The organism is Streptomyces ziwulingensis (assembly GCF_039542605.1).
GTDB lineage: Bacteria > Actinomycetota > Actinomycetes > Streptomycetales > Streptomycetaceae > Streptomyces > Streptomyces ziwulingensis.
The window spans coordinates 1-57671 of sequence record NZ_BAABIG010000027.1; the positions used below are offsets into that span (position 1 = coordinate 1).

The window sequence follows — 57671 nt, forward strand, 5'->3', positions numbered from 1 at the left end:
AGCGGGCGGTGTCTTCCGGGCTGTTGGGCCCTTCCGACGTCTCAAACCTTAGCGGACCTTCTCCCTGATCCTCAAATCGAGGAGTCGGAATGGAATTCGGGCATGCCGAATTCGACCCCGGGGGAGGTGGTGCTGGTGGTGTGAGGTGCCGCTTCTGCGGCGGAAGTGCCACCGCAAAACCGTTACGGCGCTGCGGCAACCCGAAGAACTCTACGGATCGGCCAGGGGGCTGTCAAGCGCCGCCTGTCAAGATCTCAGTCGAGGTCGCTGAGCCGGCCGTCGGCGTCGGGCTGGGCGTGCTCCACCCGGCGCAGCAGCCGGGTGAGGACCTCGCCGAGGGTCGACCGCTCGTCCGGGGAGAGGTCCTGGAGGAGGTCCTCCTCGAAGACCGAGGCGAGGCGCATCGCCTCCAGCCACTTCTGCCGCCCCTCGCCCGTCAGCTCGACGATGACACGGACGCGGTTGTTCTCGTCGCGCTCGCGGGTGACGAGACCCTCGGTGACCATGCGGTCGATGCGGTGGGTCATCGCGGCCGGGGTGAGGCCGAGGCGCTTGGCGATGTCGCCGGGGCCCATGCGGTAGGGGGCGCCGGACAGGACGAGCGCCTTGAGCACCTCCCACTCGGCGTTGCTGATGCCGAGGTCGGCGGTCTGTCTGCCGTAGGCCACGTTCATGCGGCGGTTCAGGCGGGAGAGCGCCGACACGATCTTCTCGACCTGGGGGTCGAGGTCCTGGAACTCGCGCTGGTACGCGGCGATCTGTTCTTCGAGTGTCGGCTCGCCGGCAGCAGAGGTGTCGCCCATGGCCGCAGTATGGCACGGCACAACTTTGCCTTGAAGTCCTTGGGAATGTAATCTTTAGCTTCGAAGTTTAGATCTGAAGTCTTCACTCCTAACTCTTGAAAGTGGTGAACGTGACCAGGGCGAGGGGCGCGGCGATGCGCCGGATCCATGTGGGCAACGCGCTCAGCGCGTTCGGGCTCGGTTTCACCGTCCCCTATCTGTACGTCTACGTGGCGCAGGTGCGGGGACTGGGTTCCGTGACGGCGGGGCTGGTGCTCGCCGTGTTCGCCGTGGCGGCGCTGATCGTGCTGCCGCTCGCCGGGCGGGCCATCGTGCGCCGCGGCCCGCTGCCGGTACTGCTCGCCGCCCTGGTCCTCGCGGCGCTCGGCTCGCTGAGTCTGGGCGTGTCGGGGCAGGCCGGGACGGTGCTGCTGTCGGCCGCCGCGCTGGGCGCCGGGCAGGCCGTGATGCAGCCGGCGCTGGCGACGATGATCGTGGACTGCTCGGCGGCGGAGACCCGGTCGCGGGCGTTCGCCACCCAGTTCTTCCTGCAGAACCTCGGGCTGGGCGTCGGCGGACTCATCGGCGGGCATCTCGTGGACACCTCCAGCGCCGCGTCCTTCACCCTGCTCTTCGCCATCGAGGCGGCGATGTTCCTGGTGCTGGTCGCCGTGCTGGCCACCGTACGGATGCCGGGTGCGCCCCGGATCGGGGACGCTCCGGACGGGCGGTCGGCCCGGGGAAGCTGGAAGCGGCTCCTGGGCAACCGCGCCATGGCACAACTGCTCGTCCTGGGGTTCGTGCTGTTCTTCGCCTGCTACGGGCAGTTCGAGTCGGGGCTGAGCGCGTACGGCGTCGAGGCGGCCGGGATCTCGACCTCGGCGCTGGGCACCGCGCTGGCGGCGAACACGCTGATGATCGTCGTCGCGCAGTTCGCCGTGCTGCGGTTCGTGGAGCGGCGGAAGCGGTCGCGGGTCATCGCGTCCGTCGGCCTGATCTGGGCCGTCGCCTGGGCGGTGGCCGGATACGCCGGCCTCGGGCACGGCAGCCAGACCATGGCGACGGCCGCCTTCATCTCCACGTACGCGCTCTTCGGGCTGGGCGAGTCGCTGCTGTCGCCGACCCTGGTGCCGCTGGTCGCGGATCTCGCGCCGACCGGGATGGCGGGGCAGTACAACTCCGCCTTCGCCCTGGTCAAGCAGCTCGCGCTGGCCGTCGGGCCGGCGGTGGGCGGGCCGCTCGCCGCCGCGCTGCCCGGACCGTACATCGTGGTCTTCCTGCTGTTCTCGCTGGGGATGACGGTGCTGGCGGTGCGGTTGGGGCGGCAGCTCACCCAGGTGCAGGACCGGCCGTGGCTGCTGCGCAGCCGGGTGGTCCGGCAGAGCGGCGCGCCCGCCGGGTCGCCGAGCCGCGCGTAGGCGTGACGGCGGGGAGCGGACCCGGGGTCACGGCCGGGGCAGGATGAACTCGCACCAGACCGCCTTGCCGCCGCCGGGGGTGCGCCGGCTCCCCCAGTGGGAGGCGATGGTGGCGACGATCGCGATGCCCCGGCCGGACTCGTCGGCCGGTTCCGCTCTGCGGCGTCTGGGCAGGTGGTCGTCGCCGTCGGTGACCTCGATGATCAGGCGGCGGTCGGTGCGGCGCAGCCGCAGCCGCATGGGGGGCGTGCCGTGCTGGAGGGAGTTGGCGACCAGTTCGCTGGCCGCGAGGACGCCCAGGTCGTGCAGGTCGGTGGGGAAGCGCCAGCTCGTCAGGACGCCGGAGGCGAAGGCGCGGGCGCGCGGGGCGGCCTCGACACCGCCGAGCAGTTCCAGGGCGGCGTTGCGGAAGAGGTCGTTCTCCGGGCCGGTGCGGGCCGGGTGCTGGAGCACGAGGACGGCCACGTCGTCGTCGTGGTCGGCGGTCACGCCCGCCGCGCGGACCAGGCGGTCGCAGATCACCTGGGGGGTGCCGCGCGCGCCGGCCAGGGCGCGCGCCAGGGCGGCGATGCCCTCGTCGAGGTCCTCGTTGCGCCGTTCGACCAGGCCGTCCGTGTAGAGGACGGCCGTGGAGCCCGGGGCCAGGGGGACCGAGCCGGAGGCGTGCACCCAGCCGCCGGTGCCGAGCGGCGGGCCGTTCGGTTCGTCGGCGCGGTGCACGGTCCCGCTCTCGTCGCGGACCAGGATCGGGAGGTGTCCGGCGGAGGCGTAGACCAGCCGTCCCTCGTTGGGGTCGTGGACGGCGTACACGCAGGTGGCGATCTGGTTGGCGTCGATCTCCATGGCCAGGCCGTCGAGGAGCTGGAGCACCTCGTGCGGGGGCAGGTCCAGGCGGGCGTAGGCGCGGACCGCCGTACGGAGCTGGCCCATGACGGCCGCGGCGCGGACCCCTCTGCCCATGACGTCGCCGATGACGAGCGCCGTGCGGCCGCCGCCGAGGGTGATCACGTCGTACCAGTCGCCGCCGACCGCGGCCTCGGTGCCGCCCGGGTGGTAGGTGGCGGCGACGCGGAGGTCGTCGGGCTCCTCCAGTTCCTGGGGGAGCAGGGAGCGCTGGAGGGTGACGGCGGTCTCGCGCTGGCGGCGTTCGCTCGCGCGCAGGCGTTCGGCGGCCTCGGCGTGGTCGGTGACGTCGGTGGCGAAGACGAGCACCCCGCTGTCGCCGCCTTCGGTGACCGGGGTGCAGGTGAAGGTGTAGGAGCGGCCGTCGGGGGCCTTGCGGGACTTGAGCGTGCGGGGTCTGCCGCTGCGCTGGACCTGGTCCAGGAGCGGGAAGAGGCCCAGTTCGGCCACCTCGGGCAGCGCCTCGCGGGCGCGTTCGCCCAGGGGGCGGACGCCGAAGGCCGCCGTGAAGGCGTCGTTGACGTAGGCGATGCGGTGGTCGGGGCCGTGGACGAGCGCGACGAGGGCCGGGACGCGGTCGAGGACGTCACGGACCGGGAGGTCGTCGACGGCCGGGACGGGCGGGGCCTCGTCGGTCAGTTGTTCCACACGGGCGGCGGGCACGGCGCTCTCTCCCCGCCGGTCCGGGGAGACCGTGGTGTCGGTCCGCGCCAGGGCGCGGCGCTGTGTTCCGGGGAGTCGGGCGCTCCAGCGCGTGAAGTTCACGAATCCTTGCCTCGTGTAGTCGTCGGCGGCCGGCACCGGAACCGGCCGAGGCCCGAAGGCCGCGCGGGGCGAGCGGTGGCCCGCCCGCGGTGGTGGACCAGTCTGGCAGGGCGCCGACCGGGCCGGCATCCGTCAGACGCCGGGCCGGGCGACGGAGTTCCTGGGTCCGGTCAGGACGACCCCTTCGGGTTCTCCGGGGGATCCTGAGAATGCTTTCCACCGGCCGCGAGTTCGAACTCCGCGCGGGGGTGTTCGAGTGAACCCAGGGACACGATCTCCCGCTTGAACAGGCCGGACAGGGTCCATTCGGCGAGCACGCGTGCCTTGCGGTTGAAGGTGGGGACGCGGCTGAGGTGGTACGCGCGGTGCATGAACCACGCCGGGTAGCCCTTGAGCCGGCGGCCGTAGACCTGTGCGACGCCCTGGTGGAAGCCGAGGGAGGCGACCGAGCCGGCGTACTTGTGCGCGTACGTCTCCAGGGGCTCGCCGCGCAGGCTGTGCACCAGGTTGTCGCCGAGGACCCGGGCCTGGCGGAGGGCGTGCTGGGCGTGCGGGGCGCAGAGGGTGCCGGGCGGGTCGGCGGTGACGTCCGGGACGGCGGCGGCGTCTCCCGCGGCCCACGCGTGGGGGACGCCCTCGACGCGGAGCTGGGGGGTGCAGCGCAGCCGGCCGCGCGCGGTCAGGGGCAGGTCGGTGGCGGCGAGGACCGGATGGGGTTTGACACCGGCCGTCCAGACGACCGTACGCGTGGGGAACCGGGCGCCGTCGCTGAGGACGGCGACGCGGTCGGCGCAGGAGTCCAGGCGGGTCTCCAGCCGGACGTCGATGTTGCGGCGGCGCAGTTCGGTGAGGGTGTAGCGGCCGAGTTCCACGCCGACCTCGGGGAGGATGCGGCCGGTGGCCTCGACCAGGACCCACTTCATGTCCTCGGGCCGGACGTTGTGGTAGTAGCGGGCGGCGTAGCGGGCCATGTCCTCCAGCTCGCCGAGGGCCTCCACGCCCGCGTAGCCGCCGCCGACGAAGACGAAGGTCAGGGCGGCGTCGCGGATCTCGGGGTCGCGGGTGGAGGAGGCGATGTCCATCTGCTCGATGACGTGGTTGCGCAGCCCGATGGCCTCCTCGACGGTCTTGAAGCCGATGCCGTGCTCGGCGAGACCGGGGACGGGCAGGGCGCGCGAGACGGAGCCGGGGGCGAGGACGAGTTCGTCGTAGCGCAGCGGGCGGGCGCCGGTGCGCGCCTCGCCGGTGGCGAGGGTGGTGACGGCGGCGGTGCGGCGGGCGTGGTCGATCGACTCGGCCTCGCCGACGATGACACGGCACCGGCCGAGGACACGCCGCAGGGGCACCACGACGTGGCGCGGGGAGATCGAGCCGGCGGCCGCTTCGGGCAGGAACGGCTGATACGTCATGTAGGGGTCGGGGGTGACGACCGTGATCTCCGCCTCGCCCCGGCGCAGTTCGGCGCTGAGCTTCCGCTGGAGACGCAGGGCCGTGTACATCCCGACGTAGCCACCGCCGACAACGAGAATGCGCACGCGTTCCTTCACCATCCCATGACGCACCCGCCGCTTGCGTTTGTCCACAGGCACAGCAATTCGTATGACCGGAGGGCAGACGCGCGGCGGGGCGGCGGCTCGTCCGGTGCGGGAGGAGGAAGCGCAGGTCAGCGCCGGTGATACCGGGTGCGGCGGGAGGTCCGCCGGGGGCGTACTCGATCCGTGCTCCGATCAGGGATCCCGTCGTGCGGAACCTGCCCCTTCTGAATTGACTCCCACTCAACTATGTTCGTGTCGACGGGGTGCAGGGGGACGTGTCCCCCGGGTCCGCGACGGGCGGCCCGGGAACGGGGCCCAGTCCGACACGCTCCGGCTTTCGATGACGGGGAGAGTCTCCGGGGGGAGACGTCATTACCGGGGGATTGTCTATGCATGTTCAGGACTCTCATTGGTCGTCCGCATCCGCTGTCGCCACCGGCGGCACGATGAGCGCGACGACGGGCGCACGCGGGGACGGCGCGCGGAACGCGCCGCTGCGGGTGGACGCACAGCGCAACCTGGAGCACGTGCTGCGGGCCGCCCGCGAGGTGTTCGGCGAGCTGGGGTACGGGGCGCCGATGGAGGACGTGGCGCGGCGCGCCCGGGTGGGGGTGGGCACGGTGTACCGGCGCTTCCCCAGCAAGGACGTCCTGGTGCGCCGGATAGCGGAGGAGGAGACGGCCCGGCTGACCGATCAGGCGCGCTCCGCGCTCGGTCAGGAGGACGAGCCGTGGTCGGCGCTCTCCCGGTTCCTGCGGACGTCGGTGGCGTCCGGCGCCGGACGGCTGCTGCCGCCGCAGGTGCTGCGGGTCGGGGTGGCGGACGAGTCCGCCGACGCCGGTGCGACCGGCGAGCCGCGGGTGCCGCAGCAGCGGATGCAGCCGGGCGGGGGTGAGCTGCGGCTGGTGCCGGAGCAGGGGCCGGGTGCCGCGGCCTCGGTCGGGTCGGCGCCGGTGTCCGCGCCCGCGCCCGTGTCCGCGCCGGCGCCGGTGTCCGTCTCCGTCTCGGTGGAGGACGACCCGGGGGCGGCGACGCTGCTGGAGGTCGTGGGCCGGCTCGTGGACCGTGCGCGGGCGGCGGGCCAGCTCCGGCCGGACGTGTCGGTCTCGGACGTACTGCTGGTGATAGCCACGGCGGCGCCGTCGCTGCCCGACGCGGCGCAGCAGGCGGCGGCGTCGTCCCGTTTACTGGACATCCTGCTGGAGGGGCTGCGGTCCCGCCCGGCGTGAGCTGAGCGAGGCGGCCGCGACGCACGCGGGGCTCCTCGAACGGGTGACGGTCAGTACTGTGTTGCAGGCGAAACCCCCCGGACGGGTGAGGGTGTGCCGCGTGCGGTTCCGGTGCGGCCTCCCTGTGCCACGCTGACCCGGTGTTCGGGTCGGGTGGGCAGGCGGCGGGGGCTTTCCGCGATGGGTGTTGACGGGCGGGACGAGTCACTCGGTGACGGCGGCGCGGAGGACGGTGTCCTGCCACCGCCGCGCGTCCTGCCACCGCCGCGTGAGCTGCCCCCGTCCGACGCCGAACTCCTCGGGTGGCTGCGTTCGGGCGACGACTCCGCGTACGAGGAGCTGTTCCGGCGCCACGCCGAGGCGGTACGCCGGTACGCGCGCACCTGCTGCCGCGACGCCCACACCGCGGACGACCTGACCGCCGAGGTCTTCGCCCGCGTGCTCCAGGCGGTGCGCGGCGGTGCCGGGCCGGAGCACGCCGTACGCGCGTACCTGCTCACCACCGTCCGGCACGTCGCCGCCGGCTGGACCCGGTCGGCCCGGCGCGAGCAGCTCGTGGAGGACTTCGCGGTGTTCGCCGCGCGGTCCGCGCGCGCGCCGTCCGTCGCGGACGAGGCCATCCTCGACCCGGGCGCCGATGTCCGGGCGCTGCACGAGGCCGAGCGGTCCATGGCCGTGCGGGCGTTCAGGTCGCTGCCCGAGCGGTGGCAGGCCGTGCTGTGGCACACCGAGGTCGAGGAGGAGTCGCCGAGCCAGGTGGCGACGCTCTTCGGTCTGGACGCCAACGGCACACGGGTGCTCGCCGGCCGGGCCCGGGAGGGGCTGAAGCAGGCGTACCTCCAGGCCCATGTCAGCGCCGCCCTCGCCGACGACGAGGAGTGCGCCCGGTACGCGGACCGGCTGGGCACCTACGCGCGCGGAAGGCTGCGCACCCGGGCCGAGCGGGGCCTGCGGCGGCATCTGGAGGAGTGCGCCAGGTGCCGGCTGGCGGCGATCCAGATCGAGGAGGTCGCGAGCGGCATCCCGGCGCTCGTGCCGGTCGCGGTCATCGGCTGGTTCGGGGTGGCGGGGTACGCCAAGGCGGCCGGGATCGTCGCCGCCTCGGCCGCCGGCGCGGGGGCGGGCGGGGCGGGCGCGGGCGGGGCGGCGTCGCAGGGGCTGGGTGTGCCCGCGAAGGCCGGTATCGCCGTCGGCGTGGCCGCGGCCGGGATCGCGACGGTGGTGCTGGCGCTGACCGGCGGTGACGCCCCGGACAGGGAACCGCGGGCGGCGTCGGCGCCGCCCCCGGCGGTGACCCGGCCCACGGAGAGCGCTCCGACACCCCGCGAGCCGTCCCCACGCCCACCGGCGGCCCCGCAGGCCCCGCAACCCCCGCGCCGTACGCCCTCGACGCCGGCCCCGGCCCCGGAGCCACCGCCACCCGGGCCCCCGACACCCCGGCCCTCGACCACGCGGCCCCCGACACCCACGCCGTCCGCGACTCCCCCACCGACACCCGCACCCACGCCGAAGCCCACCCCCACCCCGCCGCCGCCCGCGCCCGCACCCCCCGCCCACCAGCGGCACGAGTGGTCGTACGGCATCACCGTGGACGCGGACGGCGTACGGCTGTGGCGGTCCGGGACGGTCGCGGGCGGAAACGCGGCGGTGCCCGTCCGGGTGGACCTCGCGGGCCGGGAGACCGTACGGCTGAGCGTGCGGCTGGTCGCCGGACCACACAGCCCCTCCGGCACGGTGGCGCCGGTGGACCGGGCGGAGTAGCGCGCCGCAGCGCGCCGGACTCGCGGGTGCGGGCCGCCCCGGCCGGGTCCCCGCTCAGCCGCCGGAGGCCAGCGCCCCCCGCAGCGGCGCGATTCCCGCGGGTACCGCCCGCGCCCGCGCCGGTGTCCCCGTCCAGCAGGTGCCGCGGCGGGCCAGCAGCCGCCCGAGCCACAGTTCCAGGGAGATCAGGTCCGCCAGCCCGTCCAGCGGCAGCAGCTCACCCGCCGCCGCCCCCCGGACCGCCTTGCGCACCACGCGTGCCTCGACCAGCCCCGCCTCCGCGAGCAGCGGCCGGTCGAAGAGCCCCATCAGCGAGTCCGCCGCCAGCCGCAGCCCCGCCCGCGCGGTGGTCGCCGCCACCGCCTCCGTCGGCGTACCCCAGCCGCTGGGGACGTCCCGCACCCCGGCGCCCTCCAGTACCGACCGCAGGATCGCGGCCCGCGCGCCGGGCCGTACCCGCAGCGCCTCCGGCAGTGCCCGGCAGGCGCGGACGACCTGGTTGTCGAGGAACGGGGTGTGCAGTCGCTGGAACCGGATCTCCGCCACCTGCTCCAGCACCCGGACGTCCGCCGCCTGCCGCGCCAGCGCCGCCCGCGCGCGCAGGTCACCGGGCCGTTGCCCGGCTCCCGACCCGGACCGCTGCGTCGCCGCCTGCAGCCGGACCGCGACCTCGGCGAGCGCCTCCCCGGTCAGCCAGCGCGCCGCGGGTCCCGGTCTGCCCCAGCTCAGCGCCGCCAGCGACGCCTGGGCCGCCCCGTCGCCCGGCTCGTCGAAGTGCCGGCCCCGCAGTTGTTCCGCGAGGACGTCGAGGCCGTTCCGGTAGGGGGTGCGCGAGAGCCGCCTGGCCGCCGCGTACACCCGGGCGGGCACCATCACCGACCCGTCCGCCTTGGCCAGCGCGGCGACCGGGCGCACCAGCGGGCGCCGCCTGCGGTCCATCAGCAGGTCGGCCAGGCGGGCCGGATGGGCGTCCAGCACCTGCCGCGCCCCGTACCCGGTGAAGTGGTCCGCGCTGCCGGCCGCCAGCCGCGCCCGGTGCCGCGCCGCCGACACCAGGCTGGGCCCGGGTTCGTCGGTCAGCGGCCCGTCCAGGCCGGCGTAGGGCAGTACCTCCTCGTCACCCGCCACCACGACGTGGTGCAGCCGGGGGTTGGCGGCCAGCGCGCCGGCCCGTTGCAGCTCGGCCTCGCGCCCGCCGACCGCGAGGTCGTTGAAGGTGACGGCCAGCAGCCGCTCCCCGGCGCCCGTGCCGTGCCCGAGGACGGTCCCCGGCCTCCCCGGCAGGCCCGCCGCGAGCAGCGCCAGCGTCCCCGACGCCGGTCCGCCGGACAGGTCCGCCCCGATCCCCGGCACCGGCATCCCGCGCGCGGCACGCCGCTCCGCCGGACCCATGCCGGGCACCGGACCGGGGTCGATGCCGTCGCCGGGGACGTGCCGGGGCGCGGCGAGCCGGGTCCGTACCGCCTCCACCAGCGCGTCCCGGACACCGTCCACCGCGCTGTCGGGGTCGGTCGGGGCCGCCGCCACGGCGAGGGAGGCGACCGGCTCGTACCCGGCGATCTCCCGCGCCCCGGCGCGCAGGATCAGCGCGTGCCCCGGCGGAAGCCGCTTCACGCCGTCGTACGGGGTGGAGTCGTCGAGCGCGGCGGGTACGTCGGGGGCGGCCAGCAGCGCGGCGAGGTAGGGGAAGTCGAGGTTGGCCTCGACAAGGTCGGCGAGCGGCAGCGCGGCGGTCGCGTACGCGGTGCCGCCGGCCCACGGGGTGTGGAAGACCGGGCGGGCGCCCGCGAGGTCGCCGCAGACCGTGATCCGGCGCCCGACCTGGACGACGGCGGTGTAACTGCCCGGCCAGGCGGTCAGATGCCGCAGCGCGCCGCCGCGCGCGGCGAACAGCGCGACGCGCAACTGTTCGTCGCCGGCCCCGCAGATGCCGAGGATCGCGATCCGGGTGTGGGCGTCCGCGCTGACCACGCGCACCTCGTCGGGGCGCCAGTCGCCGACCGCCCAGAGCGGATCGGGGTCGCCCCACAGGAGTTGGGAGCCCACCGGGTGCACGGTCTCACCGTCGTACCCGGTGGCGCCCGCCGAGCCGGGCCCGCCGTACCCGAGGTCGTCCCGGGACCCCGTCGACCCCCCGGACCCCGCGGAACCCATGGACCCCGCTGCTCCCGCGACGTGCACGGCGGCGCTGCTCCATCCCACCAACCACCGCATCGACGCCTCCACAGGCTGGGGACAACCAGTGCACCGCACGAACTGGTTCCCCATGCTGCCATGAAGGGCGCGCGCCAGAGCGGCGGCGGAGCCGCCGGGGCCTCGGCCGGGGCGTCCTGGCCCGGCGAGGGGCGGCGGTCTCGGTACTTTCCCGCGGGCAGGCAGCCGCGACGCGAATGCGCCCCCACTACGCGCCCCAAGAACATCCAACGCGCCCTCAACTGCCATGGTGAGAGCGGTGGTGCCCAAAAAGAGACGGGGTAGATATTCAGCCAATTAGCAAAGCCGACGATGTGTTCGAACACGCTCCGTACAGGCTTTGCGTGTCGTTCCGTGACGCACGGTCCGGGAGACGGAGCACGTCTCCCGGACCGGTCCGCCACCCGCGGGGATGTAGGCGGCGGTGTCCCCCAGCCCACTGGATCCAGTACAGCGGGCCGACCCACGCACCGCCCATGGAACCGCTCCCCCGGTGGCCGGAGTAGAGCGCACACACAGGCGCACGGCCACACATCGGGAGCACACGGCAACACTCCGTACATGCCCCGCGGTTACGGGCGGACCACAATCCCGCCATCCGGAACAATGCCTCTTAACGCTTGGGATGCGGCGAACTACGCTGGGTTTACGAATGCCGCATGGTTATGCCAGCGCGACAGCCGTCTGTGTCGAGGGGTGGCGCATGTCCAGGGAGCAACGCGGGCCGAACGAGAAACTCGGCGCCGTTCTCGCCCTCGCGGGAATCAGCAACGCAGGACTCGCGCGGCGCGTCAACGACCTCGGCGGGCAACGCGGGCTGACGCTTCGCTACGACAAGACGTCGGTGGCGCGGTGGGTGTCGAAGGGCATGGTGCCGCAGGGCGCCGCCCCGCACCTCATCGCCGCCGCCATCGGCCAGAAACTCGGCCGCCCGGTGCCGCTGCACGAGATCGGCCTGGCGGACGCGGATCCCGCGCCGGAGGTGGGCCTCGCCTTCCCCCGGGACGTCGCACAGGCGGTGCGTTCGGCGACCGACCTGTACCGCCTCGACCTCGCCGGCCGCCGCGCGGGCGGCGGCGGCATCTGGCAGTCGCTGGCCGGCTCGTTCGCGGTGAGCGCGTACGCGACGCCCGCCTCGCGCTGGCTGATAACCCCGGCCGACAGCTCGGTGGCGCGCGAGGCGAGCCCGGCCGAGGGCTCCGGCGCACCGCTGAAAGTCGGCCACAGCGACGTGGGCAAGCTGCGGGAGGCCGCGGAGGACGCCCGCCGCTGGGACTCCAAGTACGGCGGCGGCGACTGGCGCTCCTCGATGGTCCCCGAGTGCTTACGGGTCGAGGCGGCACCCCTGCTGCTCGGCTCCTACTCCGACGAGGTCGGCCGCGCCCTGTTCGGCGCCTCGGCCGAACTGACCCGCCTGGCGGGCTGGATGGCCTTCGACACCGGCCAGCAGGAGGCCGCCCAGCGCTACTACATCCAGGCGCTGCGCCTGGCACGCGCGGCGGCCGACGTCCCGCTGGGGGGATACGTCCTGGCCTCCATGTCGCTCCAGGCCACCTACCGCGGCTTCGGCGACGAGGGCGTCGACCTCGCGCAGGCCGCCCTGGAACGCAACCGCGGTCTGGCGACGGCCCGCACCATGAGCTTCTTCCGCCTGGTGGAGGCCCGTGCGCACGCGCGGGCGGGCGACGCGCACGCCGCCGGCGGGGCGCTGAAATCGGCCGAGAGCTGGCTGGAGCGCGCCCGGTCCGGCGACAGCGACCCGAAGTGGCTGGGCTTCTACTCCTACGACCGCTTCGCCGCCGACGCCGCCGAGTGCTACCGCGACCTGAAGGCACCCCGCCAGGTGCGGCGCTTCACCGAGCAGGCACTCTCCCGGCCCACCGAGGAGTTCGTCCGCTCGCACGGACTGCGCCTGGTGGTGTCGGCCGTGGCCGAACTGGAGTCGGGGAACCTGGACGCCGCCTGCGAGCAGGGTGTGCGCGCCGTCGAGGTCGCCGGACGGATCTCCTCCGCCCGCACCACCGAGTACGTCAAGGACCTCCTCCAGCGGCTGGAGCCCTACGGCGACGAGCCGCGCGTGGTCGAGTTGCGCGAGCGCGCCCGCCCGCTGCTGATGGCCCCCGCCTGAACCGACGCGTCCGCTTTTCGCTTCCCGGGTTTGAGGGCGTTGTCAGTGGCGCAAGGCACTATCGGACCCGGGAGGTGAGGCAGGTGCGGCCACAGAGCGCATCCGCACCGGCGCAGGCGCGCGCATCCGCGTACGACTGCGACGTGCTGGTGATCGGCGGCGGGATCGTCGGTCTGTCGACGGCGTACGCGATCTCGCGCGCCGCCCCCGGCACCCGGGTCACGGTCCTGGAGAAGGAGCCCGGCCCGGCCCGCCACCAGACGGGCCGCAACAGCGGCGTCATCCACAGCGGCGTCTACTACCGCCCCGGCTCCCTGAAGGCCCGGTACGCGGTGCGCGGCGCCGCCGAGATGATCAAATTCTGCGCGGAGTACGGCATCGGCCACGCGGTCACCGGCAAGCTGATCGTCGCCACCGAGCGCGCGGAGCTGCCCCGCCTGCACGCCCTCGTGCAGCGCGGCCGGGAGAACGGCATCCCGGTGCGGGAACTGGGCGCCGCCCAGATCGCTCAGTACGAGCCGGAGGTCCGGGGCCTGGCCGCCATACACGTCGCCACCACCGGCACCTGCGACTACGTGGCCGTCGCCCGGCAGCTCGCCACCGCCTCCGGGGCCGAGATCCGCTACGGCGCCCAGGTGCTGCGCGTCGACCGCCGGCCGGACCTCGGCGTCGCCGTGCGCACCCGGTCCGGGGACGTGGTGCGCGGCCGGGTCCTGGTCAACTGCGCCGGCCTGCGCTGCGACGAGATCGCCCGGCTCACCGGCGACGACCCGAGGATGCGGATCGTCCCGTTCCGCGGGGAGTACTACGAGCTGGCCCGGCCGGAGCTGGTGCGCGGGCTGGTCTATCCGGTGCCCGACCCGGCGTTCCCCTTCCTCGGCGTGCACCTCACCCGCTCCCTCGACGGCAGCGTCCACCTCGGCCCCAACGCGGTGCCCGCCCTCGCCCGGGAGGGCTACGGCTGGGGCGTGGTGCGCCCCCGCGAGCTGGCCGCCACCCTCACCTGGCCCGGCTCCTGGAGAATCGCCCGCCGGCACTGGCGGTACGGCACCGGCGAGCTGCGGCGGTCCCTGTCGAAGAAGGCGTTCACGGCGGCGGTGCGCCGGCTGCTGCCCGCGGTGACGGAGGACGACCTGGTGCCGGCCTCCGCCGGAGTGCGGGCCCAGGCCGTACTGGCGGACGGCACGCTGGTCGACGACTTCCTGGTCCGCGAGGCCCCCCGCGCGGTCCATGTGCTCAACGCGCCCTCCCCCGCGGCCACCGCCGCCCTCCCCATCGGCCGGGAGGTGGCCCGCCGCGCCCTGACCGCGCTCGGCCGCGCCGAGGGCGCCGCGGCGTGACCGGGCGCCGCGGCACGACCCCTCCGCCGGCCCCTCCGACGGCTCCCCGCCCGAGCCGCAGCCCCGCGCCCACCCCGGCGGCCCGTAAAATCGAAGCCACTGTGTCTGATTCCCACCCCACCCCCGAGTCCCCGGTCCTCACATCCGAGTCCCCGGTCTCCACCCCCGACTCCCCGGCCCCCACCCCCGAGTCCCCCGCCCCCGCCTCCCCGGTCCCGGTGTCCGCGCGGCACACCCGGCCCAAGGGTGAGCCGCGGTTCCCGGACGGCCCCCGGGCCGACCCGGCCGGCAGCCACTTCGAGCGGCGGATCCGCAGCTTCCAGCCCCGGCGCAGCCGGGTCACCGCGGGCCAGGCGGACGCCCTGCAGCGGCTGTGGCCGAAGTGGGGGCTGGACATCGACGGGCAGCGCGTCCTCGACCTCACCGAGCTGTTCGGCGACGACCGCCCGGTGGTCCTGGAGGTCGGTTTCGGCATGGGCGAGACCACGGCCCGGATGGCCGCCGCCGACCCCGGCACCAACGTGCTGGCCGCCGACGTCCACACCCCCGGCCAGGGCCACCTCCTCGGTCTCGCCGAGCGGGACGGCCTGACCAACGTCCGGGTCGGCAACGGCGACGCGATCATCCTGCTCCGCGAGATGCTCGCCCCCGACTCCCTGGCCGGCCTGCGCGTCTACTTCCCCGACCCCTGGCCGAAGAAGCGGCACCACAAGCGCCGGCTGATCCAGCCGGAGTTCCTCACGCTGGCCGCCGCCCGGCTGCGGCCGGGCGCGACCCTGCACTGCGCCACCGACTGGGAGCCGTACGCCGAGCAGATGCTGGAGGTCCTCACCGACCACCCCGACTTCGAGAACACCCGGCCCGACGGCGGTTTCGCGCCCCGCCCCGCCCACCGTCCGCAGACCCGTTTCGAGGGTCAGGGACTGGAAAAGGGTCATGTGGTGAACGATCTGCTCTTCCGCCGCGTACCGCACCGGGTACAGCGGCAGGACCAGCACCAGGACCTGCCCCCCACCGGCGCCTGAAGACCGGGCCCCTCGTCTCGTTAGGGTCGATGCCGTGGCCACCAGTTCCCCGCGTCCGACGCCCGCAAGCGGTCCCCCCGACGACGCCCACCGCCTCCCGCACCCGCACTGGTGGCAGCGCGCGTGGGTGCGCTACGGCGCGCTGGGCACCCTCTTCGCGCTCTCCGGTCTGGTCATCCTGTCCCTGGTGCGCGAGCAGACCGGCACCGAGGGGTTCCTGGTCGGCCTCGGGCTCGCCGTGCTGCCCGTGCCGCTGCTGCTGGCCGCCTTCCGGTGGCTGGACCGGGTGGCCCCGGGCCCCTGGCGGACCATGGTGTTCTGCTTCGCCTGGGGCGCCTGCGCGGCGGCGCTGATAGCCATCGTCGCCAACACCTTCGCGACCCGCTGGATAGCCACGGCCACCGCCGATCCGGCCGGCGCGGACACCCTGGGGGCCACCGTCATAGCCCCGGTGGTGGAGGAGTCCGCCAAGGCCGCCGCCGTCCTGCTGGTCTTCCTCTTCCGCAGACGCGACTTCACCGGAATCCTCGACGGCGTCGTGGTCGCCGGCGTCACCGCCACCGGCTTCGCCTTCACCGAGAACATCCTCTACCTCGGCACCGCCTTCGGCACCGACCGGCTCAGCGGCGAGAGCGGCATCGCCTCCGTCACCGCGGCGACGTTCTTCGTCCGCATCGTCATGTCGCCCTTCGCGCACCCGCTCTTCACGGTGCTCACCGGCATCGGCTTCGGCATCGCCGCGCTGCGCGGCGGCCGCCCCCGTGCCCGGCGCGTCCTGCTCCCGCTGGCCGGCCTGCTGCTCGCGATGGGCATGCACGCGCTGTGGAACGGCTCGTCGACGCTGGGGGAGTACGGCTTCTTCGGCGTCTACGCGGCGTTCATGGTGCCCGCGTTCGGACTGCTGACCTGGCTGGCCGTCTGGACCCGCCAGCGCGAGCTGAGCACGATACGACAGGAGCTGCCGGTCTACGCGATGGCCGGCTGGCTGACCCCGGCCGAGCCGTACGCGCTGGCCTCGCTGAAGGCGCGGCGCCTGGCCCGCGCGTACGCCCGCCACCGCGCCGGGAAGGCCGCGGCGCGGGCGGTGACCCAGTACGAGGCGTACGCGACCGAACTGGCGTTCCTCCGGCACCGGGCGCGCGACGGCCGGGCGGGCCCGGACTTCGCGGCCCGGGAGCGGGAACTGCTCCAGGAGCTGTGGCACCGGCGCGAGGCGGCCCACCCGGCTCTGGACCACGCGGCCCGCGCCACCGCGCCTGCGGTACCGCTCGCCGCCCCGCCATGGCCGCCGTACCCGTACATCACACACAACGCCCAGACCACGTACAACGCCTACAGCACGTACAACGCGCACACCGTGTACAACGCCTGCCACCCGCACAGCGCCTACACCACGCCCACCACGTACGCCTACAGCTACAACCCGTACCGTCCGTGAACCGGCAGCCCTGACGTCGGGGGGTGTTCGTCAGGACCGCCGGGGATCAGGGGGTGAGGCCCTTGCCCTGGAGCCAGGCCATCGGGTCGATGCCGGAGGCGGCCCCGCCGGGGTGGACCTCCAGGTGGAGGTGGGCGCCGGTGACGTTGCCGGTGGCGCCGACGCGGCCGATGACATCGCCCGTGCTGACCTTCTGGCCGACGCTGACGCTGATCGAGGACTGGTGGCAGAACCACAGCTCGGTGCCGTCGTCGAGGGTGAGGATGGTGCGGTAGCCGTAGGAGCCGGCCCAGCCCGCCTCGGTGATGGTCCCGGTGTGGACCGCCTTGATCAGCGTGCCGGTGGGCGCGGCGAAGTCGAGGCCGGTGTGGTAACCGGACGACCAGTAGGCGCCGGCCTGCCCGAAGGTGGAGGTGATCGTGTACGCGGAGGTCGGCAGCGCGTACTGCGCGGCGAGCTTGGCGAGGCGCTCGGCCTCGGCCTTCTTCGCCGCCTCGGCGGCCGCCTTCTTCTTCTCGGCGGCGGCCTTGGCCTCCGCCTCCTTCTCCGCCTTCTCGGCGGCCTCGGCCGCCTTCTTCTCGGCGGCGGCCTTCGCCTCGGCGGCGGCCTTGCTCTCGGCCTGGTCCTGCTGCTGCTCGGCCTGCGCCATGATGCGGCCGACCAGCGCCTCACCGGCGGTGGTGCGCTGCTCGGTGTCGGCCACGGCGACGGCGGCGACGCCGCTGAGCGGGGTGGCCGAACCCTGGGGCTCGGGCTCCTCGTCGTCCGAGATGAGCGAGCCCACGTTGGGCAGGTCCGGCATGGAGATCGAGACCGGCGGCTTGCCGGTCTGCGCGCTGGCCATGCCGCCGGCTCCGACGGCCGCTATGACGCCGACGCCGAGGACGGTGGAGCTGCGGGCGAGACCGCCGCGCTGCTTGGCGACCCGGTGCCGGCCGCGTACGGGAAGTACGGACTCCGCGGTGGGGTTCCACTCCTCGAAGGGGCCCTCGTCGGCGCGGACGGCGCCGTAACCGAACGTCTCGGTGTCGCGCGGGGTAGGCGCGAAGTGGGCCTCGGGGGCAGGCCGGTTGGACGCCACGTGGGCGTGCTCCTTTCCTTCCGTCTCCGCCTACCGGGTTAGCTGACGGGTTCGGAGCAGGAAGGTCTCCTACGCGCGTATACCGGCCGTGTCGCCACGGCGGCGGACTCGCGATTCACCCCAAGGTGGTGGTTCCCCGGTTCCCTCACGGGATTCGGCGCGTGCGCGCGGAGCCGCCTTCTGTGACGGCTGGGACGACCGCGCTGCGTTATCGAACGTTAATAGACGCGTGGCACGGATTCCAAGCCGTTCCTCTTGATCATTAGGAAATCCGGCGGGGAGCAAGGCCGCATGACCGCTGAAAACCGGGCGACTTGACCGCCCTTCCACCGTCTCCGGGGAACCCATTTTCCGACCGGCTAAACCTGACGGTATGTCAGCCGTTACCAAACGCCGGTCGCGCGCTCACCACCGGTGACAATGATCAAGGACGTTGTACGGCGAGCAGCGCCATGTCGTCCGCCATGCCGCCCCCGGAGTGCCGGCGCACGTCCTCGGCGAGGTGGTCCAGCAGCGCGCCGGGGTCGCCGAAGTCGCGGCCCGCCAGCCGCTTCTGGGGGTCGTAGAACTCGCCCTCGGCGTCCCGGGCCTCGGAGAGTCCGTCGGTGTAGAGCAGCAGGGTGGAGCCGCCGGGGAAGGCGCTCTCCTCGGCGCGATCGGGCCAGACGCCGAGTTCGCCCATGCCGAGCGGGAGCGCGGCGTCCCGGGCGGAGAGCGTCCGCAGGGTGCCGTCGGAGTACAGCAGCAGGGGCGGCGGATGGCCGCGGTTGACGAGGCGGACCACGGAGCCGCCGTGCGGGAGTTCGACGAGGATGGCGGTGGTGAACCCCTCGAAGGCGTCCAGTCCCTCGCGCCGGGTGCCCTCGCGGGCCAGCGCCCGCTCCAGCCGCTGCGCGACCGCCTCCAGGGTGGCCTCCTGCTCGGCGGCCTCCCGGAAGGCGCCGATCACGACGGCGACGGCCGCGACCGCCCCCATCCCCTTGCCGCGCACGTCCCCGACGATCATCCGGACGCCGCGCGGGCTGTCCTGCACCGCGTACAGGTCGCCGCCGATGAACGCGTCGGCCTGGGCCGCCTCGTAGCAGGCCGCGATCTCGAAGCCGCCGATCCGCCCGGCGGGCTCGGGCAGCACGGCGCGCTGGGCGGCCTCGGCGATCTCCCGGGCGGAGGCGAGGCGTTCGTCGGTGCGGCGGACGAAGGCGTTGACGAAGACGGCGAGGGCGGCGACGGTCGCGATGGTCACCAGTTCGGTGATCGAGTCGATGTAGTGGGCGACGTCCTTGGTGAACTGGAGCGCGGTCACGGCGACGACGACGGCGATCCCGGTGAACAGGGTGCCGCGCCGCGAATAGAGCGGGGCGGCGACCAGGGGCGCGGCGGTGTAGAGCGGGCCGGCGGTGAAGTAGCGGGGGGTGAGGCAGTCGTAGACGACGGCGACGGCGATCAGCAGCAGGGGGAGCAGCCGCACGAACCGCCGGACGCTGGTGAACCGCCGTTCCTCCCGCCCGAGGGACCGGACGCCGGGCCGTGCCGCGCCGTGCCCGTGTCCGTCGCCGCCGTGCCCGTGTGCGTGCTCGTGTGCGTGTCCGAGGCCGGGGTCGGGCACGGGGTCGCCGGGGAGCCGGCCGCCGGCCCTGGCGTACGGTCCCTCGTCCACGTCACCAGGCCGCACCACTCGTCTCCCGCCACCCATGTACGTCCACGTACGTCCACGCCGCCGTCCCGTCCGTCCAGGGTTCCCGGAACCGGGACGGGCGGCGACCGGTGTGAGCCGGACGGATGACGCGACATGGAGAGAGGACGGGAGAGGGAGAGGAGGGCGAACGCACCGATGGCCGGGATCCTTGTCGGATCCCGGCCATCGGCCTTCAGTAGCGGGGACAGGATTTGAACCTGCGACCTCTGGGTTATGAGCCCAGCGAGCTACCGAGCTGCTCCACCCCGCGTCGTTGTGGTTTTAGTGTACGCCATGTTCAGGGCGGTGCGCACACCGGTGATCCGCGGCGGTGATCCGCGGCCCGTCTCACCGGCCGGGGTTGTCCGCGTGGGTCAGCGTCTCCCAGGAGACGAAGAGGTCGTCGGTGCCGGCCGGGCGGGTGCGGGCGGCGAGCCGGTGGGCGGCCGGGACGGAGTCGCCGAGCCGGTTCTCCAGGTGGTTGAGGGCGACCTCCAGGTCGGGCCCGAGGTCCCGCTCGACCTTGCCGCCGCACAGCCACTTCGGCGCGGTCTTCGACGCCTGGTGGCGGGCGTGCAGGGCGAGCGCGGCCTTCAGCCGGTCCTTCACCTCGGCGTACAGGTCGACGCCCTGGTGCCAGGCGGTCTCCGCGATGTGGGCGGTGGCGGCGATGGAGTGGCCGACGTGCGCGAAGTTCCGGCAGGTCTCCTGGGTGACGCCGTCCTTGTACGTGGCCTGCTCGAACCAGTACGTCGTCAGCCGCTTCGGGGTGTCGATGGCGCTGCCCGCCGGGGTGTACGGCAGCTTGCCGTCCTTCTCCAGGTAGAAGTAGGCGGGCACCCGGTCCCGGACCCGCTTGAGGGCCTGGTCGAACGCCTTGTGGTCGTCGAGGAAGACGGCCGCGGAGATCGCCCCGTCGGTCATGACCAGATCCCAGTTGCCGTTGAAGTCGGGGACCTTCTTCGTCAGCCGGGGCAGGTGCGCGCCGCGCAGCATCTTCTCGAACCGCCGCACCCGGCTCTCCGGCCAGCCGGCGTCCGGTGTGTGGCGGACCAGTTCCGCGGCCCGCGCCCAGGTCGAGGCGGTCCACCCCGCCTGCAGCCCGGCGTTGGCGCCGGTGTGGTCCGTCAGCCTCGCCGACCAGGCGTCCATGATCTGCCGGGCCTGGCCGGCGTGCTGCGGTTTGCCGGTGACGCCGAAGAGCAGGGCCTGCGTGTAGGCGGCGATGGCGTCCGCCCGCTCCTCGGCACAGCCGCGGCCGGCCTCCTCCCCGCCCGGACAGTGCACCGTCGTGAAGGGCCGGGCCCGGTACTTGTACGAGCCGTACTCGCTGTCCCGCATCGCCAGGTACGCGGTGAGCCAGGGCTGCCGCCCGGCGGTGGTCTTCTCGCGCACGGTGTCGAGCTGGGCGTCGCTGACGAGCACCCCGGGGTGGGTGAACTCCGCGTCGGCGGGCAGCGCCCGCACCCTCGCCCGCCCCGACTCGTCACCGCACCCGGCGGCGAGCCCCGCGAGCAGCACCGCCACCGCCAGAGCCGTCGCCCGCCTGCCCACTGCCCTCATGGCCACCTCCGCGTCGGTCGGGGACGGAAACACTTGGCAGCGTGCCGGTGCGGCGGGCGCGGCGCAGTACGGGTTGGGCCGATCGGCCCCAGCCGTGCTCAGCCCGGCAGATGGAGATTGGGCCGCCTGGCCCGCTCCTCGTACTCCGGGAGTACGACGACGGCGGCGCCGGCCGCGGCGAGCAGCCCGCTGCCGTCGGCCGCCACCACGAAGGTGTCCGGCTCCCGCCAGGCGGTGACGACGCGGCGGATGCCCGCGTCGAGGATGAGCCGGGCGCAGGGCGCGGGCCGGGAGGCGCGGTGGGCGCAGGGCTCCAGGCTGCTGTAGACGGTGGCGGCGGGCAGCCTCGGGTCGGTGGCGTCGATCTTGGCGAGGGCGGCCTCCTCGGCGTGCGCGACGAGGTCCCCGCCCTCCCGGGAGTACCCCCGCGCGAGTTCCGTACCGTCGGCGCCGACCACGACCGCGCCCACGCTGAAGGCCGTCCGCGAGGGCGGGCAGAGCGCGGCCAGCTCGCAGGCGAGGGCGAGCCAGTGCCGGTCGGCGGCGGACGCGCGGCTTCCGGTGCCGGGGGCGGTCGGCTCGTAGCGCATCAGGACGACGTCCTCGATCCGCCGGGTCTCCACCAGGCGCAGCCTTCCGCGCTGGTAGCCGCCGGGCCCGAACAGGCGGGGCGCGTCCGGGTCGCCGACGAGCAGCGGGGCGAGAACGAGTTGCAGTTCGTCGGCGAGGCCCTCGCGCAGCAGTTGGGTGTGGACCGTCCCGCCCCCCTCGACCATCAGTCGCCGCACACCGTACCGCTCGTACAGGTGCGCCAACGCCGCCCACCAGTCCAGTTCGGCCCCGAGCGGGACGACCTCGGCGGCGATTCCGAGAGCGTGGGCGCGGGCGGCCCCCCGGTCGGTGGTCAGCAGCACCTTCGCACCCCCCGTGTGCCAGAAGGCGGCGCCCGGGTCCAGCTCGCCCGACCCGCTGACGGTGACCTTCAACGGAAACTCCGCCCGCCCCTCCCCGACCCTGAGAGCCCGCCGCTCGGCCGAGTTCACCAGCAACCGCGGATTGTCGGCCCGGATCGTGCCGGCCCCGACCAGAATCGCGTCGACGGACGCCCGCACGTCGTCGACCCGGTCGAAGTCGGCCGGGGAGGAGAGCAGAAGACGCTCGGGTCCGGTGTCGTCCAGATACCCGTCGAGGGAGACGGCTGCGGAGAGGAGGACGTACGGGAGAGGCATCGGCGGGCTCCGGTGAGGTGGGTGAACGGGCAGGCGGCCAGGCGGCCAGGCGGCCAGGCGGCCGTATGAGCAGCAGATGGCCGTATGGGCATGGGGCGGATGGGCAGGGCCACGCTACGAGAGCGTTCCTCCGTACGGCACGCCCATCGGCCCGGCCGCCACCGGACATGGGCAGCGTCGGCCGCGGAACCCGCCACCTCCACACGCCCGGGGGAGGGTGAGGGCCGCTCTCGTCATGTCCGGGGTCAGCGCAGTGCGGGCATTGCTCCGGAACGCCAGTCGTCGACCCGCTTGCGGATGCTTTCGACCATGGGCAGGTCGACGACTTCGGATGGCTCGAACCAGCGGACTGCCGTGGACTCGTCGGACACGGCGAGTTGTCCAGCCACCGGATGGCCCAGGAAGCAGATGGACGGCTGTACCGGAACCGGTTCCTGCTGTGGCGGCAGGACCCGAGCACGCACCCACGGAGGAACACCCGCTGACGGACCAGCCACCTTCTTCCAGTCCACTACAGTCGCCCCTGCCCTCCCCGGGCCGACAGGCCGGCCGAGTTGGAGGACACCCGGGACGGCAGCGAGCTACGGGGCAGCCCCTCGCCGCCCGGCACGAGGCGCCGGAGGAGACCCCCCTGGAGCTGATCCCCTACAACATCGACTGACGAAGCGGCTCCGGTACTCCTCCGGGAGGACAGGAGCCGCTTTCTCGCGTCCAGGAGTCAGTCGGGTGGCCGGTTGTACGAGTCGAGCTGCGCCTTCGCGGTCGACGTGTCGAGCAGGCGTAGCTCCCATGGCCCGGTGTTCACGTCGAACTCCTTGCCGAAGCCGACCCACTTGCCGGCCATTCGGCGTGCGGTCGGTTCGGCCAGCATCTGGATGGCGCCGAAGTAGCGGGCGCCCCGGTAGTAGCCCTCACTGGCCGTCTGCTCTGTCCACGTCCCCGTGATGGTGCTGCCCTCCACTTGGAGGTCGAGGGTGAGGGGACTGCCCGGATTCAGGGACGCGTTCGGCAGGCTGCGGCCGGTGAGCCTGTTGCCGTGCTGCAGCAGCACGACGTGGTGCTTGCCCGTGAATACGGCGTCGCCTCGTCCGCTGGACACGTACTCGTAGGTGGAGAGCCAGACGCCCGAGTAGCTGGCGCGCGGCGCGGCCTGCGCAGCGGGCGCACCGTTGCTCGTAGGGATACCGATGGGTGAGCCCAGGTCATGGCCACCGTGACCATCCTCGGAGATCCGGGCGAGCGTGGCGGGCGGGAAGCCGAGGGACTCTATCGGCAGGCCCGTCACGACTTCCAGCGCGCGGGCGTACACGGGCCGCGGGGCGACCGTTGTGCCCGACTCCCAGCGCTGGACAAGCCGCTTGGAGGCGTCATTCGGCTGACCGGCTTGGACCCCGGCGTCGCGGATGGCGCGCGCGAATTCGTCTTGCGACATGAGCAGGCCCATGCGGACCGCTCGGAGGTTTCCGTTCGGAGTGGCCATGCGAACGACGGTAGCCGGTCTACGTGCGGAATGACACCTGAATGACACCCCGCCGGACGCCCAAGCGACGCCCCCATCGTCGTCGCGCACCACCGGGAAAGGGACGAATGTGATCAGTGACAGGTGACCCCCGCGACCGCGCGAACGGCCCGGGGGCATGGCCACCGCTACGAGGAGCGACGACCCATGGATCGTAGAACACCCGCACCCACCCCGACAGCCCACGCCTGCACCACCTGTGCACGACTCACCGCAGCCAAGCAGCGCGCGCACGACGAGCGTGATCACTCCCGCGAGACCGACTGCCGCGTGCTGCTCGCCCGGCACCGCGCCGAAGCCCACGGCGGCACTCGATGAGCGCCGGCACCGACCGGGAACCCGTGCGCCTGATGACGATGCGGGTGACCCGCATGCGCGACGGCCGGGTGGTCGATCAGGGACCCGAGGTGCGCATCACGTCGAACACGCCACTCGACCCCTACGCCTTCAGTTCGGCGTGGCCGCCATGCCAGTGCCCGCGCCACCGCGAATAGCGGGACGGCCGTCGCCCGGGACCAGGTCGCGCGGCGGAACGGCGATCGCGTCGGCGATACGGATCAGGGTGTCGAGGCGAGGGCTCGGGTGCCCGTTCTCGATGCGGCTGTACGAGGCGACATCGACCCCGGAAGTGCTACAGACGTCGAGCCGGCTGAGGTTCGCGTACTCCCGCACGCAGCGGATGTGGTCCCCGACGGCACGACGTTGAGCGAGCACCCGACCATAGGGCGGGACGGAGCGAGAACACCCGTCCACGCTCCCGACCTCATCATCAAATGTGGTGAGGCCAAACGGCCTCGGCCGGGCGGGCAACCCGGCCGGGGCCGCCGCGCGTTCAGCATGATCGTCAAACCCTCGGGCCGGCCACGGGCCAGCACGCGATCATGAATGCGGGGCGAAACGGACAGGACCCCAGCTCGGTAATCCGCTGAGCTGGGGTCCTTCTGGTAGGCCCTGTGGGACTCGAACCCACAACCAATGGATTAAAAGTCCACTGCTCTGCCAATTGAGCTAAGGGCCCAGGCGATGTTGCCTACCCGAGCATAGCCCCACGTCGCGGTGGAGCCGATCGGGTATCGGGCGCGTGGCGGTGTCGGTGGGGGTGGCCCGGCTGGGAGCCGGAGGGGGAGCGGTGGAACGAAGGGTTACGGATCGGCCGGTTCCGGGGCACCGGCGAGGGCCGCCGCGCGGGCGCGGTTGCGCGGGTGGTCGGGGTTGAGGAACCAGTGCCGGGCCGAGGCCAGCCACCAGGCCGCCGCGAAGCCGAGGACGACCAGGACGGCGACCGGGGCGTAGTTGAAGGTCTCCCAGGTGACCGGGGAGACCTGGGGCAGCATGAACAGGACGGTGATGACGGCGACCCAGCCGACCGCCACCGCGCCGATCACCTGGGACCAGCGGCCCAGGTGCCAGGGGCCGCGGACGAAGGCGTCCCCCTTGCGCAGCCGCAGCAGGGTCGGCACGGCGTAGGCGAGGTACAGCCCGATGACCGCGATCGAGGTCACCGCCGCGTACGCGGTCACGTTGATCAGGTACGGCAGCCCCAGGGCGAGGGCGCCCAGCGCGGCGAGCCAGACCGCCGCGACCGGCGTGCGGGTGCGGGGGCTGACGGTGTGCCAGACCCGGGAGAAGGGGAGCGCGCCGTCGCGGGAGAAGGCGTAGATCATGCGGCTGTTGGCGGTGACCGAGGCCATCCCGCAGAAGAGCTGGGCGCCGATGACGACGAGCAGGAGCAGTTTGCCGGTGGTCGCGCCGAGGGCGTCGAGCAGGATCTGGGCGGGCGGCGCGCCGGTGGGCGAGTTCAGGGCGCCGTCGTAGGACTGGATGGCGAAGGTGAAGCCGAGGAGGAGGACGAGCCCGGCGATCCAGGAGGTCCAGATGGAGCGGACGATGCCCTTGGGGCCGGCCGTGGCGGCGTCCCGGGTCTCCTCCGTCATGTGGGCGGAGGCGTCGTAGCCGGTGAAGGTGTACTGGGCCATGAGGAGGCCGAGGAGGACGACGTACGGGCCGCTGCCCCAGCCCGTGTTGTTGACGAACTCGCCGAAGACGAAGGACGCCGACTGGTGGTGGTCGGGGGCGAAGGTGAGCGCGCCGACGATGACGGCGACGCCGAGCACGTGCCACCACACGCTGACGTTGTTGAGCAGGCCGACGATGCGCACGCCGAAGGTGTTGAGCAGGCCGTGCAGCACGAGGATCGCGGCGAAGAGCAGGATCGTGCGGCCGGGGGTGACCTCGAAGTCGAACTGGAGGTTCAGGTAGGCGCCGAGGAAGGACGCGGCGCCGAAGTCGATGCCGGCGGTCACGGCGACCTGGCCGAGGACGTTGAACCAGCCGGTGAACCAGGCCCACGCGGCGGCCGTCCGGGGCGGCGCGAGGCGGTGGGCCCAGAAGTACAGGCCTGCCGAGGTCGGGTACGCCGAGCAGATCTCGGCCATCGCGAGGCCGACGAAGAGGGTCATCAGGCCGACGGCGACCCAGCCCCAGGTGATGACGGCGGGGCCCCCGGTGTTCATGCCGAAGAGGTAGAGCGTCAGGCAGCCCGACAGGACCGAGATGATGGTGAAGGAGACCGCGTAGTTGGAGAACGCCGACATGCGGCGGGCCAAGACCTGGGTGTAGCCGAGCTGGGCCAGCCGCTCTTCGTCCGACAAACCGCTCGCTCTGGCGTCATCTGTCATGCCCCCAGCGATGCCCACCCCGCGGGGACATGACACACGTCAGAGCCTGGCGGGAACGGGTCCTCGAAGTGCGCCGGTGCCGACGTGCCGTGACCGGAGGTTCCGCACCAGACCGGACGGAAAAACGCCGTGGCCCCCGCCTCGGAAGACGGGGGCCACGGCGCTCAGTGTGTGCGGGGATCAGCCGTTGCGCTTCCAGCGCGGCTTGTCGTCGCGGCGGCCGAAGGAGGACGACGGCCCGCCACGGTGGTCGTCACGGCGGCCGTAGGGGCGGTCGCCGCCACCCGAGCGGAAGCCGGGACGGTCGCTGCCGGGGCGCTCGCCCTGACGGTCGCGGTTGAACGGACGGTCGCTGCCGCGGTGGCCGCCGCGGTCGTCGCGACGCTCGAAGGAGCGTCCGCCTCGGTCGCCACCGCGCTCGCCGCCGCGGTCGTTGCGGTCGCGGTTGAAGCCACCCCGCTCGCCGCCACGGTCGTCACGCCGCTCGAAGGGACGCCCGCCGCGGTCGCCACCGCGGTCACCGCGGTCGGCGCGGTCGTCACGGCGGAAGCCACCGCGCTCGCCGCCACGGTCGTTGCGGTCGCGGTTGAAGCCACCCCGCTCGCCGCCACGGTCGTCACGCCGCTCGAAGGGGCGCCCGCCACGGTCGTTGCGGTCGCGGTTGAAGCCGCCCCGCTCGCCGCCGCGGTCGTCACGCCGCTCGAAGGAACGCCCGCCGCGGTCGTCACGGCGCTCGAAGGAACGCCCGCCGCGGTCACCACCGCGGTCACCGCGGTCGTCGCGACGGAAGCCACCGCGGTCGCCGCCGCGGTCGTCCCGGCGCTCACGCCGCTCGTAGGACGCCGGGTCGGAGGACTCGACGCGCTCGGCGTCCCGCGCGCCCGGCTGCTCCGGGAGGGAGACCTCGGCCGTCACGGCCGCGGCCGCCGCCGCCTCGGCGATCGCCACCGCCGGGTCCTCGCCGCGCTCCCGCGCGACCCGCGCGACCAGCCGGTCCGCGTCCTCGCGCAGCTCGTTGGCCCGGCGCTGCGCCCGCTCCAGCTCCTTGGCGAGCTGGGCGACCTCGCGCTCGGCCTGCTGAGCGGCGTTGCCCGCCGACTCGGCCTGCACCTCGGTCATCGACCGGGCGCCGGTGATCTCGGCGACCTCGGGCTCGAAGGCCGTGCCGCCCTGGATGATGTGGCGCGTGGCGTCGACGCCCGCGTCCTCCATCAGCCGGAAGATCTGACGCCGCTGGTGCGGCAGGGACAGGGAGACGACGGTGCCGGTACGGCCCGCGCGGGCGGTACGGCCGGCCCGGTGCAGGTAGTCCTTGTGGTCACCGGCGGGGTCGACGTTCAGGACGAGGTCGATGCCGTCGACGTGGATGCCGCGCGCGGCGACGTCGGTGGCGACGAGCGCGTTGACGTAGCCCTTCTTGAAGTCCTCCAGCACCCGGGTGCGCGCGCCCTGCGTCATGCCGCCGTGCAGCGCGTCGGCCTTCACGCCGGAGTCGCAGAGCTGCTCGGCGATGCGGTCGGCGCCGAGCTGGGTGCGGACGAAGATGATCGTGCGGCCCTTGCGGGAGGCGATCGCGGCGGTGACCGGCGCCTTGTCCTTGGGCTTCACCACGAGGATGTGGTGCGACATGGTCGTCACGTTGCCCTGGGCGCTGTCGACCTCGTGCGTGACCGGGTTGTTCAGGTAGCGCTTGACCAGCGTGGAGATCTCGTTCTCCATCGTGGCCGAGAAGAGCATGCGCTGGCCGCCCGAGGGGACCTGGTCGAGCAGCTCGGTGACCTCGGGCAGGAAGCCCAGGTCCGACATCTGGTCGGCCTCGTCGAGGACGGTGATCTGCACGTTCTCCAGCGAGCAGGCGCCGCGGTTGATGATGTCGCGCAGTCGGCCCGGGGTGGCGACGAGGACGTCGACGCCGCGCTCCAGGGCGTAGATCTGGTTGCCCATGGAGGTGCCGCCGCAGACGACCTTCATCTTCAGGCCGAGGACGTCACCGTAGGGCTGGAGGGCGTCGGCCACCTGCATGGCCAGCTCGCGGGTCGGCGTCAGGATGACGGCGCGCGGCTTGTGCTTCTCGGTGCGGCCGCCGGCCAGCGTGGCCAGGGCCGGCAGACCGAAGGAGAGGGTCTTGCCGGAGCCGGTGCGGCCGCGGCCCAGGATGTCCTTGCCGGCCAGGGCGTCCGGGATGGTCGCGGCCTGGATCGGGAAGGGGGCGGTCACGCCGTTCTGGGCGAGCTTGCGCACGATGCCCTCGGGCAGACCGAGGTCCGTGAAGGTGATCCCGGGGGCCTCGGCGACCTCGGTGACCTCGGTGACCTCAGCGGTCTCGGCGAACTCGACGGCCTCGGTGTTCTCGGGGACCTCGGCGAGGGGGGTGTCCTCGGTGCTCTCGGGCACGACGACGTGATCAGTACTGGTGATGGACATGCGAATGCGAAACCTTCCGGAGTCTCCTCGGCACGCGCCCGTCAACTCCGTGATTCGCAAATCGCAATACGACCGCCTCAATGCGGTCCACCACGGCAAGGGAGAGTACGCGCCACACGGCGCGCTCTGCGTTGGCGCCGGGCAATTGGTATCAAACGATCTACCACCATACGCACCCTCCCCCCGCAAAGGCAAACCGGTTCCCGCACCGTGGCGGAGGCCACACGGAGCCCCGTGACGGGCGCCACACCGACGCCCGTGACGGCGACCACACCGAGCCCCCGTGACAGGACCACGCCGAGCCCCGCGCTCACACCGGTGCGCCCGCCGCGGGCGCCGGTTCCCGCTGCTCCAGTTGCGGCCCCGGCGGTTCGTGCGCCGACGACGACGGTTCCGCGGTCGGCGGCGGCGTCGGGGAGACCGGCGGCTCCTTGGTCGGCGTCGGCTCGGGCTCGGCCGAACGGGTCGGCTCGGGGTCGGGAGGCCGCGGCGGCGTCGGCCGGTCCGACTCGTCCGCCGAGGCGGACCCGCTCGTCGACTCCGACGGACCGGGCGAACCGGACTCGCCGTCCCCCTCGCCCTCCTTGCCGCCGCCCCGGCCCTTCCCCTTGCCGCCGCCCTTGCCCTTCTTCCCCTTGCCGTGTCCGGGCCGGTGGTCGTCCACCGCCCCGCCGAGACCGGCGGCCCCGCCGGAGGCCACCGTGCCGCCGTCGGGCGCCTCGGCACCCGACTCCCCGACGGAGTGCGACGGCCCGCCACCCCCGCCCGAGCCGTCCTCGCCCACGCTCATGCAACCGGCGGCGGCCGCCACGGCCACGACGGTGGCGGCCAGACGGACGGGTACGTACAAGGGGCGCACGGGCAGCCACCTCCGGGGCGTCAAAGAGTCGCTGTGCCCAACTCCCCTCGCACTCGCGAGGACACGCGCCACGCCGGGCCACGCCGCTCCACCCCGGCGGACGTCACCCGTAACCGAGCGCGTGCAACCGGGCGTCGTCGATCCCGAAGTGATGTGCGACCTCATGCACGACGGTCACCTCGGTCTCCGCCACGACCTCCTCCCGCGACCCGCACATCCGCAGCGTCGGCCCCCGGTAGACCGTGATCCGGTCGGGCAGCACACCGGCGTACCACTCGCCGCGTTCGGTCAGCGGGGTCCCCTCGTAGAGCCCGAGCAGCTCGGGATCGTCCGCCGGCGGTTCGTCCTCCACGAACACCGCGACGTTGTCCATCAGCCGCGTCAGCTCCGGCGGAATCCGGTCCAGCGCCTCGGCGACCAGTTCCTCGAACTCCTCGCGCGTCATCTCCAGCACAGGCCCATTGTCGGGTACGGCACAGCAGCGTGAGCGGCGCGGGCCGTCCGCACCTCCCCCGCCGGAATATCCCCCGCCGGACCTGGGCATACGCGACCAATGGCCCGCGTCCGCGCCGCTGTCCCGCGCCTCCTCGACCGCATCCGCACGGCCTCACGGCTGCTCGCGCGCCGCCGTCGCCGTTCGCACCGGGCGCGGGCGGCGGTCGTACCGGCGGCCCGTCCGCACCCGTGGACCCGCGCCCTCGGCCTCGTCGCCGTGGTGCTGCTCGGGGCCTGGCTGGGGCTGCTGATCGTGGGGGACGTACGGGTGCCCGTCGGCCCGATGAACACCACGATGACCCTGCGGCCCTCCCTCACCGGCGGCACGAAGATCAACGTCTCGCCGCTGGGCGCCCTCCAGCTCGACAGTCATGTCGCCCCGGTCCGCCTGGACGTCAACGTCGACCAGCTCGACCCGGACCGCGCCCAGGCCCTGGTCGACCACCCCGAGCGCCTCTCCGGCCTCCAGGACGAGGTGGCCCAGGACGTCGCGCGCGGCACCCGCGAGCTGGCGCTGCGCTCCTCGGTCGCGGTCGTCACCGGCGCCACCACCCTCGGCCTGCTGGTCCACCGCCGGCCCCGCCGGGCGCTGACCGCCGGCGGACTGGCCCTCGCGCTGCTGCTCGCCTCGGGCTCCACCGCGTACGCCACCTGGAAACCCGACTCGGTCCTGGAGCCGCGCTTCTCCGGCCTGCTCTCCTCGGCGCCCTCGCTCGTCGGCGACGCCCGCTCCATCGTCACCGAGTTCGACGTCTACCAGAAGGAACTGGCCCGTCTGGTCACCAACGTGACCAAGCTGTACGACGTCACCTCCACACTCCCCGCCTACCAGCCCGACCCGACCACGATCCGCGTCCTGCACGTGTCGGACATCCACCTCAACCCGGCGAGCTGGAAGATCATCGCCTCGCTGGTCACGCAGTACCGGGTGAACGTGATCGTCGACTCCGGCGACACCATGGACCACGGCACGGCCGCGGAGAACGGCTTCCTCGACCCCGTCGAGGAGCTGGGCGCCCCCTACGTCTGGGTCCGGGGCAACCACGACTCGATGGAGACCCAGCGCCATCTGCGGGGCATGCGGAACGTGCACGTCCTGGACGACGGCCGGGCCCGGACCGTGGCCGGCCTGCGCTTCGCGGGCATCGGCGACCCCCAGTTCACCCCGGACCGCGACCAGCGGCCGGGAGCCGAGGCGTCCCAGGAACTGGCGGGCGCCCGGCTCGCCTCGGCCCTGCGCGACCAGCGCGCGGCGGGCACCCCGGTGGACATCGCGATCGCCCACGAGCCGTCGGCCGCCCGAGAGGTGGACGGCGAGGTGCCGCTGGTGCTGGCCGGCCACGTCCACCACGAGGAGATGAAGGTGCTGAAGTACGGCACCCGGCTGCGTATCGAGGGCTCCACGGGCGGCAGCGGACTGCGCGCGGTCGAGGGCAGGTACCCGGACCCGATCCAGGCGTCGATCCTCTACTTCGACCGGGACTCCCGACGCCTCCAGGCCTGGGACGAGATCAAACTCGGCGGCCTGGGCCTGACCACGGCCGAGGTCAGCCGCCACCTCCCGAAGGAGAACCAGCCGGGGGCCACCCCCTCCCCGAGCTCCCCCTCCCCCAGCCCCGTAGCACCGGCCCGGTAAACCGTTTTGGCGATACCTCCCGCCATCCCATATGCTTCTCACGTCCCCGACGCGCTGAGAAGCGCCCAGGCGGGCCGATAGCCCTCATCGTCTAGCGGCCTAGGACGCCGCCCTTTCAAGGCGGTAGCACGGGTTCGAATCCCGTTGGGGGCACGCAAGATCGTGTGCGACACTGTCGTACACGCGCTTGGTCCTGTGGAGCAGCTTGGAGTGCTCGCCACCCTGTCAAGGTGGAGGCCGCGGGTTCAAATCCCGTCAGGACCGCTGAGGTTTCACGTGAAACCTCGCGGCTGGGTAGCTCAGTTGGTACGAGCGATCGCCTGAAAAGCGATAGGTCGCCGGTTCGACCCCGGCCCCAGCCACAGCAGCCCTCACCAGGGCATGAGCCCCTCCCCGGTATCCCGGGAGAGGGGCTCAGTCGTCTCCGGATCTCCGGGCTTCCGGGTCTCCCTGTCTCCGTGTCCGCGTGTCCCCGTGTCCCCGTGTCCGCGTGTCCGCGTGTCCCCGTGTCCCCGTGTCCCCGTGTCCCCGTGTCCCCGTGTCCNGGTAGGTGTCCCGCATGACGAGAGCACTGTGCGGCATCGACCCGGCGCTGCCGGGTGACCGGCGGCCGGAGCGGGTCTGGTACACGTCCTACGGGTCCAACACGCACCTCGGGCGGCTCGCCGCCTACCTCCGCGGCGGGCGTCCGCCGGGTGCCGGGCGGGACTACCCCGGGTGCCGGAACCCCGCGCCGCCCGCCCGGTCCCTCCCCGTCGAACTGACCGGCGCGCTGTACTTCGCCACCCGGTCACCGGTGTGGGACGGCGGCCGGGCGTTCTACGACCCGGAGGCGGACGGGCGGGTGCTGGCCAGGGCGCATCTGGTCACCGTCGAACAATTCACCGACATCGCCGTCCAGGAGATGTACCGCGAGCCCCGCGGGGACCGACTCGATCTCGCGGAGGTGCTGACGCGGGGGCGTGCCGTGCTCGGGGACGGGCGGTACGAGACGCTGGTGTGCGCCGGGCAGATCGACGGGCTGCCGGCGCTGACCTTCACCGCCCCGTGGCGGATGAACGACGTGCCGTGGATCGCGCCCTCGCTCCCCTATGTACGGTTCCTGGCGTCGGGGCTGCTCTCGGCCGGGGCGTGGGACGCCGCGGACGTCGCCTCCTACCTCGCGGCCTGCCCGGGCGCGGCCGGCCACTGGTCCGAGGAGGACCTCACCGCGCTGCTGGACGAGGAGGCGTGAGGCACCGCACACCGCCGCGGCAAAAGCGTTCGCCACTCATTTCGCCGGGATGAGATCCTGAAGTCCGTATGTCTACGCACCCCGCCCCCGCCCTGGGCGCCCTCGCCCCCCGCCTGACCGAGCTGTCGCTGCGTGACGCACACCGGCTCGGGCGCAGGCTCGAAGGCGCACGGAAGATCCGCAAGCCGGAGGCCCGCGCCACCGTCCTCGCCGAGATCGAGGCGGACGTCGACCGGGCCGAGCAACGCATCGCGACCCGCCGCGCCCGCATGCCCGCCGTCACCTACCCCGAGCAACTGCCCGTCAGCCAGAAACGGGACGAGATCGCGGACGCCATCCGCGACCACCAGGTCGTCATCGTCGCCGGTGAGACGGGTTCCGGTAAGACCACCCAGATCCCCAAGATCTGCCTCGACCTCGGCCGCGGCGTCAAGGGCATGATCGGGCACACCCAGCCCCGGCGGATCGCCGCCCGTACCGTCGCCGAGCGCGTCGCCGACGAGCTGGACAGCCCGCTCGGCGAGGCCGTCGGCTGGAAGGTGCGGTTCACCGACCAGGTGAACCCGGACGCCACCTTCGTGAAGCTGATGACGGACGGCATCCTGCTCGCCGAGATCCAGACCGACCGCGAGCTGCGCGCCTACGACACGATCATCATCGACGAGGCGCACGAGCGGTCCCTCAACATCGACTTCCTGCTGGGCTACCTCGCCCAGTTGCTGCCCAGGCGCCCCGACCTCAAGGTCGTCGTCACCTCGGCCACCATCGACCCCGAGCGCTTCTCCCGGCACTTCGGCGACGCCCCGATCATCGAGGTCAGCGGGCGGACGTACCCGGTGGAGGTGCGCTACCGGCCGCTCCTCGAAGAGGACTCCGACGACGCCGACCGGGACCAGGTCACGGCCATCACCGACGCCGTCGAGGAACTGATGGGCGAGGGCAAGGGCGACATCCTCGTCTTCCTCTCCGGCGAGCGGGAGATCCGGGACACCGCGGACGCGCTGGAGAAGAAGAAGTACCGGTTCACGGAGGTACTGCCGCTGTACGCGCGGCTCTCGCACGCCGAGCAGCACCGTGTCTTCCAGCGGCCCGGCGCGGGAACGACGCGCAGGATCGTGCTGGCGACCAACGTCGCCGAGACCTCGCTGACGGTTCCCGGCATCAAGTACGTCATCGACCCCGGCTTCGCCCGTATCTCCCGCTACAGCCACCGCACCAAGGTCCAGCGGCTGCCCATCGAGGCGATCTCGCAGGCCAGCGCCAATCAGCGCAAGGGCCGCTGCGGCCGTACCTCGGACGGCATCTGCGTCCGGCTGTACAGCGAGGACGACTTCGAGGCCCGCCCGGAGTTCACCGACGCGGAGGTCCTGCGGACCAACCTGGCCTCCGTCATCCTGCAGATGACCGCGGCCGACCTGGGCGACATCGAGAAGTTCCCCTTCATCGACCCGCCGGACCACCGCAACATCCGCGACGGGGTGCAGCTCCTCCAGGAACTGGGCGCCCTCGACCCGGCGCAGAAGGACCCGCGCAAGCGGCTCACCGACACCGGCCGCAAACTCGCCCAGCTCCCCGTCGACCCCCGCCTGGCCCGCATGGTCCTGGAGGCCGACAAGAACGGCTGTGTCCGCGAGGTCATGGTCATAGCCGCCGCGCTCTCCATCCAGGACCCGCGGGAGCGCCCGTCCGACAAGCAGGCCCAGGCCGACCAGCAGCACGCCCGCTTCAAGGACGAGACCAGCGACTTCCTCGCCTTCCTCAACCTGTGGCGGTACGTCCGCGAGCAGCAGAAGGAGCGCGGCTCCTCGTCCTTCCGCCGGATGTGCAAGCAGGAGTACCTCAACTTCCTGCGCATCCGCGAGTGGCAGGACATCTACACGCAGCTCCGCACGGTCGCCAAGCAGATGGGCCTCCACCTCAGCGAGGACGACGCCCCCGGCGACCACGTCCACGTCTCGCTGCTCGCCGGGCTCCTCTCCCACGTCGGCATGAAGGACGTGAAGGACGCCGGCGCGGAGAGCGGGCGCGGCGCGGGCAAGAACGAGTACGTCGGCGCCCGCAACGCCAAGTTCGCGATCTTCCCCGGCTCGGCCCTCTTCAAGAAGCCGCCGCGGTTCGTGATGTCCGCCGAACTGGTGGAGACCAGCCGCCTGTGGGCCCGCGTCAACGCCAAGATCGAGCCCGAGTGGGTCGAGCCGCTCGCCGGCCACCTCCTCAAACGCACCTACAGCGAGCCGCACTGGGAGAAGGACCAGGCGGCCGTCATGGCCTACGAGAAGGTCACGCTGTACGGCGTGCCGATCGTCGCCCAGCGCAAGGTGAACTACGGCCGGATCGACCCGGAGGCCAGCCGCGAGCTGTTCATCCGCAACGCCCTGGTCGAGGGCGACTGGCGCACGCACCACAAGTTCTTCGCCGACAACCGCAGGCTCCTGACCGAGGTGGAGGAGCTGGAGCACCGCGCCCGGCGCCGGGACATCCTGGTCGACGACGAGACGCTGTTCGACTTCTACGACCAGCGCGTGCCCGAACACGTTGTCTCGGGAGCCCACTTCGACTCCTGGTGGAAGCACAAGCGCCACGAGGAACCGGACTTCCTCGACTTCGAGCGCGAGATGCTCATCAACGAGAAGGCCGGGGCGGTCACCAAGGACGACTATCCGGACTCCTGGCGGCAGGGGCCGCTCAAGTTCCGTGTGACCTACCAGTTCGAGCCGGGCGCGGACGCCGACGGCGTGACCGTGCACATCCCGCTCCAGGTCCTCAACCAGGTCACCGACGAGGGCTTCGACTGGCAGATCCCGGGCCTGCGCGAAGAGGTCGTCACCGAGCTGATCCGGTCGCTGCCCAAGCCGATCCGCCGCAACTACGTACCGGCCCCGAACTTCGCCCAGAAGTTCCTGGAGCGGGCGGTACCCCTCCAGGAACCGCTCACCACGACGATGGCGCGCGAGTTGAAGCGCATGGTCGGGGTCCCCTTCGACGCCGAGGACTTCGACTGGGGCCGGCTCCCCGACCACCTGAAGATCACCTTCCGGATCGTCGACGAACGGCGCCGGAAGCTGGCCGAGGACAAGGACCTCCAGGCGCTGAAGCTGAGGCTGCGCCCGAAGGCCCGCCAGGCCCTCTCGCAGGCCGCCGCGGCCACGGCGGAACGCGAGGGCGGCGAGTCCCTGGAGCGAAGCGGCCTGACCGACTGGACGATCGGCGTCCTCTCCCGCGTCTTCGAGACCCGCCGCGCCGGACAGCCGGTGAAGGCGTACCCGGCGCTCGTCGACGACGGACCCCCGTCGAACACCGTGTCCGTGCGCCTCTTCGACAGCGAGGCCGAACAGGCGCAGGCGATGTGGAAGGGCACCCGCCGGCTGATCCTGCGCAACATCCCGGTCAACCCGGCGAAGTTCGCGTCCGAGAAGCTCACCAACCAGCAGAAGCTGGGGCTGTCGTCCAACCCGCACGGATCGATCCAGGCCCTGTTCGACGACTGCGCCATGGCCGCCGCCGACAAGCTGATCGCCGACTTCGGCGGACCGGCGTGGGACGAGGAGTCGTACCGGAAGCTGTACGACAAGGTCCGCGCGGAGATCGTGGACACCACCGTCCGCACGGTCGAGCAGGTCCAGCAGGTGCTGGCCGCCTGGCAGGCCGCGGAACGCCGCCTGAAGGCCGTACGCAGCCCCGTGCTGCTGGCCAACCTCCAGGACGTGCGCGGGCAGCTCGACGCACTGGTGAAGCCCGGTTTCGTCACGGCGGTGGGCATCCGGCGGCTGCCGGACCTGATGCGCTACCTGATCGCCGCGGACCGGCGCGTGCAGCAGATGCCGGCCAACGCCCAGCGGGACACCGCCCGCATGGAGAAGGTCCACGAGATGCGGGACGAGTACGCCTGGCTGCTGGAGCAGATGCCGCAGGGCCGGCCGGTGCCGCGGGCGGTCCTGGACATCCGCTGGATGATCGAGGAGCTGCGGGTCAGCTACTTCGCCCACGCGCTGGGCACGGCGTACCCCGTCTCCGACAAGCGCATCGTGAAGGCGATCGACGCTCTCGCACCGTGACGCCCCCCGCACGGAGGGTGAGTTCGACCAGGCGGGCCACCCTCCTGTAGAGTCTCGTTTCGCAGCGCACCGCAAGGAAAGCGCCGCGAAACCTGGTCCTGTGGAGCAGCTTGGAGTGCTCGCCACCCTGTCAAGGTGGAGGCCGCGGGTTCAAATCCCGTCAGGACCGCAGTGAAGAAGGCCCGCGTCGACATGACGCGGGTCTTCTTCGTGCTCCCCGCCACCACCCACCCCCCGAGGCCGTCTTGACGTCGCTCCCCTCGGCCGGCACTCCGGAAGCGGGTCCACCCCACCTGGCGCGTCACCGCCCCGTCTGCCACCGTCCGCCGCGGCCGGCGACGGATTCCGCCCCACCGTCCCCGACGGGCCGTCAGGAGGCCGTGGGGACGCGAGCGCCCCCTGTGCGGGTGGAGGCGTCGGTGGCGCGTCAACACCCGTACGGGCGCGGGCTACTGGAAGCGGAGCCCCCTCTAGCGCACATATGCCGGAGCCAACAAGGCGTCCGGCATGTGACGGGTGTCACCGCATAAGTTTCCGAAATGACGGCTCTTACCCCTCCCCTACAACTGGTCGATTTAATATGTGCAATTGCACTGCTCGTCCACCTCGCCCCCAGTCGTTCCGACTTGCCTCCCCAGACTCCCCCAAGACTCCCCCAAGAGACCGACAAGGACGCCCACAGCGGCTGCTCACCGGCGTGCCGGACGGACCGCCGGACGGCCGGGCCGGGACATAAAAAGATCGCGCTGGACCCGGCGGAGTCCAGCGCGATCAACGACGCGCCCTGTCGATTGCCTGTGAAGTTCTGTGCGGCTTGGGCATGGGTCCTGTTGGGGCAGGTCCCACGTCGGGTGGAGCTATGGGCCCGGTCGTCACGGCAAGTTGGGGGACCAGCCGTTATGCCCGGTTATGCGGTTGTTCAGGCCTCGCTGCGCTGCTGCGGGATGCCCGCGAGCAGTGCGCGGACCTCTGCTTCGCGGTAGCGGCGGTGCCCGCCGAGCGTGCGGATCGACGTGAGCTTGCCGGCCTTCGCCCAGCGCGTGACCGTCTTGGGGTCGACGCGGAACATGGTGGCGACCTCAGCCGGGGTCAGCAGCGGCTCGGCATCAGGGGTGCGAGCGGTCATGAGCGGCCTCCTCGGGAGAACCGAACCATCTCGGTTCTTTCCTTTAAATTCTGCACCTTGACCCGCGTTGCCCGAAATGGCGGACACGGGTCGAGTCGGTTATAGGACGAACGGCTTGTCCTCGGCACTACAACTACACCATCCGTCCAGCCGCGTCGGCCAAACCGATGGAATTGCCCTCCCAGGTGTCCATCCGCGACGGAAGCCGATGGACCATGCCATAGCGGACAGTCACGCCGCTGTGACGATCAGTCACAGCGGCGATCAGGAGGCAACAGACCCCCCAAAGCGTGCAATACAGAAATTCCACCCATAGTGCATCACAGCGGGATGGATAGAGTCCTCCCCGGACTCCTTGTCCTATTTTGGCACGAGGAGGGGCAAGCTGCGCAAGGGTGGGGTAACGTGCGGTCCGTCACGCTTGAGGCATAAGCCCGGATCGAGACCTACGTCCCGGGTGACGAGGCGTCAGACGCACCGCCCGCCCCCCGGAGCGTGTGACGAAACCCCAAAACGGGCGCCACGTCAAACGTCAGTTCGCGGACCGCCGGTCGCGCACCGTCCGCCAGCGCTCCACCAGCCGCCCGTACGCGGCCCCCGCCGCCGTCCCGTCGCCGTCGCGCAGCGCCTCGATGCCCTCGGCCACGTCCGCCGCGGAGTGATCGTCCGCCAGCTCGCCGGCGGGCACCGCGTGCACCAGCCCCCCGTAGTCCAGCTCGACCAGGGAACGCGGGTGGAACTCCTCCAGCCACCGGCCCACGTCCCTCAGGCCGTCGATCAGCGGCCCCTCGTCCATGGCCTCCCGCAGGGCCCGCAGCCCCCGCGCCACCCGGCGCCGCGCCTGCACCATCGGCGTCCGGTAGCGCAGCACCGGGGCCGCCGCCCCGGGGTCGCCGCCCTTGTCGTACTCCCGCTCCGCGTCGGAGACGAGGACGAACCAGTTGATCGGCACCTGCCAGGTCGCGGTGCGGATCCACGGGCGGGCGTCGGGGTTCTTCTCCAGCCAGCGTTCGTGGTCCAGCGCCGTCTGCCGCCGTACGACCGGCGGCAGCAGGGCGTCCAGGACCGGCTCCGGATAGTCCTCGGAGAGTTCCGCGAGGGCCAGCCAGCCGCGCAGCCGGGTCCGCCAGGGGCAGACGCAGACCACGCCGTCGATCTCCAGCACGAAGGCGTCGGCGCTCTCGTGCACCGGCACCGCGACCGGCGGGGTGGGCAGCAGGTCGGCCAGGGAGCGGCGCAGCTCGTCCTGGTAGGTGGGCAGATCCGTGCGGCGGGCGTACCGCGTCCAGTGGCCGCGCTCCGGCTCCGGGAAGGCGGCCAGCGGCTCGTACACGCGCAGGTACGCCGCGTACGGGACGATCACGGAGGACACCTTGGGCACGCCCGCTCCCTTCCCCGCGCCCGGCGGGGAGAACCTGACCCGGCCCGGTCACGGACGGGCGGGAACCTTCCCTGATCGTCCCACGTCCGTACTCCGTGCGGAGGTGATCCTCGGCACTGGGCCGCGAGCGGACACCGGCAGGCTCTAACCTCGTCCCACGCCCCGCCGACCGCTCCCCCTGCCACGAGCGTGGGGGTCCCTCGCCGGGGACGCGCCTCCACCCGCCGCTACTTACTCTGGAGTCACCACCGTGACCGACGTAATCGGCGCACCTGCTGACGTACTGCACACCCTGTTCCACTCGGACCAGGGCGGTCATGAGCAGGTCGTGCTCTGCCAGGACCGCGCCAGCGGTCTCCGGGCCGTCATCGCGCTCCATTCCACCGCGCTCGGCCCCGCGCTGGGCGGCACCCGCTTCTACCCCTACGCGAGCGAGGCCGAGGCCGTCGCCGACGCCCTGAACCTCGCGCGCGGGATGTCGTACAAGAACGCGCTGGCCGGGCTGGACCACGGCGGCGGCAAGGCCGTGATCATCGGTGATCCCGACCGGATCAAGACCGAGGAGCTGCTGCTCGCCTACGGGCGGTTCGTCGCCTCGCTCGGCGGCCGGTACGTGACCGCGTGCGACGTCGGCACCTATGTGGCCGACATGGACGTGGTGGCCCGCGCGTGCCGCTGGACCACCGGCCGCTCGCCGGAGAACGGCGGCGCCGGGGACTCCTCCGTCCTCACCGCCTACGGCGTCTACCAGGGCATGCGGGCCTCGGCGCGGCACCTGTGGGGCGACCCCTCGCTGCGCGACCGCACGGTCGGCGTCGCGGGCGTCGGCAAGGTCGGCCGCCATCTGGTCGACCACCTGCTCACCGAGGGCGCGCACGTCGTCGTCACGGACGTGCGCGAGGACGTGGTCCGGGACCTCACCGACCGGCACCCCTCGGTGGTGGCGGTGGCCGACACCGAGGCGCTGATCAGGGTGGAGAACCTGGACATCTACGCCCCCTGCGCGCTCGGCGGGGCGCTGAACGACGAGAGCGTGCCGGTGCTCACCGCCCGGGTCGTCTGCGGCGCCGCCAACAACCAGCTCGCCCACCCGGGCGTGGAGAAGGACCTCGCCGACCGGGGCATCCTCTACGCGCCGGACTACGTGGTGAACGCCGGCGGGGTGATCCAGGTCGCCGACGAGCTGCACGGCTTCGACTTCGAGCGGTGTCGGGCGAAGGCGGCGGGCATCCACGACACGACGCTGGCCATATTCGCACGTGCGAAGGAAGACGGGATTCCGCCGGCCGCGGCGGCCGACCGGATCGCCGAGCAGCGGATGGCGGAGGCGCGGCCGCGGAGCTGATCCGCCGGGGCGCGGCGCCGCCCGCCGGACCCGCCGGGAGATGGGGGGAGAGAACTCTCACTTCTTCCGGCGGGTCGGACCCCGAGAAGTGGTTAAAATCGCCCTTGACCAGCGAGGACAGGGTGCCTCGGGGGTCTCGGAAGCGGGGCCGGGCTGCGGGCGACGTACCGTAGGGGCGTGGGCTCAGGTACCGTGGAAGCCCTACGGACCGGTCTCTTCACGGAGAGCCCGTTCCGGACCATGAACGCGTGTCAAGACTCTGGGGCCGTCGAGCCCCGTCGTTGAGGGGGTCGAGCCATGGGGCGCGGCCGGGCCAAGGCCAAGCAGACGAAGGTCGCCCGCCAGCTGAAGTACAACAGCGGTGGGACTGATCTCTCCCGCCTGGCCGAGGAGCTGGGCGCATCGCCGGCGAATCCGCAACCGCCTAACGGCGAGCGGTTCGAGGACGATGAGCAGGAAGACGACGATCTGTACTCCCGGTACGCCGACCTCTATGAGGACGGCGACGGGGAGGACGAGGACGGACAGTCCTCACCACAGCGTCGCGGCGCTTGACCTTGTACTGAACACTTGTCCGGTCGGTGACCTCGGTCACCGACCGGCCTTTGTGCTCTCCACGGGGGCCACGCGGTCACTCAGACCGCGTAGTCGCCGATCAGAGCCGCGCCGCTCCCGTGGTCGCCGCGGTCGGTGATCTCGCCCGCCACCCAGGCGTCCAGTCCGCGGTCGGCCAGGGTGGTCAGGGCGACGTCCGTCGACTCCTGGGGCACCACGGCGATCATGCCTACGCCCATGTTGAGCGTCTTCTCCAGCTCCAGCCGCTCGACCCGTCCGGTCCGTCCGACCAGGTCGAAGACGGGGCCCGGGGCCCAGGTGGAGCGGTCCACGACGGCGTGCAGCCCGTCCGGGATCACCCGGGCCAGGTTGGCGGCGAGACCGCCGCCGGTGATGTGGCTGAAGGCGTGCACATCGGTGGTGCGGGTGAGCGCCAGGCAGTCCAGCGAGTAGATCTTCGTCGGCTCCAGCAGCTCCTCGCCGAGGGTGCGGCCGAAGTCGTCCACGTGGGTGTCGAGGGCGAGACGGGCCTCGTTCAGCAGGACGTGGCGGACGAGTGAGTACCCGTTGGAGTGAAGCCCGGAGGCGGCCATGGCGATGACCGTGTCGCCCGTACGGATGCGATCCGCGCCGAGCAGGCGGTCGGCCTCCACCACGCCGGTGCCGGCGCCGGCGACGTCGAAGTCGTCCTCGCCGAGCAGGCCCGGGTGCTCGGCCGTCTCACCGCCGACCAGGGCGCAGCCGGCCAGCACACAGCCCTCGGCGATGCCCTTCACGAGGGCGGCGACCCGCTCGGGGTGAACCTTGCCGACGCAAATGTAGTCGGTCATGAAAAGCGGCTCGGCGCCGCAGACCACGATGTCGTCCATGACCATGGCGACCAGGTCGTGGCCGATGGTGTCGTAGACGCCCATGCGGCGGGCGACGTCCACCTTGGTGCCGACACCGTCCGTGGCGGAGGCGAGCAGGGGGCGCTCGTACTTCTTCAGGGCGGAGGCGTCGAAGAGGCCGGCGAACCCGCCGAGGCCGCCGAGGACCTCGGGGCGCTGCGTCTTCTTCACCCACTCCTTCATCAGCTCGACGGCGCGGTCGCCCGCCTCGATGTCGACACCCGCTGATTTGTAGGAGGCCGCTGCGTGACCGGCACCGGTTGTGTCAGGCATGACGATGAGAACCTTTGTGTCGTACGGCGGGTAGTGCTGCGGACGGACTGCGGACGGACGGCTACGGGCGACGCAGGGCGTCGGCGGCGGCCGTTCCGGCGGGCCCGGCGGCCAGCTCGGTCTCCAGGAGCTGCTTGCCGAGCAGCTCGGGGTCGGGAAGCTCCATCGGGTACTCGCCGTCGAAGCAGGCGCGGCAGAGGTTCGGCTTGGCGATGGTGGTCGCCTCGATCATGCCGTCGGTGGAGATGTAGGCCAGCGAGTCGGCGCCCAGCGAGGTGCCGATCTCCTCGATGCTCATGCCGTTGGCGATCAGCTCGGCGCGGGTGGCGAAGTCGATGCCGAAGAAGCAGGGCCACTTCACCGGCGGGGAGGAGATCCGGATGTGGATCTCGGCGGCGCCCGCCTCGCGGAGCATGCGGACCAGGGCCCGCTGGGTGTTGCCGCGGACGATGGAGTCGTCCACGACGACCAGCCGCTTGCCCCTGATGACTTCCTTCAGGGGGTTCAGCTTGAGCCGGATGCCGAGCTGGCGGATGGTCTGCGAGGGCTGGATGAAGGTACGGCCCACATAGGCGTTCTTCACCAGGCCGGCGCCGAAGGGGATGCCGGACGCCTCGGCGTAACCGATCGCGGCCGGGGTGCCGGACTCCGGGGTCGCTATCACCAGGTCGGCCTCGGCGGGGGCCTCGGCGGCCAGCTTGCGGCCCATCTCCACGCGGGAGAGGTACACGTTCCGGCCGGCGATGTCGGTGTCGGGGCGGGCCAGGTAGACGTACTCGAAGACACAGCCCTTGGGCTTCGCTTCCGCGAATCGGGAGCTGCGCAGGCCGTTCTCGTCGATGGCGATGAACTCGCCCGGCTCGATCTCGCGGACGTAGGAGGCGCCGCAGATGTCGAGGGCGGCGGACTCGGAGGCGACGACCCAGCCGCGCTCCAGCCGGCCGAGGACCAGCGGGCGGATGCCCTGCGGGTCACGGGCTGCGTAGAGGGTGTTCTCGTCCATGTAGACGAGGGAGAAGGCGCCCCGCACCTGGGGCAGCACCTTGCCGGCCGCCTCCTCGACGGTCAGCGGCTTGCCGTCCTCGTCGACCTGGGCCGCGAGCAGCGCGGTGAGCAGGTCGGTGTCGTTGGTCGCCGCGACCCGCGTCGAGCGGCCGTCCTGCTTGGGCAGGTCGGCGACCAGCTCGGCGAGCTGGGCGGTGTTGACGAGGTTGCCGTTGTGACCGAGCGCGATCGAGCCGTGCGCGGTGGCACGGAACGTCGGCTGGGCGTTCTCCCAGACGGAGGCGCCGGTGGTCGAGTAGCGGGCGTGACCGACCGCGATGTGACCCTGGAGCGAACCGAGAGAGGTCTCGTCGAAGACCTGGGAAACGAGGCCCATGTCCTTGAAGACGAGGATCTGGGAGCCATTGCTGACCGCGATTCCCGCGGATTCCTGGCCCCGATGCTGGAGGGCGTAGAGCCCGAAGTACGTGAGCTTTGCGACCTCTTCGCCCGGAGCCCAGACACCGAAGACGCCGCATGCGTCCTGGGGGCCCTTCTCACCGGGAAGCAGATCGTGATTGAGTCGACCGTCACCACGTGGCACGCCTCCGAGTGTAGGCGAGGTCGACCACTGGTCCGAATTGGGGAATGCCCGAAAAGTCACCGGCGCGGCCGGCTCACCGTACCGCCACGGCCCGGACGCTGGTGCCGTTTGCGCTGGTCAGCGTGAGGGTTTGCTGGTCGATTCGATAGTCGACCTGGTTGTCGAACAGCTCCAGGAGCCGCTTTTCGGTGTCCATGAGTGAGCCTTCGCACACCATTCGGGTGGTGACGGGCGCGCCCAGGGTGATATGGCCGTCGCGGACGGTGGCCTCGGCGTTGACGCGGTTGCAGCCGAGGCTGCCGGAGACGGTGCCCCGGTCCCGGTCGAAGGCGAGGTGCGCCCGGCCCTCGGCGTCGGGGGCGGTCACCTTCCAGCCGGTGGCGTACAGGGCGGTGTCCCGGCGTTCGCTGAGGCGGACGGTGTCGCCGGCCGAGGTGGTGAGGGTCAGGCGGCCGCCGTCGGCCTCGGTGGTCAGGGGGCCGGCGGCGAGGGCGCGGGAGAGGGCCCGCTCCACCGCCATGGGTGTGCCCTCGCAGGCCCGCCCGGTCGCGGTGGCGTCGGTCAGCCGGAGGCGGTCGCCGTCGACGGCGGCCTCGGCGGAGAAGTCGTTGCAGCCGTAGCTGCCCTTGGCCCGGCCGTCGGCGCCGATCGTCAGGTGGGCCGCGCCGTAGGCCCGGTGGGTTCTGCCGTCGACGGTGACGCTGTCCACGTTCCAGTGGACGCCGGTCACCGGTCGTCCGCCGCCGTCGGCGGAGCCGCTGCCGCCGTCGGCCTTCTCGTTGCCGCAGGCCGCCGCGAACGGGACGAGCGCGATGGCGGCCACCGTCATGGTCGTGCGCTTCCTCTGCCTGTACATGCCCATTCGACGGGCGGCCGGAGGAACCGGTTCCCCTCCCGCCCGGCGGCAAGGACCGGTTCAGGCCAGGAGCGGCAGCAGCTCTCCGAGGCCGGCCCGTTCCCCGCTCGCGCTCACCTTCGCCTCCGCGACCGCGTCGGTCCAGGCCAGCCGCCCGGTGGCGAGCCGGATCCAGGTGAGCGGGTCGGTCTCGACGACGTTGGGCGGGGTGCCGCGGGTGTGCCGGGGACCTTCGACGCACTGCACGACGGCGTACGGCGGGACGCGCACCTCCGTCGCACCGCCGGGCGCCTTCACGGCGAGCGCGTCGGCCAGCAGCCGGGTGGCGGCGGCCAGCGCCTGCCGGTCGAGGGGGACGTCCAGGCCGGGCACGGCGGCGTTGAGGTCGTCGGTGTGCACGACGAGTTCGACGGTACGGGTGACCAGGTAGTCGTCCAGCGGCAGGGCGCCCGCGGCGGTCTGCAGGAGCCGGCCGCCCGGGTGCGCGGCGAGCAGCGCGCGCAGCGTGGTGTCGATGTCGGCGAGGTAGGCGCCGAGGTCGGGACGGCCGGCGGCGAGCGCGCGGGTGGAGTCGTCGATCGCGGCGGCGCTCGCGGCGGTGGCGAAGGCCCATTCGACCACCTGGACGTCCGGTTTCGGCGGGGCCGGCCGCTCCAGGGCGCGGTGCACGGCCGTGAGCGCCATACCGAGGTGCGCGACCAGCTCCCGCACGCTCCAGCCGCCGAGCCGGGTGGGCCGGTCGAGCTGTTCGGCGCGGAGCCCGTCGACCGCCTCCCGTACGTGCCCGAACTGGGCGAGGACGGCGGCCCGGGTGCGGGCGGGGTCGTAGGCGCGGGGGCGCTTCCTGGACGGGGGCATGGAGGTGAGCCTATGCGGGGCGGTGGCCGGAGGGGACCGGCTCTCGTACGTCTGTGCCATGACGAGGAGGGGGTGGTGCCGGGGGGACGCCCGGTCCGCCGGTCCGGCCGCTACGGCTTCAGGCGCACCGCCAGCGAGTACAGGCGGGTGATCTGGTCGCCGCTGCCGTTGTCGTCGGTGATCAGGTACAGCGGGCGCCAGCCCTGGTACTCGCCGGTGGTCCACTCCTTGCCCAGGGCCATGCCCTCCACGTTGTCCACCAGGGGGTGCCGAGGGTTCGAGCCGGGCGTGGCGACCACTCCGGGGCCGCCGTCCGGACAGGCGGCCAGGTCGAGGACCGGGGTGTCGTCGGCGAACTGGTCCGCGGGAAGTTCGTAGAGGGTGTCGTCGTCGGCCATGTCACGGGCGCCGTCGAGGGACACCTGGACGACGCGGACGGCCGTGCCCAGGCCGGAGGTGTACTCCCGCTCCAGGGCGAGAAGTCCGCCCTTGTCGTCGAGGGCGACCAGCTCCACCAGGTGCATTCCGTCGCCGGCCAGATAGGTGTACTGCCCGTCCGGTGCGTAGTCGCCGCCGGGCCGCCCCGTGTAGCGCTGGATGCGGATCAGGGGCCGGCCGCGCAGGTCGCCGTCCTTGGCCAGGGGGGCCTCCCAGCCCGCGTACAGGTGCCGGCCGTCCGGGGAGAGGGCGAGGGACTCGATGCTGCGGCCGGTCTGTGCGCTGCCCTCGGGCCAGTACCGCATGTTCTGCGGGATCTGGAAACTCTCGCCGATCTGCTTGCCGGTGGCGATGTCGAAGCGGCGCAGGGCCGGGCCGGTCTCCGAGGCGATCAGCGCGGTCCGGCCGCCCTCCTCGATGACCAGGCCCTCGCCGTCGTAGCGCGGGGGGAACTTCACGCCGTTCGCGCGGCGCAGGGTGTGCGCGGTGTCGGCGACGGGGTTCAGGTCGAAGGGGGTGCCGAGGGAGAGCGGGAAGAGCAGCCCGGGGGAGTTGTCGGCGAGCGCGAGCGCCTGGACGCCGCCCTCACCCTCGGAGACGAGGGCGAGGGCGGAGAGACCTTCGACGGCTTCGTAGTCGACGTCCCTCTTGTTCAGCGCGTCGGAGTGGTCGAGGAGGACCGCGCGGGGCACCTCGGCGTCGACCGGGTGGCCGCCGCACTCGCCGGTCGCGGGCGCGGGGTGGGCGGTGTGCCACCAGTCGACGGCCCGGGGCGCGCCGAGGCCGAGGGCGAGGCCGGCCACCGCGGCGGCCGATGCCCACAGCAGGGTGCGGACCCGGCTGTGGGACGGCGGGCCGGCGGGGCCGGGCTGCGGGGTGAGGGCCGGCAGCACCGCCACGTTGCGGACGAAGTCCAGCCCGCCGACGCCGTTGCGGTCCTCGTCCTGTGGTTCCTGCGGCATCTCGGGCTTCATGGCCGTGATCCGCGCCCGCACCGCCCCGAAGAGCGCGTGCAGCCCCAGCATCTGGGGGCCGTCCGGCAGGCCCTGCCGCAGGACGTCCACGAGCGCCCCGGTGAAGACCGTGCAGCGTTTGGGGTCGGGGGCGTGCGAGGGCCGGTCCTTCGGGGCCGAGGTCATGACGTACGAGCCCTCGACGCCGCGCAGCGTCCCCAACGCGACCTTGCCGCCCTGCTCGCCGCGGTCGGTGCCGGCCATCTCGGTGAGCACCCGGCCGCTGAAGCAGCAGTCGAGGATCAGGACGCGGCGCCGCGCGGGACCGGTGTCGCGGATGGCCCGGCGTACGTCGCTGGAGCGCACGCAGGTGTCCGGCCGGTCCTCCATCGACCCGGGCAGTGTGAGCAGGAGCTGCTGCTCCTCGTGCCGGTCGAGCAGGCCGTGGCCCGCGTAGTACACGATCAGCGTGTCCTCGGCGAGGAGTCCGGCCTCGCGGATGGGACCGACCAGGTCGGACGGGGCGGCCGGGTTGGGGATCTGGAAGATCCGGTCCTCCGGGATTCCCCAGATCTCCTCGTCGGCGAGGGCGGCCCGCAGCTCGACCAGGTTGTGGCGGACACTGCGCAGCGAGTCGAGGAAGGTGTACTCGTCCACGCCGATCAGCACGCAGGCGGAGCGGCGGGGGTCGATCCGGACGGGCGGGTCGGTGGCCGGCGACGGGTCGGCGGTGCCGCGCGCCGTGGTCACGCCCCCGCCTGCCCGGAGCCGTCGTCCGGGGCGTCGCCGCGGAGCCTGCGCAGCAGGGCCTCGACCTCGGCGGGGTCGGAGCCGGTGACCTGGACGGTGACCGGTGCCGTCCGGTGCCGCCGGCTCTGCCGCCAGGCGAGATACGACAGCGGCAGTTGCGCCACCCCGGCGGCCGTGGAGATCACGGCGAGGATCGTCGCGAGGTCCGGACTCATCCGTCCCGGGGTGTCGGCGGTGATCCGCTCCAGTTCGACGTGGCCGCGCAGCGACCGGTCGTCCGCGAGCCAGCCGAGCAGTGACCGGAGTTCGTCCTGGTGGTCCGGGTCGTCCGCCTCGAACCTGATCCGCAGCCGCTCATCCATCGGTCCCCACCCGGGTGCTTTTGCCTCACGCACGTCCTCAGGTTGGCACAACCACGGTGCCCGTCAGGAGGTTTCGGGAAACTCGGGCGGCACGGACGGAAACGGGCCGCCGCTCCGGGCGCCCTGCGGGAACCTGGAGCGACGGCCCGGACGGCCGGGGCGCTTACGCCAGAATGGCCGGGATCGTGCCCTCGTGGGCCTCGCGGAGTTCGGTCAGGGGGAGGGTGAACTCGCCCTGGACCTCGACCGCGTCGCCGTCCACCACGCCGATGCGGGTGGCCGGCAGGCCGCGGGCGCCGCACATGTCGGTGAAGCGCAGTTCCTCCGAGCGCGGGACGGCGACGACCGCGCGGCCCGCCGACTCCGAGAAGAGGAAGGTGAAGGCGTCGAGGCCGTCGGGGACGACCAGCCGCGCGCCCCTCTCGCCGAGCAGCGCCGACTCCACGACCGCCTGGACCAGGCCGCCGTCGGAGAGGTCGTGCGCGGAGTCGATCATGCCGTCGCGGGAGGCGGAGATCAGGATCTCGGCCAGCAGCCGCTCGCGCTCCAGGTCGACCTTCGGGGGCAGGCCGCCGAGGTGGTCGTGGATCACCTGGGACCAGGCCGAGCCGCCGAACTCCTCGGCGGTGTCGCCGAGGAGGTAGAGCAGGTGGCCCTCCTCCTGGAAGGCGACCGGGGTGCGGCGGGCCACGTCGTCGATGACGCCGAGGACCGCGACGACCGGGGTCGGGTGGATGGCGGCCTCGCCGGTCTGGTTGTAGAGCGAGACGTTGCCACCGGTCACCGGGGTGCCGAGTTGCTGGCAGCCGTCGGCCAGACCGCGGATGGCCTCCGCGAACTGCCACATGACGGCCGGGTCCTCGGGCGAGCCGAAGTTCAGGCAGTCGGAGACGGCCAGCGGCTTGGCGCCGGTGGTGGCGACGTTGCGGTACGCCTCGGCGAGGGCGAGCTGGGCGCCGTGGTACGGGTCCAGCTTGGCGTACCGGCCGTTGCCGTCGGTGGCGATGGCGACGCCGAGGCCGGTCTCCTCGTCGATGCGGATCATGCCGGAGTCCTCGGGCTGGGCGAGGACGGTGTTGCCCTGCACGAAGTGGTCGTACTGCTGGGTGATCCACTTCTTGGACGCCTGGTTCGGGGACGAGACCAGCTTCAGGACCTGGTCCTTCAGCTCCTCGCCCGAGCCCGGCCGGGCCAGCTTGTTCGCGTCGTCGGCCTGGAGGGCGTCCTGCCAGTCGGGGCGGGCGTAGGGGCGCTCGTAGACCGGGCCGTCGTGGGCGACCGTGCGCGGGTCGACGTCGACGATCTTGCCGCCGTGCCAGAAGATCTCCAGGCGGTCGCCGTCGGTGACCTCACCGATGACGGTGGCGATGACGTCCCACTTCTCGCAGATCTCCAGGAAGCGGTCGACCTTGCCGGGCTCGACCACCGCGCACATGCGCTCCTGCGACTCGCTCATGAGGATCTCCTCGGGCGAGAGCGTCGAGTCGCGCAGCGGGACGTCGTCCAGGGTGACGGTCATGCCGCCGGAGCCGTTGGAGGCCAGCTCGGAGGTGGCGCAGGAGAGGCCGGCCGCGCCGAGGTCCTGGATGCCGACGACCAGCTTCTCCTGGAACGCCTCCAGGGTGCACTCGATGAGGAGCTTCTCCTGGAAGGGGTCGCCGACCTGGACGGCGGGGCGCTTGGAGGGCTTGGCGTCGTCGAAGGTCTCGGAGGCCAGGATGGAGGCGCCGCCGATGCCGTCGCCGCCGGTGCGGGCCCCGTAGAGGATGACCTTGTTGCCGGCGCCGGACGCCTTGGCGAGGTGGATGTCCTCGTGCCGCATCACGCCGATGGCACCGGCGTTGACCAGCGGGTTGCCCTGGTAGCAGGCGTCGAAGACGACCTCGCCGCCGATGTTGGGCAGGCCCAGGCAGTTGCCGTAGCCGCCGATGCCGGCGACGACGCCGGGCAGCACCCGCTTGGTGTCGGGGTGGTCGGCGGCGCCGAAGCGCAGCGGGTCCACGACGGCGACCGGGCGGGCGCCCATCGCGATGATGTCGCGGACGATGCCGCCGACGCCGGTCGCGGCGCCCTGGTAGGGCTCCACGTACGACGGGTGGTTGTGCGACTCGACCTTGAAGGTGACCGCGTAGCCCTGGCCGACGTCGACCACGCCCGCGTTCTCGCCGATGCCGACGAGCAGGGCGTCCGACTGGGGGGCCTTCTCGCCGAACTGGCGCAGGTGCACCTTGGAGGACTTGTACGAGCAGTGCTCGGACCACATCACCGAGTACATGGCCAGCTCGGCCCCGGTGGGACGGCGGCCGAGGATCTCCACGACCCGCTCGTACTCGTCCTTCTTCAGGCCCAGTTCGGCCCAGGGCAGCTCGACGTCGGGGGTCGCGGCCGCGTGCTCGACCGTGTCCAGAGGCGTCCGGCTCATACGTTGACCAGCTTCTTGAGGATCGAGGTGAAGAACGGGAGACCGTCGGTACGGCCGGTGCCGATCAGCGGCTCGACGGCGTGCTCGGGGTGCGGCATCAGGCCGACGACGTTGCCCGCCGCGTTGGTGATGCCGGCGATGTCGTGGAGCGAGCCGTTCGGGTTGCCGTACCCGTCGGCGGCGTCGCCGTCGGCCGCGTAACGGAACGCGACCCGGCCCTCGGCCTCCAGCTCGTCCAGCGTGCGCCGGTCGGCGACGTACCGGCCGTCCATGTTCTTCAGCGGGATGCTGATCTCCTGGCCGGCGGTGTAGTCGCTGGTCCAGAGGGTGGAGTCGTTCTCCACCCGCAGCTTCTGGTCGCGGCAGATGAAGTGCAGGTGGTCGTTGCCGAGCATCCCGCCGGGCAGCAGATGGGCCTCGGTGAGGATCTGGAACCCGTTGCAGATACCGAGGACCGGCAGACCGGCCTTCGCCTGCTCGATGAGGGTGTCCATCACCGGCGAGAAGCGGGCGATGGCACCGGCGCGCAGATAGTCGCCGTAACTGAATCCCCCGCACAGCACCACGGCGTCGACCTGCTGGAGGTCCTTGTCCTTGTGCCAGAGCGCCACCGGCTCGGCGCCCGCGACCCGGATCGCCCGCCGCGTGTCCCGGTCGTCGAGACTCCCGGGGAAAGTGACGACGCCAATACGAGCGGTCACTTCACGGCTCCCGTGACTTCCGCCGCTTCCTCGACGCGGACCGTGAAGTCCTCGATCACGGTGTTGGCGAGGAAGGATTCCGCAAGATCGTGGATGCGGGCCAGGGCGGCCTCGTCGACCGGCCCGTCAACTTCCAGTTCGAAACGCTTTCCCTGGCGGACGTCGGAGATCCCTTCGAAACCCAGACGCGGCAGTGCGCGCTGCACCGCCTGGCCCTGGGGGTCGAGGATCTCCGGCTTGAGCATGACGTCGACTACGACGCGTGCCACTGGCACTCCCGGTGTGTGGTGCTGAGCAGGTTCCTTCAGCGTACCTGGTCTAAGCCGCCAAAATTTCTACGCGCGTAGAGTTGTAGGAAAGTACGTGACCCCCATCACGATTCGGCATCGGAGGCACCTCCGCGCGAAAAACTTCGGGAAAGATCCCGAGTCGCCCCCGGACGCCTATTGCGCGACGGACACGCGGAGAGATTTAGTCGAACTTCCCATTTCAATGCCGGGCACTGTACAAATGAAATGTCATTAGCCGATACTTTGCCCAATAACAGCCGAACAGTCGGCAACTCCCAGACGTCTTGGCACGTCATCGCGGAGCTGCCGCACGAAGGGACCGATATTCGTGGCGCAGCGTGTCGTGGTCACTCTCTTTGACGACATCGACGGCTCGGAAGCGGCGGAGACGATCGCCTTCGGACTCGACGGCAGGACGTACGAGATCGACCTGAACGAAACGAATGCGAGGAAACTCCGCGAGGCGCTGGAGCCGTTCGTGGAGGCCGGCCGCAAGCGGTCCAGGTCCGGCAAGGCGTACCGGCAGACGGAGGTCGCCCCGGACCCGTCGGCGGTCCGGGCCTGGGCCCAGGCCAACCGGATGGACGTCCCCGCGCGGGGCCGCATCCCCAAGCGGGTCTACGAGGCGTTCGCCGCGGCGCGGTGAGCGGCGGTGGGGGCGGCGGGGTGCGGCCAGGTGGGTGAGTGGCGGGGTGGGTGAGCGGCGGGGTGGGTGAGCTGGGGCTGGCGATCGGGGGCCGGTGATCGGCCCGGGTCGGCGGGGTGCGGGCCGGCGGGGTGCGGACGGGCGGGGTGCGGGCCGACCGGGTCCGGACCGACGGCCGCTCAGGCGCCCCTCGCGGCAACCGACTTGCGCAGCACCCGGGGCGATCAGCTAAAGTTTGGAACACGCCGAGGGGCCGGGACGGAAAAGCCCAGCTCACGGACGTGCGGGTGTAGTTTAGTAGTAAAACATCCCCCTTCCAGGGGGAAGCCGCAGTGTGCGATTCCTGTCACCCGCTCTGTATCACCGTACCGACCACGGATGTGGATCAGGTAGGGTGATGCTCGCATCGACCGACGGCCGTGTTTCTCGGGATCTTTCTCGTGAGCGTGGCAGTCGCCGACAATGCGGACGTAGCTCAGTTGGTAGAGCGCAACCTTGCCAAGGTTGAGGTCGCGAGTTCGAACCTCGTCGTCCGCTCGGGAAGAAGACCCCGGTCCTCAGGGACCGGGGTCTTTTCGTATGCCGTGTCCGTGTCCTTGCCGGGAGCCCGGCGCCCGTGGCTTCGGCCTATGGCCCTTGGGCCCTGTTCTCGGTCCACTCTCCGGCCCAAAGCCTCTTCTCCCTCTGACATTTGTCATGCCGAGTGATGACAGCGCGCACTGCCGCCGGGAGCCGGGTGCCGGAAAGCTGACGGCATGGACACGAGGGAACACGAACACGTGATTGAGGTCACCGACCTGCGGCGGGTGTACGGGGGCGGGTTCGAGGCGGTGCGCGGAGTCGATTTCCACGTCCGGCGCGGGGAGGTCTTCGCACTGCTCGGCACCAACGGCGCCGGGAAGACCTCCACCGTCGAACTGCTGGAGGGCCTCGCCGCACCCGCCGGCGGACGGGTCCGGGTGCTCGGCCACGACCCGTACACCGAACGGGCCGTCGTCCGCCCCCGCACCGGCGTCATGCTCCAGGAGGGCGGCTTCCCCTCCGAACTGACCGTCGCGGAGACCACGCGGATGTGGGCCGGGTGTGTGAGCGGCGCCCGCCCGGAGGCGGAGGTGCTGGAACTGGTCGGCCTCGGCGCCAAGTCCCGTACCCGGGTCAAGCAGCTCTCCGGCGGACAGCGCCGCCGGCTCGACCTGGCGCTCGCGCTGCTCGGCTCACCCGAGGTGCTCTTCCTCGACGAACCCACCACCGGACTCGACGCCGAAGGCCGCCGGGACACCTGGGAGCTGGTGGGCGCCCTGCGCGACGAGGGGACCACGGTCCTGCTCACCACGCATTACCTGGAAGAGGCCGAGAACCTCGCCGACCGGCTCGCCATCATGCACGAGGGCCGCATCGCCACCACGGGGACACCGGCCGAGGTGACCGCCACCCAGCCGTCCCGGATCTCCTTCGAACTTCCCGAGGGCTACTTCGTCGGCGACCTGCCGCCCCTCGCTGAACTCGGCGTCAGCGGCCACGACACCGAGGGCCGGACCGTCCGGCTGCGCACCCGGGAGCTGCAGCGCGCCGCCACCGCACTCCTGACCTGGGCCGCGCGGACCGGGGTGGAACTGCGCCGCCTCGACGTGCGGTCGGCCTCCCTGGAGGAGGCGTTCCTGCGGATCGCCAAGGAGGCGTCCGCGACGGCGGGCGAGAACACGCCGGCCCGCCCGCGCGAGCGGACCGGGGCCGGGACCGGAGCCAAGACGGCAACCGGGACCAAGGCGACAACCGGGACCGAGATCCAGAAGGAGTGCGCGGAATGAGCGCCACCGAACCGACGCGGTACACGCCGCGCGCCGGCAGCGGGCCGGCCGCCACCGCGATCCGCCGGATGACGGCGCTCGCCCGCGCCGAACTGATCCTGCTCGGACGGAGCCGGGGCGCCCTCTTCGCCGCGGTCTTCGTCCCGCTGGTACTGCCGCTCAGCGTGCGCACCACGGCCGGCGAGCTGGACCTCGCCGAGGCCGGGCTGACCGTGGGGACCGTCGTGCTGCCCGCCGCGATCGGCTTCTCCCTGCTCTTCGCCGTCTACTCCGCGCTGGTCGGCGTCTTCGTCGTCCGGCGCGAGGAACTCGTCCTCAAGCGGCTGCGCACCGGCGAGCTGCGGGACGCCGAGATCCTCGGCGGGTCCGCGATGCCGGCCGTCGTCACCGGGCTCGTACAGTGCCTGCTGCTGACGGTGGGCTGTTCGGTCCTGCTGGACCTGTCCGCGCCGGCCGCGCCCCACCTCGCCGTCCTCGGCCTGCTGCTGGGGTTCGTCCTGTGCGCCTCGCTCGCCGCGGTCACCGCCGGTTTCACCCGGACCGGGGAGAGCGCGCAGGTCACACCGATGCCGTTGATGCTCGTCTCGATAGCCGGCTCGGGCATGTTCGTCCCGCTGGAACTGCTCCCCGACAAGGTGGCCGCCGGGTGCGAGCTGCTGCCGCTGACCCCCGTCATCACCCTGGTGCGCGGCGGCTGGACCGGCGACCTGACGGCCGCCGAGGCGCTCACCGCCACGGCCGTGGCGGTGGCCTGGAGCGTACTCGCGGTGTTTGCTGTACGGCGGTGGTTCCGCTGGGAACCGCGGCGGTGAACCCAGGGAGGCGGGAGATGCGCGAGCCGGGGGCGTGGTGGCGCGGCAAGAGCACACCCGCGAAGGTCGAGACGTACACGCGGTGGTCGCTGTACTCCTTCTCGCTGATCGAGGCGGGCTGGCTCGGTCCGCTCTCCTTCGGTGAGCTGCCGCTCCCGCTCGCCACGGGACTGCTGGTCGCGCTCTGCGCGCACGCCGTCCTCGGCGCGGTCTGCGCCTCCCGGTCGCTGGACTGGACCCGCGGCCACCGGGCCCGTCCCGTGCGCCTCCTCGTGGTCTACGGGGTGATCAGCCTCCTGCTGGCCGTCGGCGCGCTCGGGCTGCTGACGCGGGTGCCGGACGACGAGAGCGGGGACCGTACCGCCGTGGTCTTCTTCATCGGCGTGCTGATGGTCTCGGCCGGGTACCTCACGCTCGGGCTGCGCTCCCGGCGGCGGGTGATCGCCTCGGTCTTCGGGGTGTCCTTCGGCGCCGGGGTCGTGGCCCTGCCCGCCGGGATGCCGGCGCTGCCCGCGCTGGTCACCGCGGTCACCGTGCTCTTCGCCACCGGCGTCTTCGCCCTCACCGCCTCCTTCTCCGTCTGGATGCTGGACGCCGTCCACGCGCTGGACGAGGCCCATGAGACCCGGGCCCGGCTCGCCGTCGCCGAGGAACGGCTGCGGTTCGGGCGGGACCTGCACGACGTGATGGGCCGGAACCTGGCCGTGATCGCGCTCAAGAGCGAGCTGGCCGTACAACTGGCCCGGCGGGACCGGCCCGAGGCGGTGGATCAGATGATCGAGGTGCAGCGCATCGCGCACGAGACCCAGCGCGAGGTGCGCGAGGTGGTGCGCGGCTACCGGGAGGCCGACCTGGAGGCCGAACTCATCGGCGCGCGGGGTGTGCTGGCCGCGGCCGGCATCGACTGCGAGGTGACCGGCGAGACGGCCGGGCTGCCCGGCCGGGTGCGGTCGGCGCTCGGCTGGGTGGTCCGGGAGGCCACCACCAATGTGCTGCGGCACGGGAACGCGGAGAGGTGTGTCGTGCGGGTACGGACGTCCGAGGGGCGCGTGGTGCTGACGGTGGAGAACGACGGGGCCGACGGTACGGCCGTGACCGCCCGGAGCGGCTCGGGCCTCGCGGGGCTGCGGGAACGGCTCTCCGCGGTGGGCGGGACGCTGGAGGCGGGACGCGTCGACGACGGCCTGTTCCGGCTGGTCGCGGACGTGCCGCTGGCCGCCGGAGCGGTACTGGAGGTGGCGTCGTGACCGGCGCAGGTGGCGTCGTGACCGGCGGAGGCGGTGCCGGGGCCGGCGTGGGAGGCGGTGATGGGGCCGGCGTGGGAGGCGGTGATGGGGCCGGGGCCGTGCGGGTGCTGCTCGCCGATGACGAGCACCTGATCCGTGGGGCGCTCGCCGCCCTGCTCTCCCTGGAGGACGATCTCGTGGTCGTCGCCGAGGCCGCCACCGGCCCGGAGGCGCTGGCCATGGCGCGGGCGCACGCGCCCGACGTCGCCGTACTGGATCTCCAGATGCCCGGCGCGGACGGTGTGAAGGTCGCCACATCCCTGCGGGCGGAGCTGCCCGGCTGCCGGGTGCTGATCGTGACCGGACACGGGCGGCCCGGACATCTGAAGCGGGCGCTCGCGGCGGGGGTGCGCGGCTTCGTGCCGAAGACCGTCAGCGCGCGCCAGCTCGCCGAGATCATCCGCACGGTGCACGCCGGAAACCGTTACGTGGACCCCGATTTGGCCGCCGACGCGATCTCCGCCGGCGACTCCCCGCTGACCGCGCGGGAAGCCGAGGTGCTGGAACACGCGGCCGACGGAGCACCCGTGACGGAGATCGCCGAACGGGCCGCGCTCGCCGAGGGAACCGTACGGAACTACCTGTCGTCGGCCGTGACCAAGCTGGGTGCGGAGAACCGTCACGCGGCGGTACGTCTCGCCCGGGACCGGGGTTGGGTATAGTGGTTCTCGCGCCACGGCGCATGCGAACGTAGCTCAGTTGGTAGAGCGCAACCTTGCCAAGGTTGAGGTCGCGAGTTCGAACCTCGTCGTTCGCTCCACCTGAATCCAGCGGGATTCACAGAAGGAAGCCCCCGGCTCCGGCCGGGGGCTTCCTTCTGTCTTCCCGCGGGTGGGCTCAGGACCAGGGGAGGCCCGTCAGGCGCTCGTACGCCTCGATGTACTTGGCGCGGGTGGCGTCCACCACCTGCTGCGGCAGCGCGGGCGGCGACTGCTCGCCGCCGCGGTCCCAGCCGGACTCGGCCGAGGTCAGCCAGTCCCGGACGAACTGCTTGTCGTACGAGGGCTGCGCGCGGCCCGGCTCCCACTGGTCGGCCGGCCAGAACCGGGACGAGTCGGGGGTGAGGACCTCGTCGGCCAGGACGAGAGTTCCCGACCCCTGGCTCTGCCCCTGGCCCTCGCTCTCGTCCGTGCCCGCGCCCGCGCTTTCGAAGCCGAACTCGAACTTCGTGTCCGCCAGGATGACGCCGCGGTCGCGGGCGATGTCCCGGGCGCGGGCGTAGACGGCGAGGGTGGCCTGCCGGAGCTGGGCCGCGGTGTCCGCGCCGAGCTGGCGGGCGACCTCCTCGTAGGAGACGTTCTCGTCGTGCTCGCCGACCTCGGCCTTGGTGGCCGGGGTGAAGATCGGGGCGGGCAGTTCCGAACCG

General features: G+C 72.4%; 45 protein-coding genes, 9 tRNA genes and 1 riboswitch (1 of these 55 running past the window's edge). Of the genes, 25 read left to right on the top strand and 29 right to left on the bottom strand.

Annotated features, from left to right (window positions below):
* Positions 1-254: 254 nt before the first annotated feature.
* Entirely contained in the window at positions 255-803 is a 549-nt protein-coding gene (locus ABEB00_RS16650) for a MarR family winged helix-turn-helix transcriptional regulator (RefSeq protein WP_345620491.1), read from the bottom strand.
* Between the two features lie 134 nt (positions 804-937).
* Between ABEB00_RS16650 and ABEB00_RS16655 the strand changes: the two genes are divergently transcribed.
* Positions 938-2200: an MFS transporter gene (locus ABEB00_RS16655; RefSeq protein WP_345620532.1), complete on the top strand. Its 1263-nt coding sequence runs from the start codon at positions 938-940 to the stop codon at positions 2198-2200.
* A gap of 27 nt (positions 2201-2227) precedes the next feature.
* Here the strand turns inward: ABEB00_RS16655 and ABEB00_RS16660 are convergent, their stop codons facing one another.
* Together ABEB00_RS16660 and ABEB00_RS16665 are read right to left on the bottom strand one after the other, a co-directional pair.
* Positions 2228-3868 carry an ATP-binding SpoIIE family protein phosphatase gene (locus ABEB00_RS16660; protein ID WP_345620492.1) on the bottom strand — a complete coding sequence of 547 codons (1641 nt, stop codon included), beginning with the start codon at positions 3866-3868 and terminating at the stop codon, positions 2228-2230.
* Between the two features lie 170 nt (positions 3869-4038).
* Complete coding sequence (locus tag ABEB00_RS16665) at positions 4039-5418, bottom strand: NAD(P)/FAD-dependent oxidoreductase (RefSeq protein ID WP_345620493.1); 1380 nt, start codon at positions 5416-5418, stop codon at positions 4039-4041.
* A 374-nt stretch (positions 5419-5792) separates the two neighbouring features.
* Between ABEB00_RS16665 and ABEB00_RS16670 the strand changes: the two genes are divergently transcribed.
* Both ABEB00_RS16670 and ABEB00_RS16675 read left to right on the top strand, forming a co-directional pair.
* Entirely contained in the window at positions 5793-6632 is an 840-nt protein-coding gene (locus ABEB00_RS16670) for a TetR/AcrR family transcriptional regulator (protein WP_345620494.1), read from the top strand.
* 180 nt (positions 6633-6812) lie between these two features.
* Positions 6813-8393 carry a sigma-70 family RNA polymerase sigma factor gene (locus ABEB00_RS16675; RefSeq protein ID WP_345620495.1) on the top strand — a complete coding sequence of 527 codons (1581 nt, stop codon included), beginning with the start codon at positions 6813-6815 and terminating at the stop codon, positions 8391-8393.
* A 54-nt stretch (positions 8394-8447) separates the two neighbouring features.
* On the opposite strand, the gene ABEB00_RS16680 is transcribed toward ABEB00_RS16675, so the two are convergent.
* Positions 8448-10607: an asparagine synthase-related protein gene (locus ABEB00_RS16680; protein ID WP_345620496.1), complete on the bottom strand. Its 2160-nt coding sequence runs from the start codon at positions 10605-10607 to the stop codon at positions 8448-8450.
* Between the two features lie 682 nt (positions 10608-11289).
* Here ABEB00_RS16680 and ABEB00_RS16685 point away from each other — a divergent pair.
* The 4 genes from ABEB00_RS16685 (at position 11290) to ABEB00_RS16700 (ending at position 16517) form a co-directional block, all read left to right on the top strand.
* Entirely contained in the window at positions 11290-12714 is a 1425-nt protein-coding gene (locus tag ABEB00_RS16685; protein ID WP_345620497.1) for an NsdA family TPR-like regulatory protein, read from the top strand.
* 74 nt (positions 12715-12788) lie between these two features.
* Positions 12789-14054 carry an L-2-hydroxyglutarate oxidase gene (gene lhgO, locus ABEB00_RS16690; protein WP_425586509.1) on the top strand — a complete coding sequence of 422 codons (1266 nt, stop codon included), beginning with the start codon at positions 12789-12791 and terminating at the stop codon, positions 14052-14054.
* Positions 14055-14272: 218 nt separating this feature from the next.
* Entirely contained in the window at positions 14273-15079 is an 807-nt protein-coding gene (gene trmB, locus ABEB00_RS16695; RefSeq protein WP_345620533.1) for a tRNA (guanosine(46)-N7)-methyltransferase TrmB, read from the top strand.
* A gap of 34 nt (positions 15080-15113) precedes the next feature.
* A complete protein-coding gene (locus ABEB00_RS16700) occupies positions 15114-16517 on the top strand; it encodes a PrsW family intramembrane metalloprotease (RefSeq protein ID WP_425586510.1) in 1404 nt (467 codons plus the stop codon).
* Positions 16518-16563: 46 nt separating this feature from the next.
* Here the strand turns inward: ABEB00_RS16700 and ABEB00_RS16705 are convergent, their stop codons facing one another.
* The 7 genes from ABEB00_RS16705 to ABEB00_RS16735 form a co-directional block, all read right to left on the bottom strand.
* Positions 16564-17598 carry a M23 family metallopeptidase gene (locus tag ABEB00_RS16705; protein WP_345620499.1) on the bottom strand — a complete coding sequence of 345 codons (1035 nt, stop codon included), beginning with the start codon at positions 17596-17598 and terminating at the stop codon, positions 16564-16566.
* Between the two features lie 12 nt (positions 17599-17610).
* Positions 17611-17768, bottom strand: a riboswitch (cyclic di-AMP (ydaO/yuaA leader).
* A gap of 254 nt (positions 17769-18022) precedes the next feature.
* Positions 18023-19255: a PP2C family protein-serine/threonine phosphatase gene (locus ABEB00_RS16710; protein WP_345620500.1), complete on the bottom strand. Its 1233-nt coding sequence runs from the start codon at positions 19253-19255 to the stop codon at positions 18023-18025.
* Positions 19256-19470: 215 nt separating this feature from the next.
* A tRNA-Met gene (locus ABEB00_RS16715) sits at positions 19471-19544 on the bottom strand.
* A gap of 77 nt (positions 19545-19621) precedes the next feature.
* Entirely contained in the window at positions 19622-20836 is a 1215-nt protein-coding gene (locus ABEB00_RS16720; RefSeq protein WP_345620501.1) for an alginate lyase family protein, read from the bottom strand.
* 98 nt (positions 20837-20934) lie between these two features.
* Positions 20935-22065 carry a dihydrofolate reductase family protein gene (locus ABEB00_RS16725; RefSeq protein WP_345620502.1) on the bottom strand — a complete coding sequence of 377 codons (1131 nt, stop codon included), beginning with the start codon at positions 22063-22065 and terminating at the stop codon, positions 20935-20937.
* A 245-nt stretch (positions 22066-22310) separates the two neighbouring features.
* Complete coding sequence (locus ABEB00_RS16730) at positions 22311-22577, bottom strand: NUDIX hydrolase (RefSeq protein ID WP_345620503.1); 267 nt, start codon at positions 22575-22577, stop codon at positions 22311-22313.
* A 206-nt stretch (positions 22578-22783) separates the two neighbouring features.
* Positions 22784-23545 (bottom strand): helix-turn-helix domain-containing protein, encoded by a 762-nt coding sequence (locus ABEB00_RS16735; RefSeq protein ID WP_345620504.1) that lies wholly within the window; start codon positions 23543-23545, stop codon positions 22784-22786.
* A gap of 186 nt (positions 23546-23731) precedes the next feature.
* Here ABEB00_RS16735 and ABEB00_RS16740 point away from each other — a divergent pair, with 186 nt between their 5' ends.
* Complete coding sequence (locus ABEB00_RS16740; protein WP_345620505.1) at positions 23732-23902, top strand: hypothetical protein; 171 nt, start codon at positions 23732-23734, stop codon at positions 23900-23902.
* A gap of 129 nt (positions 23903-24031) precedes the next feature.
* On the opposite strand, the gene ABEB00_RS16745 is transcribed toward ABEB00_RS16740, so the two are convergent.
* From ABEB00_RS16745 to ABEB00_RS16770, 6 genes are all read right to left on the bottom strand, one after another.
* Complete coding sequence (locus ABEB00_RS16745; RefSeq protein WP_345620506.1) at positions 24032-24298, bottom strand: helix-turn-helix domain-containing protein; 267 nt, start codon at positions 24296-24298, stop codon at positions 24032-24034.
* 228 nt (positions 24299-24526) lie between these two features.
* Positions 24527-24602, bottom strand: a tRNA-Lys gene (locus ABEB00_RS16750).
* Positions 24603-24726: 124 nt separating this feature from the next.
* Entirely contained in the window at positions 24727-26262 is a 1536-nt protein-coding gene (locus tag ABEB00_RS16755; RefSeq protein ID WP_345620507.1) for an amino acid permease, read from the bottom strand.
* Positions 26263-26442: 180 nt separating this feature from the next.
* Positions 26443-28686, bottom strand: a complete 2244-nt coding sequence (locus tag ABEB00_RS16760) for a DEAD/DEAH box helicase (protein WP_345620508.1) — start codon at positions 28684-28686, stop codon at positions 26443-26445.
* Between the two features lie 310 nt (positions 28687-28996).
* Complete coding sequence (locus tag ABEB00_RS16765; RefSeq protein ID WP_345620509.1) at positions 28997-29545, bottom strand: hypothetical protein; 549 nt, start codon at positions 29543-29545, stop codon at positions 28997-28999.
* A gap of 103 nt (positions 29546-29648) precedes the next feature.
* Entirely contained in the window at positions 29649-29999 is a 351-nt protein-coding gene (locus ABEB00_RS16770; protein WP_345620510.1) for a metallopeptidase family protein, read from the bottom strand.
* A 99-nt stretch (positions 30000-30098) separates the two neighbouring features.
* Here ABEB00_RS16770 and ABEB00_RS16775 point away from each other — a divergent pair, with 99 nt between their 5' ends.
* From ABEB00_RS16775 to ABEB00_RS16805, 7 genes are all read left to right on the top strand, one after another.
* A complete protein-coding gene (locus ABEB00_RS16775) occupies positions 30099-31676 on the top strand; it encodes a metallophosphoesterase family protein (RefSeq protein WP_345620511.1) in 1578 nt (525 codons plus the stop codon).
* An 80-nt stretch (positions 31677-31756) separates the two neighbouring features.
* Positions 31757-31829 (top strand) — tRNA-Glu (locus ABEB00_RS16780).
* 36 nt (positions 31830-31865) lie between these two features.
* Positions 31866-31940, top strand: a tRNA-Asp gene (locus tag ABEB00_RS16785).
* A 24-nt stretch (positions 31941-31964) separates the two neighbouring features.
* Positions 31965-32038, top strand: a tRNA-Phe gene (locus ABEB00_RS16790).
* Positions 32039-32235: 197 nt separating this feature from the next.
* Positions 32236-32910: a histone deacetylase gene (locus ABEB00_RS16795; protein ID WP_345620512.1), complete on the top strand. Its 675-nt coding sequence runs from the start codon at positions 32236-32238 to the stop codon at positions 32908-32910.
* Positions 32911-32978: 68 nt separating this feature from the next.
* Positions 32979-36965 carry an ATP-dependent RNA helicase HrpA gene (gene hrpA, locus ABEB00_RS16800; RefSeq protein ID WP_345620513.1) on the top strand — a complete coding sequence of 1329 codons (3987 nt, stop codon included), beginning with the start codon at positions 32979-32981 and terminating at the stop codon, positions 36963-36965.
* Between the two features lie 94 nt (positions 36966-37059).
* Positions 37060-37134 (top strand) — tRNA-Asp (locus ABEB00_RS16805).
* Positions 37135-37884: 750 nt separating this feature from the next.
* Here ABEB00_RS16805 and bldC read toward each other — a convergent pair.
* Positions 37885-38091 carry a developmental transcriptional regulator BldC gene (bldC, locus tag ABEB00_RS16810; protein ID WP_003949541.1) on the bottom strand — a complete coding sequence of 69 codons (207 nt, stop codon included), beginning with the start codon at positions 38089-38091 and terminating at the stop codon, positions 37885-37887.
* Between the two features lie 532 nt (positions 38092-38623).
* The gene (locus ABEB00_RS16815) at positions 38624-39472 is read right to left on the bottom strand and encodes a DUF8083 family protein (RefSeq protein ID WP_345620514.1); all 849 of its coding nucleotides are present in this window, start codon (positions 39470-39472) and stop codon (positions 38624-38626) included.
* 250 nt (positions 39473-39722) lie between these two features.
* On the opposite strand from ABEB00_RS16815, the gene ABEB00_RS16820 reads away from it, so the two are divergent.
* Together ABEB00_RS16820 and ABEB00_RS16825 are read left to right on the top strand one after the other, a co-directional pair.
* Entirely contained in the window at positions 39723-40817 is a 1095-nt protein-coding gene (locus ABEB00_RS16820; RefSeq protein ID WP_345620515.1) for a Leu/Phe/Val dehydrogenase, read from the top strand.
* 297 nt (positions 40818-41114) lie between these two features.
* Positions 41115-41372 carry a DUF3073 domain-containing protein gene (locus ABEB00_RS16825; RefSeq protein WP_345620516.1) on the top strand — a complete coding sequence of 86 codons (258 nt, stop codon included), beginning with the start codon at positions 41115-41117 and terminating at the stop codon, positions 41370-41372.
* Between the two features lie 80 nt (positions 41373-41452).
* On the opposite strand, the gene purM is transcribed toward ABEB00_RS16825, so the two are convergent.
* The 9 genes from purM to purS form a co-directional block, all read right to left on the bottom strand.
* Positions 41453-42535: a phosphoribosylformylglycinamidine cyclo-ligase gene (gene purM / locus ABEB00_RS16830; protein WP_345620517.1), complete on the bottom strand. Its 1083-nt coding sequence runs from the start codon at positions 42533-42535 to the stop codon at positions 41453-41455.
* Positions 42536-42596: 61 nt separating this feature from the next.
* Complete coding sequence (purF, locus tag ABEB00_RS16835; protein ID WP_345620518.1) at positions 42597-44123, bottom strand: amidophosphoribosyltransferase; 1527 nt, start codon at positions 44121-44123, stop codon at positions 42597-42599.
* A gap of 73 nt (positions 44124-44196) precedes the next feature.
* Positions 44197-44979, bottom strand: coding sequence for an META domain-containing protein (locus tag ABEB00_RS16840; protein ID WP_345620519.1), 783 nt, complete (start codon positions 44977-44979; stop codon positions 44197-44199).
* Positions 44980-45039: 60 nt separating this feature from the next.
* Positions 45040-45837: a maleylpyruvate isomerase family mycothiol-dependent enzyme gene (locus ABEB00_RS16845; protein ID WP_345620520.1), complete on the bottom strand. Its 798-nt coding sequence runs from the start codon at positions 45835-45837 to the stop codon at positions 45040-45042.
* A 110-nt stretch (positions 45838-45947) separates the two neighbouring features.
* Entirely contained in the window at positions 45948-47978 is a 2031-nt protein-coding gene (locus tag ABEB00_RS16850) for a caspase, EACC1-associated type (RefSeq protein ID WP_345620521.1), read from the bottom strand.
* Positions 47975-48340 (bottom strand): effector-associated constant component EACC1, encoded by a 366-nt coding sequence (locus tag ABEB00_RS16855; protein WP_345620522.1) that lies wholly within the window; start codon positions 48338-48340, stop codon positions 47975-47977. Before ABEB00_RS16855 ends, ABEB00_RS16850 begins: the two co-directional genes overlap by 4 nt.
* A gap of 163 nt (positions 48341-48503) precedes the next feature.
* A complete protein-coding gene (gene purL / locus ABEB00_RS16860; RefSeq protein ID WP_345620523.1) occupies positions 48504-50762 on the bottom strand; it encodes a phosphoribosylformylglycinamidine synthase subunit PurL in 2259 nt (752 codons plus the stop codon).
* Positions 50759-51463 (bottom strand): phosphoribosylformylglycinamidine synthase subunit PurQ, encoded by a 705-nt coding sequence (gene purQ, locus ABEB00_RS16865; RefSeq protein WP_345620524.1) that lies wholly within the window; start codon positions 51461-51463, stop codon positions 50759-50761. The genes purL and purQ overlap by 4 nt, the downstream gene beginning before the upstream one ends.
* Positions 51460-51732 (bottom strand): phosphoribosylformylglycinamidine synthase subunit PurS, encoded by a 273-nt coding sequence (gene purS, locus ABEB00_RS16870; protein WP_345620525.1) that lies wholly within the window; start codon positions 51730-51732, stop codon positions 51460-51462. Before purS ends, purQ begins: the two co-directional genes overlap by 4 nt.
* A 349-nt stretch (positions 51733-52081) precedes the next feature.
* Between purS and ABEB00_RS16875 the strand changes: the two genes are divergently transcribed.
* The 8 genes from ABEB00_RS16875 (at position 52082) to ABEB00_RS16910 (ending at position 57065) form a co-directional block, all read left to right on the top strand.
* Entirely contained in the window at positions 52082-52399 is a 318-nt protein-coding gene (locus ABEB00_RS16875; RefSeq protein ID WP_345620526.1) for a histone-like nucleoid-structuring protein Lsr2, read from the top strand.
* A 283-nt stretch (positions 52400-52682) separates the two neighbouring features.
* Positions 52683-52754 (top strand) — tRNA-Gly (locus ABEB00_RS16880).
* Between the two features lie 109 nt (positions 52755-52863).
* Positions 52864-52936, top strand: a tRNA-Gly gene (locus ABEB00_RS16885).
* 218 nt (positions 52937-53154) lie between these two features.
* Complete coding sequence (locus ABEB00_RS16890; RefSeq protein WP_345620527.1) at positions 53155-54207, top strand: ABC transporter ATP-binding protein; 1053 nt, start codon at positions 53155-53157, stop codon at positions 54205-54207.
* Positions 54204-55019 carry an ABC transporter permease gene (locus ABEB00_RS16895; RefSeq protein WP_345620528.1) on the top strand — a complete coding sequence of 272 codons (816 nt, stop codon included), beginning with the start codon at positions 54204-54206 and terminating at the stop codon, positions 55017-55019. The genes ABEB00_RS16890 and ABEB00_RS16895 overlap by 4 nt, the downstream gene beginning before the upstream one ends.
* A gap of 17 nt (positions 55020-55036) precedes the next feature.
* Positions 55037-56266, top strand: a complete 1230-nt coding sequence (locus ABEB00_RS16900; RefSeq protein ID WP_345620529.1) for a sensor histidine kinase — start codon at positions 55037-55039, stop codon at positions 56264-56266.
* Positions 56267-56364: 98 nt separating this feature from the next.
* Complete coding sequence (locus tag ABEB00_RS16905) at positions 56365-56967, top strand: response regulator (RefSeq protein WP_345620535.1); 603 nt, start codon at positions 56365-56367, stop codon at positions 56965-56967.
* 22 nt (positions 56968-56989) lie between these two features.
* Positions 56990-57065, top strand: a tRNA-Gly gene (locus ABEB00_RS16910).
* Between the two features lie 77 nt (positions 57066-57142).
* On the opposite strand, the gene ABEB00_RS16915 is transcribed toward ABEB00_RS16910, so the two are convergent.
* A protein-coding gene (locus ABEB00_RS16915; protein WP_345620530.1) for a phosphoribosylaminoimidazolesuccinocarboxamide synthase crosses the window boundary here: on the bottom strand, positions 57143-57671 show its 3' portion. Its footprint extends 422 nt past the window's final position; only the last 529 of its 951 coding nucleotides appear in the window; its start codon lies off the right edge, out of view; its stop codon occupies positions 57143-57145.

Excerpts from the sequence above, each read along its gene's own strand:
- purL (WP_345620523.1), bottom strand. The coding sequence starts at position 50,762 with ATGAGCCGGACGCCTCTGGACACGGTCGAGCACGCGGCCGCGACCCCC.
- ABEB00_RS16720 (WP_345620501.1), bottom strand. The coding sequence starts at position 20,836 with ATGAGGGCAGTGGGCAGGCGGGCGACGGCTCTGGCGGTGGCGGTGCTG.
- ABEB00_RS16725 (WP_345620502.1), bottom strand. The coding sequence starts at position 22,065 with ATGCCTCTCCCGTACGTCCTCCTCTCCGCAGCCGTCTCCCTCGACGGG.
- ABEB00_RS16895 (WP_345620528.1), top strand. The coding sequence starts at position 54,204 with ATGAGCGCCACCGAACCGACGCGGTACACGCCGCGCGCCGGCAGCGGG.
- ABEB00_RS16685 (WP_345620497.1), top strand. The coding sequence starts at position 11,290 with ATGTCCAGGGAGCAACGCGGGCCGAACGAGAAACTCGGCGCCGTTCTC.
- ABEB00_RS16900 (WP_345620529.1), top strand. The coding sequence starts at position 55,037 with ATGCGCGAGCCGGGGGCGTGGTGGCGCGGCAAGAGCACACCCGCGAAG.
- ABEB00_RS16855 (WP_345620522.1), bottom strand. The coding sequence starts at position 48,340 with ATGGATGAGCGGCTGCGGATCAGGTTCGAGGCGGACGACCCGGACCAC.
- ABEB00_RS16840 (WP_345620519.1), bottom strand. The coding sequence starts at position 44,979 with ATGTACAGGCAGAGGAAGCGCACGACCATGACGGTGGCCGCCATCGCG.
- ABEB00_RS16650 (WP_345620491.1), bottom strand. The coding sequence starts at position 803 with ATGGGCGACACCTCTGCTGCCGGCGAGCCGACACTCGAAGAACAGATC.
- bldC (WP_003949541.1), bottom strand. The coding sequence starts at position 38,091 with ATGACCGCTCGCACCCCTGATGCCGAGCCGCTGCTGACCCCGGCTGAG.
- ABEB00_RS16740 (WP_345620505.1), top strand. The coding sequence starts at position 23,732 with ATGGATCGTAGAACACCCGCACCCACCCCGACAGCCCACGCCTGCACC.
- ABEB00_RS16755 (WP_345620507.1), bottom strand. The coding sequence starts at position 26,262 with ATGACAGATGACGCCAGAGCGAGCGGTTTGTCGGACGAAGAGCGGCTG.
- ABEB00_RS16735 (WP_345620504.1), bottom strand. The coding sequence starts at position 23,545 with ATGGCCACTCCGAACGGAAACCTCCGAGCGGTCCGCATGGGCCTGCTC.
- purM (WP_345620517.1), bottom strand. The coding sequence starts at position 42,535 with ATGCCTGACACAACCGGTGCCGGTCACGCAGCGGCCTCCTACAAATCA.
- ABEB00_RS16655 (WP_345620532.1), top strand. The coding sequence starts at position 938 with ATGCGCCGGATCCATGTGGGCAACGCGCTCAGCGCGTTCGGGCTCGGT.
- ABEB00_RS16825 (WP_345620516.1), top strand. The coding sequence starts at position 41,115 with ATGGGGCGCGGCCGGGCCAAGGCCAAGCAGACGAAGGTCGCCCGCCAG.
- ABEB00_RS16795 (WP_345620512.1), top strand. The coding sequence starts at position 32,236 with ATGACGAGAGCACTGTGCGGCATCGACCCGGCGCTGCCGGGTGACCGG.
- ABEB00_RS16670 (WP_345620494.1), top strand. The coding sequence starts at position 5,793 with ATGCATGTTCAGGACTCTCATTGGTCGTCCGCATCCGCTGTCGCCACC.
- ABEB00_RS16775 (WP_345620511.1), top strand. The coding sequence starts at position 30,099 with ATGGCCCGCGTCCGCGCCGCTGTCCCGCGCCTCCTCGACCGCATCCGC.
- ABEB00_RS16665 (WP_345620493.1), bottom strand. The coding sequence starts at position 5,418 with ATGGTGAAGGAACGCGTGCGCATTCTCGTTGTCGGCGGTGGCTACGTC.
- ABEB00_RS16760 (WP_345620508.1), bottom strand. The coding sequence starts at position 28,686 with ATGTCCATCACCAGTACTGATCACGTCGTCGTGCCCGAGAGCACCGAG.
- ABEB00_RS16680 (WP_345620496.1), bottom strand. The coding sequence starts at position 10,607 with ATGCGGTGGTTGGTGGGATGGAGCAGCGCCGCCGTGCACGTCGCGGGA.
- ABEB00_RS16675 (WP_345620495.1), top strand. The coding sequence starts at position 6,813 with ATGGGTGTTGACGGGCGGGACGAGTCACTCGGTGACGGCGGCGCGGAG.
- hrpA (WP_345620513.1), top strand. The coding sequence starts at position 32,979 with ATGTCTACGCACCCCGCCCCCGCCCTGGGCGCCCTCGCCCCCCGCCTG.
- ABEB00_RS16890 (WP_345620527.1), top strand. The coding sequence starts at position 53,155 with ATGGACACGAGGGAACACGAACACGTGATTGAGGTCACCGACCTGCGG.
- ABEB00_RS16845 (WP_345620520.1), bottom strand. The coding sequence starts at position 45,837 with ATGCCCCCGTCCAGGAAGCGCCCCCGCGCCTACGACCCCGCCCGCACC.